The organism is Corynebacterium sp. sy017 (assembly GCF_017918135.1).
GTDB lineage: Bacteria > Actinomycetota > Actinomycetes > Mycobacteriales > Mycobacteriaceae > Corynebacterium.
This window is the reverse complement of sequence record NZ_RZUE01000002.1, coordinates 346,030-403,700: the sequence shown is the minus strand read 5'-3', so window position 1 is coordinate 403,700 and position 57,671 is coordinate 346,030. Positions and strand designations below refer to the sequence as shown.

The 57,671-nt window shown below is 49.7% G+C and carries 40 protein-coding genes (2 of these 40 only partly in view); 17 read left to right on the top strand and 23 right to left on the bottom strand.

The window, feature by feature from the left end:
• A protein-coding gene (locus EML15_RS05240) for a hypothetical protein (protein ID WP_144273797.1) crosses the window boundary here: on the top strand, positions 1-126 show its 3' end. It extends 699 nt beyond the left edge of the window; only the last 126 of its 825 coding nucleotides appear in the window; its start codon lies off the left edge, out of view; the stop codon is at positions 124-126.
• Between the two features lie 173 nt (positions 127-299).
• Here the strand turns inward: EML15_RS05240 and EML15_RS05235 are convergent, their stop codons facing one another.
• The 3 genes from EML15_RS05235 to EML15_RS05225 all read right to left on the bottom strand — a co-directional run bounded on the left by EML15_RS05235 (position 300) and on the right by EML15_RS05225 (position 7,051).
• Positions 300-4,190, bottom strand: a complete 3,891-nt coding sequence (locus tag EML15_RS05235; protein ID WP_144273796.1) for a hypothetical protein — start codon at positions 4,188-4,190, stop codon at positions 300-302.
• Between the two features lie 228 nt (positions 4,191-4,418).
• A complete protein-coding gene (locus EML15_RS05230; protein WP_144273795.1) occupies positions 4,419-5,081 on the bottom strand; it encodes a hypothetical protein in 663 nt (220 codons plus the stop codon).
• Between the two features lie 65 nt (positions 5,082-5,146).
• On the bottom strand, positions 5,147-7,051 hold the full coding sequence (locus tag EML15_RS05225; protein ID WP_144273794.1) for an FAD/NAD(P)-binding protein: 1,905 nt from the start codon (positions 7,049-7,051) through the stop codon (positions 5,147-5,149).
• A 70-nt stretch (positions 7,052-7,121) separates the two neighbouring features.
• Here EML15_RS05225 and EML15_RS05220 point away from each other — a divergent pair, with 70 nt between their 5' ends.
• The 6 genes from EML15_RS05220 (at position 7,122) to EML15_RS05195 (ending at position 14,421) form a co-directional block, all read left to right on the top strand.
• A complete protein-coding gene (locus tag EML15_RS05220; protein ID WP_144273793.1) occupies positions 7,122-8,777 on the top strand; it encodes a TIGR04028 family ABC transporter substrate-binding protein in 1,656 nt (551 codons plus the stop codon).
• A gap of 5 nt (positions 8,778-8,782) precedes the next feature.
• Positions 8,783-9,718, top strand: coding sequence for an ABC transporter permease (locus EML15_RS05215; protein ID WP_144274144.1), 936 nt, complete (start codon positions 8,783-8,785; stop codon positions 9,716-9,718).
• Positions 9,715-10,512 (top strand): ABC transporter permease, encoded by a 798-nt coding sequence (locus EML15_RS05210; RefSeq protein ID WP_144273792.1) that lies wholly within the window; start codon positions 9,715-9,717, stop codon positions 10,510-10,512. The genes EML15_RS05215 and EML15_RS05210 overlap by 4 nt, the downstream gene beginning before the upstream one ends.
• Complete coding sequence (locus tag EML15_RS05205; protein WP_144273791.1) at positions 10,512-12,143, top strand: ABC transporter ATP-binding protein; 1,632 nt, start codon at positions 10,512-10,514, stop codon at positions 12,141-12,143. Before EML15_RS05210 ends, EML15_RS05205 begins: the two co-directional genes overlap by 1 nt.
• A 23-nt stretch (positions 12,144-12,166) precedes the next feature.
• Complete coding sequence (locus tag EML15_RS05200) at positions 12,167-13,219, top strand: alkylhydroperoxidase domain protein (protein ID WP_144273790.1); 1,053 nt, start codon at positions 12,167-12,169, stop codon at positions 13,217-13,219.
• An 80-nt stretch (positions 13,220-13,299) separates the two neighbouring features.
• Positions 13,300-14,421 (top strand): DUF3068 domain-containing protein, encoded by a 1,122-nt coding sequence (locus EML15_RS05195; protein WP_144273789.1) that lies wholly within the window; start codon positions 13,300-13,302, stop codon positions 14,419-14,421.
• A gap of 85 nt (positions 14,422-14,506) precedes the next feature.
• On the opposite strand, the gene EML15_RS05190 is transcribed toward EML15_RS05195, so the two are convergent.
• The 3 genes from EML15_RS05190 to EML15_RS05180 all read right to left on the bottom strand — a co-directional run bounded on the left by EML15_RS05190 (position 14,507) and on the right by EML15_RS05180 (position 17,869).
• Positions 14,507-16,327 carry a phosphoenolpyruvate carboxykinase (GTP) gene (locus tag EML15_RS05190; RefSeq protein ID WP_144273788.1) on the bottom strand — a complete coding sequence of 607 codons (1,821 nt, stop codon included), beginning with the start codon at positions 16,325-16,327 and terminating at the stop codon, positions 14,507-14,509.
• Between the two features lie 137 nt (positions 16,328-16,464).
• Complete coding sequence (locus tag EML15_RS05185) at positions 16,465-16,719, bottom strand: hypothetical protein (protein WP_144273787.1); 255 nt, start codon at positions 16,717-16,719, stop codon at positions 16,465-16,467.
• The gene (locus EML15_RS05180; RefSeq protein ID WP_144273786.1) at positions 16,709-17,869 is read right to left on the bottom strand and encodes a hypothetical protein; all 1,161 of its coding nucleotides are present in this window, start codon (positions 17,867-17,869) and stop codon (positions 16,709-16,711) included. The genes EML15_RS05185 and EML15_RS05180 overlap by 11 nt, the downstream gene beginning before the upstream one ends.
• An 81-nt stretch (positions 17,870-17,950) precedes the next feature.
• On the opposite strand from EML15_RS05180, the gene trmB reads away from it, so the two are divergent.
• The 6 genes from trmB to pepN all read left to right on the top strand — a co-directional run bounded on the left by trmB (position 17,951) and on the right by pepN (position 25,895).
• Positions 17,951-18,742, top strand: coding sequence for a tRNA (guanosine(46)-N7)-methyltransferase TrmB (gene trmB / locus EML15_RS05175; protein WP_144273785.1), 792 nt, complete (start codon positions 17,951-17,953; stop codon positions 18,740-18,742).
• A complete protein-coding gene (locus tag EML15_RS05170) occupies positions 18,739-19,419 on the top strand; it encodes an NYN domain-containing protein (protein WP_144273784.1) in 681 nt (226 codons plus the stop codon). Before trmB ends, EML15_RS05170 begins: the two co-directional genes overlap by 4 nt.
• A 6-nt stretch (positions 19,420-19,425) precedes the next feature.
• The gene (locus EML15_RS05165) at positions 19,426-21,813 is read left to right on the top strand and encodes an MMPL family transporter (protein ID WP_144273783.1); all 2,388 of its coding nucleotides are present in this window, start codon (positions 19,426-19,428) and stop codon (positions 21,811-21,813) included.
• Positions 21,797-22,882 (top strand): YbhN family protein, encoded by a 1,086-nt coding sequence (locus EML15_RS05160; protein WP_255455987.1) that lies wholly within the window; start codon positions 21,797-21,799, stop codon positions 22,880-22,882. The genes EML15_RS05165 and EML15_RS05160 overlap by 17 nt, the downstream gene beginning before the upstream one ends.
• A gap of 78 nt (positions 22,883-22,960) precedes the next feature.
• Complete coding sequence (locus tag EML15_RS05155) at positions 22,961-23,365, top strand: DUF3054 domain-containing protein (RefSeq protein WP_246858134.1); 405 nt, start codon at positions 22,961-22,963, stop codon at positions 23,363-23,365.
• On the top strand, positions 23,346-25,895 hold the full coding sequence (gene pepN, locus EML15_RS05150; RefSeq protein WP_144273782.1) for an aminopeptidase N: 2,550 nt from the start codon (positions 23,346-23,348) through the stop codon (positions 25,893-25,895). The genes EML15_RS05155 and pepN overlap by 20 nt, the downstream gene beginning before the upstream one ends.
• Here pepN and EML15_RS05145 read toward each other — a convergent pair.
• The 12 genes from EML15_RS05145 to gluQRS form a co-directional block, all read right to left on the bottom strand.
• Complete coding sequence (locus tag EML15_RS05145) at positions 25,888-27,441, bottom strand: acyl-CoA carboxylase subunit beta (RefSeq protein ID WP_144273781.1); 1,554 nt, start codon at positions 27,439-27,441, stop codon at positions 25,888-25,890. The two genes, pepN and EML15_RS05145, sit on opposite strands and share 8 nt — an antisense overlap.
• Positions 27,442-32,298: a polyketide synthase Pks13 gene (pks13, locus tag EML15_RS05140; RefSeq protein WP_144274138.1), complete on the bottom strand. Its 4,857-nt coding sequence runs from the start codon at positions 32,296-32,298 to the stop codon at positions 27,442-27,444.
• A gap of 292 nt (positions 32,299-32,590) precedes the next feature.
• On the bottom strand, positions 32,591-34,426 hold the full coding sequence (locus EML15_RS05135; RefSeq protein ID WP_144273780.1) for a FadD32-like long-chain-fatty-acid--AMP ligase: 1,836 nt from the start codon (positions 34,424-34,426) through the stop codon (positions 32,591-32,593).
• Positions 34,427-34,501: 75 nt separating this feature from the next.
• Positions 34,502-35,434, bottom strand: a complete 933-nt coding sequence (locus EML15_RS05130; protein WP_144273779.1) for a cutinase family protein — start codon at positions 35,432-35,434, stop codon at positions 34,502-34,504.
• A 3-nt stretch (positions 35,435-35,437) separates the two neighbouring features.
• A complete protein-coding gene (locus tag EML15_RS05125; RefSeq protein WP_144273778.1) occupies positions 35,438-35,938 on the bottom strand; it encodes a DUF732 domain-containing protein in 501 nt (166 codons plus the stop codon).
• 8 nt (positions 35,939-35,946) lie between these two features.
• On the bottom strand, positions 35,947-37,863 hold the full coding sequence (locus EML15_RS05120) for an alpha/beta hydrolase-fold protein (protein ID WP_144273777.1): 1,917 nt from the start codon (positions 37,861-37,863) through the stop codon (positions 35,947-35,949).
• A gap of 178 nt (positions 37,864-38,041) precedes the next feature.
• Positions 38,042-39,061 (bottom strand): alpha/beta hydrolase family protein, encoded by a 1,020-nt coding sequence (locus EML15_RS05115; RefSeq protein ID WP_144273776.1) that lies wholly within the window; start codon positions 39,059-39,061, stop codon positions 38,042-38,044.
• Positions 39,062-39,417: 356 nt separating this feature from the next.
• On the bottom strand, positions 39,418-40,401 hold the full coding sequence (locus EML15_RS05110; protein WP_144273775.1) for a decaprenyl-phosphate phosphoribosyltransferase: 984 nt from the start codon (positions 40,399-40,401) through the stop codon (positions 39,418-39,420).
• On the bottom strand, positions 40,402-40,911 hold the full coding sequence (locus tag EML15_RS05105) for a phosphatase PAP2 family protein (protein WP_144273774.1): 510 nt from the start codon (positions 40,909-40,911) through the stop codon (positions 40,402-40,404). It lies immediately after the preceding gene.
• 12 nt (positions 40,912-40,923) lie between these two features.
• The gene (locus EML15_RS05100) at positions 40,924-42,894 is read right to left on the bottom strand and encodes a glycosyltransferase (RefSeq protein ID WP_144273773.1); all 1,971 of its coding nucleotides are present in this window, start codon (positions 42,892-42,894) and stop codon (positions 40,924-40,926) included.
• 250 nt (positions 42,895-43,144) lie between these two features.
• A complete protein-coding gene (locus EML15_RS05095; protein WP_144273772.1) occupies positions 43,145-47,335 on the bottom strand; it encodes a hypothetical protein in 4,191 nt (1,396 codons plus the stop codon).
• 144 nt (positions 47,336-47,479) lie between these two features.
• Positions 47,480-48,394, bottom strand: a complete 915-nt coding sequence (gluQRS, locus tag EML15_RS05090) for a tRNA glutamyl-Q(34) synthetase GluQRS (RefSeq protein WP_144273771.1) — start codon at positions 48,392-48,394, stop codon at positions 47,480-47,482.
• 68 nt (positions 48,395-48,462) lie between these two features.
• Here gluQRS and EML15_RS05085 point away from each other — a divergent pair, with 68 nt between their 5' ends.
• Entirely contained in the window at positions 48,463-49,149 is a 687-nt protein-coding gene (locus tag EML15_RS05085; protein ID WP_144273770.1) for a queuosine precursor transporter, read from the top strand.
• 18 nt (positions 49,150-49,167) lie between these two features.
• Here EML15_RS05085 and tgt read toward each other — a convergent pair whose 3' ends face one another.
• Entirely contained in the window at positions 49,168-50,541 is a 1,374-nt protein-coding gene (gene tgt / locus EML15_RS05080; RefSeq protein WP_144273769.1) for a tRNA guanosine(34) transglycosylase Tgt, read from the bottom strand.
• Between the two features lie 303 nt (positions 50,542-50,844).
• On the opposite strand from tgt, the gene dcm reads away from it, so the two are divergent.
• A complete protein-coding gene (gene dcm, locus EML15_RS05075) occupies positions 50,845-52,164 on the top strand; it encodes a DNA (cytosine-5-)-methyltransferase (RefSeq protein ID WP_144273768.1) in 1,320 nt (439 codons plus the stop codon).
• Here the strand turns inward: dcm and EML15_RS05070 are convergent.
• From EML15_RS05070 to EML15_RS10140, 4 genes are all read right to left on the bottom strand, one after another.
• Positions 52,112-52,876 carry an Eco47II family restriction endonuclease gene (locus tag EML15_RS05070; RefSeq protein WP_144273767.1) on the bottom strand — a complete coding sequence of 255 codons (765 nt, stop codon included), beginning with the start codon at positions 52,874-52,876 and terminating at the stop codon, positions 52,112-52,114. The genes dcm and EML15_RS05070 overlap by 53 nt on opposite strands.
• A gap of 101 nt (positions 52,877-52,977) precedes the next feature.
• On the bottom strand, positions 52,978-53,883 hold the full coding sequence (locus EML15_RS05065) for an ABC transporter ATP-binding protein (RefSeq protein WP_185967180.1): 906 nt from the start codon (positions 53,881-53,883) through the stop codon (positions 52,978-52,980).
• Complete coding sequence (locus EML15_RS05060; RefSeq protein WP_144273765.1) at positions 53,880-54,929, bottom strand: iron ABC transporter permease; 1,050 nt, start codon at positions 54,927-54,929, stop codon at positions 53,880-53,882. The genes EML15_RS05065 and EML15_RS05060 overlap by 4 nt, the downstream gene beginning before the upstream one ends.
• A 126-nt stretch (positions 54,930-55,055) precedes the next feature.
• Positions 55,056-56,240 carry an ABC transporter substrate-binding protein gene (locus EML15_RS10140; RefSeq protein ID WP_185967179.1) on the bottom strand — a complete coding sequence of 395 codons (1,185 nt, stop codon included), beginning with the start codon at positions 56,238-56,240 and terminating at the stop codon, positions 55,056-55,058.
• 100 nt (positions 56,241-56,340) lie between these two features.
• On the opposite strand from EML15_RS10140, the gene EML15_RS05050 reads away from it, so the two are divergent.
• Together EML15_RS05050 and EML15_RS05045 are read left to right on the top strand one after the other, a co-directional pair.
• On the top strand, positions 56,341-57,075 hold the full coding sequence (locus tag EML15_RS05050; protein WP_144273763.1) for an ATP-binding cassette domain-containing protein: 735 nt from the start codon (positions 56,341-56,343) through the stop codon (positions 57,073-57,075).
• Positions 57,068-57,671 carry the 5' portion of a hypothetical protein gene (locus EML15_RS05045; RefSeq protein ID WP_144273762.1) on the top strand. 923 nt of this gene lie beyond the right edge of the window, so 604 of the gene's 1,527 nt are visible here — the first part of the coding sequence; the start codon lies at positions 57,068-57,070; its stop codon lies off the right edge, out of view. Before EML15_RS05050 ends, EML15_RS05045 begins: the two co-directional genes overlap by 8 nt.

Sequence of the window (57,671 nt, the reverse complement as noted above, 5' to 3'; positions counted from 1 at the left end):
TGCTTACCGAGCAGTTTGTCTTTTTTATTGGGGATATTTTCGCTAAACATCTTTTTGGGCATTGGATTAATGTTTATCGGTAGTGCACTTGTTCAGCTTTTCGACGTTGGGGCTAAGAAATTATAAATGGCATTGAATATGAAAAGTGGGGTGGTGTTTTATTACACCACCCCACATCTGCACTCTGGGCTAAGCAGCAAGAACAGCTACTCTAAGTAATCCCTTGTAGCACTCCTGCTTCTAGCAGCCACAGTCACACACATAATCTCGTATCCAACTACGTATGTGACTCGAACTATCTACGCAGCACGCAAATGACCACCCGTCGTCACCCGCACACCAGACTTCTTGACAGTCGTGCTTGCAGCTTTCTTATCCACAAAACCACCATGCTGAACAACCTGCTGAACAATCACACTAGCCCCATGCTCTTGTGACCCCTCCGGTTCAGACGACACACCACCATCATGCTGTATAGACTCATCCACCTCAGGCTCATCTACATCCACTAACTCCTCAGACCGCGACTCCGACTCACTAGAAACTACCTTCGCGTGTGCCACATCACAATCCCGCACAAGAGCATCCGAACCAAACTCACCATCCGCATACACAGGCATTGCCTCCACAGTAGCGATATTGACATGACCACCAGACTCCGGAGCTACCAACGAAGCCCTACACACAAAATGCTCACCAGGAGCAAGAATCTCTGGCTTATCAGCACACACAATATCCTCAGAAGCAATCACATCATCACCAAGCTCAATACCAGTCAACGCAACATCACCAGTATTAGCAACATCAAACACAAACTCCATCCCAGAACCAGAAGCAACCATCACACCAGGAGCAACATCAGCATCCTCACCATTGACCAACTTCGTCACAGAAATACCAGGAGTCTTCACCACACCCTCAGAATCATCATGAACCTCAGGCGGAGTATGCGCTTTAGCAACATCCTTAGCCATCACCTCACCAGACTCAAGCTCATGACCATCCTCATCAACAGGAACACCAGTCACCGTCACAGTGTTAATATGCTTACCACCAGCCTCAGGAGCAGGATACGATGCAGAACACGTCATAACCTCACCAGCAGCCAACACACGATCAGCATCATCACACACAATTGCATCACTGTCAGTAATCACATCATCGCCAACAACCACATCCTTAAGCGTAGTGTTACCGGTATTTGTCACCTCAAAGGTAATAGCCATATCCGTACCCGCCTGGGTCTCCACGCCTTCACCCTCACGAGCAATGCGACCATTAATCTTCTTCACCACCGCAATACCAGGCTCAAGACGCTGTGGACGCTGTGGCTCCACAGACTCCTCAGGAACATCAGGAACCACCGGGGTGGGCTCCACAGGTGTTGATTCCTCAGGCTTGTCAGCAGTAGTAGATTCCACAGGCGTAGACAATGTCGACGATGGCTCAGACTCTGCAGGCTTCTCAGAAGTCGTGGTTTCCTCCGGTGTTGTTGATTCCGCAGGCTCATCAGTTGGTGTCACAGGAGTAGACGTTGTTGACTCAACAGACGCAGGCTCAGAAGGCACAGGTTCCAATGTTGGAGACTCTGGTGTGGTTGATGACGAGACTTTCGACGTTGCTGACGCAGAACTAGGTGTAGGCTCCACCGACGACGAAGAAGTGGTCGACGGTGCCGCAGAACTAGAAGTAGTTGACGGTGCAGACGACGACGTTGTTGATGGCATCGAGGAAGATGATGTAGGAGCAACAGATGACGTTGGTGTTGCCTCAGGAACACGAGCATTCGCTGGGTCAGAATCCGTTAACGGCGTATCACCCACAGGATTACCATCCTTATCCACAGGTGTAGCAGTCACCGTACCCGTATTCGTATGCATCTCACCAGCCTGAGGCGCAGGCAGGGTTGCATAACAAATCAGTTTCGCACCAGGATTCAGTTTCTCTGGACGACCAGGACACGTAATCTTACTTGGATCAGTAATCACATCATCACTGACCACAATATCCTTCAACGGCATATCACCAGTATTAGTCACCTCAAACATAACACTCATGTCTGAGTCCGCATCAACCACAACAGCATCCTGTGCAGTATTAGCATCCACAGCGTTAATCTTCTTCACAAGTTCAACACCAGGGGCTGCACCATGCGCATTCGCAGGATCCTGTGTCGTTACGTCCCCACCATCAACAGGATTACCATCCTTATCCACTGGTGTTGCTGTTACTGTCGCAATGTTTGTATGCTGCTCACCAGGTTTCAGACCATCAAGAGAAGCACGACATGTCACCTCTTCAGCAGGTTGCAACACAACAGTATCAAGACTACTGCTACCACAGGTGATTTTGTCTGCCGGGATCTTATCATCAGCAAGTCTGAGGTTCTTCAGCACCGTATTGCCCGAGTTACGGATTATAAACCTAAACGTCAATGATGTACCTTCAGCAACAGCAATACCAGGAGCCTCATTCGCATCGGCCGCAGTACCACGAATAAACTGGTCAAGAAGTCGTCTACCAGGATTGGCAGGATCAACAGCTCTTACTGTTTTCAGTACACTCACACCAGGCACAGGTTTTGCTGGTAACGGATCACCCGCAGCAACACCTTCAACAGCTGCAAACGGTGTAGCTCCACCTTCACCGCAAGAACCATAATGTGCACTCTCGCCAGTATGACCTTTACCAGACTTGTAGCTTTCTGGGTCAGTGGAATACGTCAGGATAGTGTTGTACTTCGCAGCACCAGAATACGGCGCAAACACATCACCACCAAAGACAGAGAGTCGATACAATGCACTCGTCTTGAGCACTGAGGCTACAGCATTAGCATCCGCATTACCCTTATCGTCGACTACTGTAGTTCCACCAATAGTCTTTAATGAATCGACGTCTTCACCCCAGGCGTTTTTCATGATTACAGGTTTATACAACCCAGGGATCTTATAGTCCACGTACACTGTGCCGTTTGCAGGATCGTCGTTGAATCCAATCACCTCAGGTTTATGAGCTTCTTGCCACGCCTTATAAGCATCCTCAAGCAATTTACCTAAAGCAGTAGCGTCTTCTTTGGTAATTGTTTTACTGTTCCAATCAAAGGACTTACTTAGTCCGTTGGTTCCTGGTTGTGCTTTCGCTTTCACCCCCTCGAGATCAAAGTCAGGTGGATACACATCGGTTTGAGGTGGAGTAGCTCCACCTTTAGGAATCTTAAGCCTCAGTTCTCTAGGCGTCCAACCGCCAATATACCGGTGTGAGAAACCTGAATCTGAAGTATTCAGCTCAACCTTTAGATTCTCTTTAATTTTCGTCATTTTCATGGGTGTGTACGCGTCATCGACACGTACACGCACATAGATGTCTTGGAAGGTTTCGTTCTCACCACCAGCATCACCAATCGGTGGAGTCACAAACACAGTACCTTTTACCTCACCATACACACCCGCCCCTTGCCTAGCAAAAGAATTAATATCAGTAAGATATTCCAATTCCATCTCATATGTTTCGCATGCCATGCGAGGAATAGGAGCACCAACAACACTATGAGGTATAGGGTTTATATTTTGGTTACATTTTCCACCTTTGCGTTCGACCGTAGTGAACAAATCCCACTCATGCTCATTACCCTGCGAATCAGTCGTTGTCGCAATGTATTTCACCGACAAAGGGTCACGCTCACATAAACCTACAGGAAGCTCTGTTGTTCGTGTAAATTGTGCAGTGCGATTCACCAACCCCTCAGATTCAGAAGTCAACTTTACGAGAAAACCACCCCAGCTGCCGCCAGAAACAGCAGCAATAGTTTTCCCTGTCCGAGAATCTCTCAACGCAATATCTCCGTTAATACTGTCAAAACCCGGAAAAGAAGCACGTACCTCTGGCTTAACAGTAGTCTCAAACCGTATATAATCCCCTGGTTTTGCGTCATCAGGGAAAGCGAAATCAACAGTCAACACAACCTTATCCTTGTCATTAGGATCAGCCGTTACTGTCATGTTTTTAATCACCGAATCAGGCAACCGCTTCGGGCTAGCAGTATCCGCCGCTGGTGCTGTTGTCTCTTCTTGAGCCCACACCACAGGCACACCAACACCAGAACTAGCACCTCCCCACATGCCACTGGACAATAATCCAGTAGTCATAATCACTGCACCAACACGGCGCAGCAACCAGTGTTTCTTCCCCATGAACACTCCTTAGAAAAACCTTAAGAAAACATAAAACACCTAAAGAGTAGCCCCCCCCCCATAAAAATGTCCAACCGAAGAACAAGAATCTAGGTTATCCATCCCATAAAAGCGACATCACAAGTAGGTTAAGAAAGAGAGCAATAGACAGAATATGTGGGTCAATAAGCAAAACCCCCAAACCACAAATATGGCTTGGGGGTTTTAGAACCGAACAGTTATGCCGAATTACTCCACTACTTCTTTCGCAGTGATGACAAGGTTTTCATTGCGGTGTGGCACGCAGGTGATAAAGTGCATAACACCTGGCTCTTCTGCCCACACGAGGTCAGAGTTAGGGATTTCATCTTTTAGGATGGATCGCTGGTCGGTAATCTCGTAGGTTTTTGAGCCCACCACGATACGGTCACCGATATTGGCTAGTGGCGCACCGGTGTTAGGGTCAACCACGTAGTTTCCTGGTGCTTTGCCTGCGCCGTCGAGAGCGTGAGCTACAACGATCACAGAACCGTCTTCGCTATTGACGTAGCCTGGTGAGTAATCTGCAACCACGAATGCGCTGGTGTAATTCACTGGCTCGATCACACCATTGTATGAGGTCAGGGTGCCTAGTGGTACGTTTAGCCCTACGGAGTCGATGATGAAGGATTCACCAGCGTCAGAGATTTGGTTCATGTCTTCTGGGCTCACATTTGCGTTGGCTGCGTCGCTGCGGTCTACTTCTTGACCGTTCATGTCACGCACAAGGCTCTTGTCGTCGGCGGAATCGTATTTTACGGTTGTGGTTTCCTGCGCTTTGGTGTCACCGTCGTTGTCGTTAGAGCAGGCACCTAGCATTAATGCGCTTGTGCACAGCAGTGCCGCAAGAGTGGCACGAGTTTTCTTCATCATCTTTAACCTACTTCTAAGAATTGCTCATACTTTTTACCAAAACCACAGCGTAGCACATGGGCTTTTTATAATACAGCTTGAGCACAAGCCACAGCGCTACGAGCAGCCTTATCAGTTTCCTGCAATAACAATGGATCTGTGCCAGGCATAGGCGAGATTGTCGTGTCCGGATATTGCGCATAGGTGGGAATACCAATCAAGTGCACGCGCGGATCACGCTCGCCTGATTCTCCAATGAGCAACCGTGTTTGTTCGTCTACCTCAGGCGAACCAGTGGCAATGGTGTGCCCCTCATTCTTCTCCTGCCAGGGTCGCACCCGCTGCCCTAGGGATAGCATCATTGGCTCTGCTTGTCGACGCACATCTGGACTATACATCCATGCATCGACCAAAACTGCTGCTCGCACTGGGGTGTGCGTGCTAGGGCTTGTCATCTCAAAGCCGTCTGCTACCACGCTTACCTGTGGTTTTTCGCCAAGGAAAGTGACCAGACCTGCGTCGATAAGCGCTAGGAGTTGCTGGGAGCGAAATAGTGGCGGTCCGGAACCGAGCATTTGCCCGAGTGCCATGAATGACCGATATGCTCCGCTACGCGACGCCCAGGTATAGCGTCCTTGGGCGCCGAGAATGGAGGCAGGTTTGCGTGAGGCACTTATAGACCACAACCCAGCTTTAAGGGCACTTGCTGCTCCAAGTTGGGCGTGGGCGATGTCATTGGTCATGGCGTGGGCGATATGCTCAGTGAGTTCTTGAGGGGATTGCACTGGGATCTGTGCCAAGGGGTGATGCCATCGGTCGAGGTCGAAGCGATGAGCCGGGTTGGGAATAAGCCCATGTAATGCGGCGTCATCCCCTGCGTCAATAGCTTCTATTACTTGCGCTAAGGTTCCAGAGAAAGCCGCGGGGTTTTCCTTGGCGAGCACTTGGTAATAAGCCTCATGAGCGTCAGCAATAATTGCTGGTAGCACTTCATGCTCAAAATCAATCTGCCTGGTGGTGTCTTTATGGCGAGCAATCACTGCTTTCAATCTGGTTAGCGCTGCTTTAGGTGGTAGTCCACCATAATCGCTTTTAGGCAGGTAGGGGTAGCCGCGACCTGAAGCTACTACTAATTGTGGTTCTCGCCCGGAGGCTTGATAGCGCAATCCACTGCGCGCATTATCATCAGGTATAAAGCGTCCACCACGACCAATGCTCAACAATGCCATGAGGTCAAAAAATCCCATGCCTAATCCGCGCACCAATACGTGTGCGTTATCTGGAATACGCTCAATGTGCTGTTCGATTGGGCTACCGGGCGCGATCCATAACCCAGCTGACTGCGCCAGCTGTTGTTCCGTTTCGTTGAGAGCCGGGGTATGCCAACCGGGGGCAAGCACAGTAGAATTCGCGTGAATACGCGTGCCATCTGCGAGAGTTAGTTCATCATATCCTTGCCCGGCGCCTTGCCCAGCACTAATTTTTATACAGCGGGAGTGGTGTTCGCTGACACTGATATGCTCCGGCAACCAGGCGCATACCACCTGATATACCCAGCGTAAATAGTGCCCATAGAGTGCTCGTGAGGGATTGGATTCCGGACGGGTATGGGCAATCTCATGTTCATAGGCACTGATGTCCCAGGTGACGGGATGTTGGGCAATAAGGCGGGCTTTGTGCCCATCAGGATCTACCTCAGGGGTCAAGGTTTCTCCGCGCAGCACTTGGAGCCACTCATACATGGTGGGGCCGACTCGCACTGGTGCTTGGACACTAGCGCCGGGTTCGGTAAAGAGGGTCACTGCCGCGGCCAGGGTGTTCATGCACAGAATGGAGCTTTGGTCGGTGTCCCATATTCTGCCGCCGTGACCGGGTGGGGAGTCGTCGATAAGCGCGAGGTGAAGTGGTGTGGTGGTGTGTTGGGCGCCAATTCTTTCTATGACGGAAATTCCTCGAGGTCCCAGTCCAACAATGGCTATTGTTGCGCTCATTTCACTCCTAAACTTCATGGTCTATTTATAGAATACAGGTCTGTCTATTTTTGTGGTAAATTCACACACCATGAACAGACTAACAACCCTTAGCAAACTCATCGGCATCATCAGTGCCACCATCATCAGCATGAGCACCCTCAGCGCCTGCACCCAAAGTGCAAACCTGAGCCAAGCACACAATAATATCCTGACCTACTTAGAACCCAATACCTTCAAGACGCTCTACCCACCTTCAGCTGGTTACTACCCCAACGGCGGAATCATCAATCAGATCACCGACCGACTGCTCTATCAAGACCCAGACACCCTGGAACTATCACCCTGGATTGCCACAGAACTCCCCGAAGTCAATGCCGACGCCACACAGTACACTTTCCACATCCGCACAGACGTCACCTATTCCGACGGCACAAAACTCACCCCAGAAAATGTGGTGAAAAACTTCGACCTCTACGCGCGTGGCGACAAAACCAGAAAACTCACCGCCTCAGAACAAATCAATAACTACGAACGCGGTGAAGTCATCGACGACCACACAGTACGCTTTCATTTCAGTGCACCCGCACCTGGTTTCGCCCAAGCCACCAGCTCCTTTAATGCCGGTTTGCTCTCCGACGCCACTCTCGACAAAACCACCGAAGGATTTGCCCCAGGACAAGCCACCAGCATCATCGGCTCAGGACCGTTTAGCATTACCGAAGAAAAACTAGGCACCTCACTCATGCTGAGCACCCGCAAAGACTACAACTGGGCACCACCTGTACTAAAACACCAAGGCAGAGCGCAAATCGACGGCATTCGCTACGTGCTAGCAGCAGAAGACTCAGTACGCATAGGCGGGCTCCTTGCCGGACAAGCAGATATCGCTAGACAAATTGAAGCCCCCGTCGAAAAGCACCTCACCCAAGCAGGACTAACCGTGCAGGCTCACTCCACAGGTGGCATGAGCAACCAACTAGCACTACGGTTTAGGCACCCATTCCTGCAAGATATTCGCGTACGTCAAGCAATTTTTGCCGGCATTGACCGCAAAGAAATTCTGCGCACACTCTTTTCCCCACGATACGCACTAGCCACCAGCGCAATGGACTCACACGGACTGGGATATGCACGCCAAGCAGACTACATCTACGACCCTAACAAAGCACGCGCCTTACTCGACGAAGCTGGCTGGGCACCAGGACCAGATGGAATCAGAGTAAAAGACGGACAACACCTATCTTTCACCGTCAACGAAGCCCTCCCCCAACCACGTTCCAGGGAAGTAATCACCAAAGTGCAAGAACAACTGGCCAAAATTGGCATTGAGATTCACCTACTCCCCGGCGATATTGCCGTCCAAGATGCAGACTCTAAAGACATCAACAAAGTGCAAATCAGGCACACAATGGTCGGTCGGGCAGATTACGACGTCATCAAATCACAGTATTACTCCACCAACCGCAATCAATTACTCAACTACGACGAAAAAACAGATAGCCTTGGCGACCCTGAACTCGAAGAATTACTCAATCAAGTCGCCTCTAGCCCCAAAGAACAAGACCGTGCCGCGGCATCAGCCAAAGTCCAACAACTGCTCTACGACAAAGCCTATGTGCTCCCTCTCTTTGAGGAACCACAAGTATATGGGCTGCACAACTATGTTAAAGGTTTTCATCAAGATGCCATTGGGCGCCCCGTTTTCTATGAAACATGGATCGACCACAAGGAGCTAGCACAATGATTGGAATAACTGGCAAGAAAATTCTGGCACGCATAGCCCAAGCTATCGTCGTGTTGCTCATCACCTATACTGTGGCTTTTGTCCTCCTCCAAGCACTGCCTTCCGACGCCATTCTGGCGCGCTACGCCAGCCCAGACTTAGGACTAAGCGAAAAAGAAATAGCAGAAATCAGAAGCGAATATGGCGCAGATAAGCCCCTCATTCAGCAATATATCCTGGCACTGGGTGGTTATCTCACCGGCAACTTCGGCTATTCAATCCAAACGGGAACCTCCGTCTCAAGTTTGCTAGCAACCGCATTACCTTCTACCCTTGCCCTCGCGGTCTGCGCTTTCCTGCTCGCTCTTATCCTTGCCCTCGGCATTGCGACCCTAGCAAACATTTCCAGCACCCTGCGTGGATTTTTCCGCGGCTTGCCACCACTGATGATTTCCGTCCCCAGCTTCTGGATCGGCATCATTTTGATTCAGCTGCTTTCTTTCCGACTCGCCCTTATCCCAGTAATCAACGCTAACCCCATTCAGGCATTGATTTTGCCGGTCATCACCCTCTCAATTCCCATTGCAGCACCACTGGCACAAGTGCTCATTCGCACCATCGACGACATTAACGAACAACCTTTTATCACTGTGTCCAAAGCACGAGGAGCAAGTACCACATGGATCTTCTTCCGCGACGTACTGCGTAATGCTCTACTGCCAGTATCCACTATGGCAGGCGTACTATTTGGGGAACTCGTCGGCGGTGCAGTCGTTACCGAAGCTGTCTTTGGCAGAACTGGTATCGGGCAGCTTACTCTTTCTGCAGTTTCCCACCGCGATATGCCCGTACTACTAGCAATTGTGCTTATCAGCGCCAGCACCTATATCCTCATCAACCTCATTGTTGATCTGAGCTATCCACTCATTGATCCACGTTTGCGTAGAAAGGCTCGCCCATGAAAAAGCTCACACACCCCTGGGCATTAGTGAGTCAAATTATCGTACTCATTGCGATTATCGCGGCTCTATTTCCTGGTATTTTCGCCCACGGCAATCCCTTATCTGGAGAGTTTGAGCCACTGCTTTCCCCCAGCCTGGAACATTGGTTTGGCACCGACTCCATTGGACGCGACCTCTACACCCGCGTTGTATATGGCACCCGACAATCTCTACTAGGTGGTCTTATCGCTGTATTAGTAGGCGCAACTTTTGGTACTTTTATCGGTCTGATTGCCGGTGTTGGTGGAAAGTTCGTCGACACGCTACTCATGCGAGCAATCGATGTGTTGCTCGCCATTCCATCACTGCTGTTATCACTATCAATTATTGTGTTGTTGGGTTATGGCACTATCAATGCCGCTATTGCAGTGGGATTGACCAGCGTTGCCGCCTTTGCGCGTCTAGCACGTTCTCAGGTGCTCAGCGTAGCGCAGCGGGAGTTCGTCGAGGCTGCTTATGGTTCAGGCGCAACCAAAGCACAGGTGATTATCCGCCATATTCTGCCTAATTCACTTTCCCCAGTCCTCGCCCTAGCTGCTGTGCAATTTGGCTCAGCTATCCTACAGCTTTCAGTGCTGGGATTCCTCGGCTATGGCGCACCACCACCAACACCAGAATGGGGATTGATTATCTCCGACGCGCGAGATTATCTGGCAACCTCATGGTGGCTTACCGTACTACCTGGTGTGGTCATTATTTCTGTTGTGGTAGCAGCTAACTACCTCAGTAATTTAGTTGCAAAGGAGCGTAACTAATGAGCACGACACATACAGCACTAGAAGTCAAAGACCTCGCAGTCACCTACACCACCAAAAATGGTGTTATCCAGGCAGTACAAGACGTTTCCTTTACAGTGCTCCCCGGAAGAATCACAGCCATTGTGGGCGAATCCGGCTCTGGAAAATCCACAACCGCCAGCGCCATCATGGGCTTACTCGCCGATAATGCCGATATCACCTCCGGCAGCATCCGCCTAGGCGATACCGAACTGAGCACCTTGAGCGAAAAACAATGGCGCAGTATTCGTGGCAAACGCATTGCTCTTGTCCCACAAGACCCACATAACTCGCTTAATCCACTCAAAAAAATTGGCGACAGCGTGGCAGAAGGATTACGTATTCATCGCTCCTACTCCACGACGCAGCGCAAAAACATTGTGCTTGAGCTATTAGCGAAAGTCGGCATTGATGATCCCCCACGCCGCTATCACCAATACCCCCATGAACTATCAGGCGGCATGAAACAACGCTGCTTGATCGCCGCTGCCCTGGCCTTAGAACCAGAGTTCATTATCGCCGACGAGCCCACCTCAGCACTTGATGTCACAGTGCAAAAAGTCATTTTGGATCTGATCGACTCCATGCGCACCGAACTTGGACTGGGTGTACTACTGATTACCCACGATCTTGCAGTTGCAGGCGATCGCGCTGATGATCTGGTCGTCATGCACCACGGTTTAGTAAAAGAATCAGGTCACTCAGCACAGATTCTGTCCTCACCCACAGACCACTACACCAAACAATTGCTTGCCGACGCCCCCTCCCTCAACATCGACACCGCCTACCACAAGCAGTTCTCGCTAGAAAAAGCAGCGCAAGAAACGCCTGTGGTGCGCGTCGAAAAGCTCAGCCGTGAATTTTCAGGACACCATGCAGTTTCCGAGGTGAGCTTTCCAGTTTATGCCGGCACCACTCATGCCATCGTGGGCGAATCCGGCTCAGGAAAAACCACCACGGGCAGAATCATCGCCGCTCTCGACGCACCTAGCTCCGGGCGTGTTCTCCTAGGCGACACCGAAATCACTAAGCGAGCTCGGTCGATACACAAACGCATTCAGTTGGTGTATCAAAATCCTTATTCCTCGCTCGATCCCCGCTTGAGCATTGGTGCTACGCTACGCCAACCACTGCGCAATTTTAGACTTGGCAATACCATCACCGACAAGTCAGGAACCACAGTAGATAAGGTCAAAAAATATCTTGAATTAGTTTCCCTCGACCCAGCCCTTGCTACCCGACGACCAGCAGAACTATCCGGTGGACAACGCCAACGCGTGGCAATTGCCAGGGCACTCATTGCCGAACCAGAAGTGATCGTCTTTGATGAAGCAGTATCTGCATTGGATGTAAGTGTTCAGGCACAAATTTTGCAATTGCTAAGCAGGCTGCAAAAAGAATTGCAACTGACCTATATTTTCATTTCGCATGATTTATCCGTCGTCCAGCAAATTTCCGATACAGTGTCCGTAATGAGCCACGGCAAACAAGTAGAATATGGCAGCACCTACGAGGTATTCCACAATCCCCAGCATGAACTAACGCATAAGCTCATTCATGCTATTCCTGGCGCGAAACTCCGCGAAGGTTTCTACAATTTAGGACTCTAACCACACCACAGAAAGAACACACCATGACCGATAATCAACCAGATATTATTGATCTGCTCGCCCAAAGTTCAGCCGAACTAGCAGCAATCAGGCGGCAACGCCCTGATGCTGTGCACAATACCCAGCTCAGTTTTCACGCCCTCCTAGAAACTGAGTCCTCCTTAACTCTGGCTGAGCGCTACCACATAGCAGCCTATGTGGCTCAGCTTAATCCAGTGGCAACTGCTCGTGAGTTCTATGCCGACCTCAGTGCCGAAGAAGAACCCAGCCCCCGCATTGCCCATGCCCGCAATTTTGCCCAGCAGCTCATCACTGCCCCGGCATTGGCTACACAGCAACAGTTACAAGAATTAGAGCAGCATTTTAGCAAAGATGAACTTGTCAGCTTAGCGCAGCTCATTGCCTTCCTTGCCTATCAACTACGGCTCATTCATGGGCTACGCATACTCGGCGGGCATGAGAGCAATAAAAAATTTGCGCCACTAGAACCCGAATTACCCAGCTTAGCTGCAACCTTTGTTCGGCATACTCTGGGTTGGAAACCGTGGATCACCCCACTTGCCGCCCACGAGATGACTAACGAGCAACGGGAAAGTTTGATTAAGCCAGAGCGTATCCATCAACCTTATTTCCGACTTCTTGCCAGAGATCCCGCTGCCCTCCAGGCACGTACTCTGACCGACTTAGATATTTTCTACAACGTCGACGGCGGGCTTACTCGCGCCGAACGAGAATTAGCAGCAACAGTGACCTCAAGACTCAATGGGTGCGTCTACTGCACTTCTGTTCATGCTGCGCGCACTCTCGACGAAGCACCTGAGCATACCGCTCGAATCGATGCACTCCTGGCTGATGCTCATGCTGATCTTGGCGATCCACGATGGAATGCTTTATCTGAGGCAGCTCGCGCAATAACTGTGCTGAACTTTGATGATTCTCATGTAGAGCTCTTGCGCACTGTCGGGTGTGATACCGCTGCAATAGTGGATCTTATCAACTCAGCTGCTTTCTTTAACTGGGCTAATAGGCTTATGTTGAGTTTGGGTGAAGAACAGGTACCGCAAAAATTGCGCTAGTATCTTGTAGAGCTTGAATTATTGGTTCGTTAGGTTACTGGTTACTACAGGGTTGCTACCGCAGCAGGAAGGGCTTTACTATGGGTGCCTCGCGCAGCTTGGCTTGGCATATTCCTCGACTCGCACTGGGGTTATCAGCTATTCTCTTTCTTCTTGCTGCTGTAGTACCGCAATTAATCATTAGCAAGTCTAGGCTCATTCCTCTCGATACTCGTTTTACTGTCAGCACTACTCCTGCTTATACGCAGGTGTATGACCCCAAGGCGCCTTGTGCTCAGGCTGCACAACGCGATTGTTATGTCGTCGAAACGCAGTCGCAGCTCACGCGTGTCCTGGAGACTCATAAAACTGACGACAAAAAAGAAACCGCAGTATCTGTGCAAGAAAAACTCACTCGGACAGATAACCGGCATACCATCTTCACACTCGACGATTCCCTCCGCCTTACTCGGCGCTCTACTTACCCCGTCGCAGATAAAGTTTCGCAGCTGCAATTAACTGCCCCTGATTTTAATATCCACATTGATACCGATACTTTTGCCAGAGATGGTGTGCAATACTTCTATCCCTTTGAGCCAGAGCGCCGCTCCTATGACTTTTTCGATATCTTTGCCCAGGATACAATCCCACTCGACTACGTCGACAGTAGCGATGGGCTTTACGTGTTTACGCAAAAAATACCCGCCACTAACATTCGACAATCCTTAGCGCGGTCTATGCGCCAACCAGAAGATATTTCCGACGACCGCCCAAATAATGCCGCCCACACAGATCTTAATAAAGAAGAACTCGCTGATATTTACCAATCACAGGTAAGCGCGGACGCTTCTTTCTTCTACCCCAACTCTGATGAGGCTGCACCAACTGGCACTGTGGTACTCGACCCCTTCTACAGTGCCACCAGAACCCTCTGGGTAGAACCACAAAGCGGCACCATAGTCGATCAAAAAGAAGATATTTTTCTCTTCCTTGCCCGCAATCAAGAAGAAGCCAACATGACAGCCCATGTCGGACATGATAATTACCGTACTTTGCTGCGTACGACGTTATCCTGGGATCAACAAACCAAAGATCGTGCATGGCAACAAGCTAACCCCACACTCCATAAGCTAGAAGTGCTCAAAGTATTAACATTTAGCGCACGTATTCTTGGCTTTATCCTCTTAGGCTATGGACTATGGCGGTTATACAGAAAGAGTTAAGCGCAACACTGACTGAATAATTACTACGTAATTATTCAGTGAGTATTGCGTAATTATTCAGTGCGTATGTGAGAATGAGAGTGGACTATGCCTGAGCGATACGCTCCTTGAGCGCAGCAAACTCTGCATGAATCTCCTGCGGTACCTTTGGACCAAGGAACTCGAGATATTTTTCATTATCTTCTAGCTCTTGTTCCCATGCGGATACCGGAGCACTAAGCGCTTCTTCGACATCTGCGAGTGGTGTGTCTAAACCTTCTAGATCTAGATCTTCTACCCGAGCAGTGTATCCAGCAATAGTCTCTTGTGCTGCCACTCGCCCTTCAAGGCGATCGACGATCCACTTCAAGACACGAGAGTTCTCCCCAAACCCTGGCCAGAGGAAACGTTTATCATCTCCACGACGGAACCAATTTACGAGGAAAATCGCAGGCATTTTCGCTCCGCCTTTTTCGCCCATAGTGACCCAATGCTGGAGGTAGTCACCAGCGTTATAGCCAATAAAAGGCAACATCGCCATTGGGTCGTGACGCAAAGCGCCCACTTTGCCCTCTGCAGCTGCAGTTTGCCCGGAAGAAAGCAATGCGCCCACCAGTGTTCCATGATTCCAGCTAAAGGTTTGAGTCACCAACGGTACAGTGTCTGGGCGACGCCCGCCAAAGAGAATAGCATCGAGTTTTACACCCTGCGGATCGTTAAACTCTGGGGCGGTAATAGGGCATTGCTCAATAGGTACTGCATAACGTGAGTTAGGGTGTGCAGCTGGACGACCTGAATCTGGAGTCCAATCATTGCCCTGCCAGTCGATAAGGTGCTGCGGATCTCCCTCAAGGTCTTCCCACCACACGTCGCCGTCGTCGGTAAGCGCGACGTTAGTGAACAAGGTATTACCTGGTTCCATTGACTGCATAGCCATAGGGTTAGACTTGTAGTTTGTTCCAGGAGCCACACCGAAGAAACCATTTTCTGGGTTAAATGCGTAGAGGTGTCCATCTTTACCAAAGCGGATCCAAGAAATATCATCACCAATTACTTCAGCCTTCCAACCAGGAATTGTTGGCTGAATCATAGCGAGATTTGTTTTACCACAAGCAGAAGGGAATGCTGCAGCAATGTGGTACACCTTGTTTTCTGGTGAGGTGAGCTTCAAGATGAGCATATGCTCTGCCATCCAGCCCTCTTCTTTAGCCATCACCGATGCAATGCGCAAGGCAAAACACTTCTTTGCCAAAATGGCATTACCGCCATAACCAGAACCAAAAGACCAGATTTCTTTGGTATCAGGAAAATGGGTGATGTATTTGGTGTCATTACATGGCCACGCGACATCCTGTTCCCCCGGAGCCAGTGGCGCGCCTACTGAATGAAGACAACGGACAAAATCACCATTACCTAGGCGATCAAGGGCTTTTTGTCCCATGCGAGTCATAATGCGCATAGAAAGCACAACATACGCAGAATCAGTTAATTGCACACCAATTTTGGGATCCTCAGCATCCAATGGTCCCATACAAAATGGCACCACATACATGGTACGACCACGCATAGCACCGCGATAATGCTCAGTCATTTCTTGCTTCATAGCCTCTGGATGCACCCAGTTATTAGTAGGACCTGCATCTTCTTCAGACTCAGAGCAAATGAAAGTGCGTGATTCGACGCGAGCAACATCATGTGGCTCAGAACGCGCCAAAAAACTATTGGGGCGTTTTTGCTCATTGAGGCGAATTAAAGTTCCAGCCTCAACTAATTCAGTGGTTAGTTGATCCCACTCTTGCTGTGTTCCGTCGGCAAAAACAACTTTTTCTGGTTGGAAAAGTTCAACATTTTCCGCAATCCAGCGCAAAAGCGCTTCATTTTCAGTGGGGGGGTGCCCTTCTAACCCTTTAATGGCTACAGATGACATCAATTCTCCTGACATTGTTATCTGTATCTAAATATAAGCAGTTCGTAACTTCCACACTAGCGCTTTATCGCATTGAAAATAGAAATGCGACACAGCAGGCACGATGAATCACGATAAATAAAGTGTTTACCTGCAGTTCACCCCCGCTCAATACAGATCCAATCACTAAAATGTCCTTTATTTCCTTTCCCAAAATCACTACTTTTGGGGGTAACTTCCGTTAAAGAGTCCCCCTGATGATAGAGATGTCCGGGTGACACATAAACTTCATAGTTGCCTGTATATTCCATTGCCGTCATCCGATCAGCAACACCATCCAAATCATCATCATGCAAAATGACCATCCCCGTCTCACCGGGATATGTTCCAGGTAATAACTCATCAAACAACATACCGCTCCCCTATTTTCTCTACAACAGAACGCATCCATGTTTTCTTTGCTAACCGCCAAGCCCCATAAACACGCATACTCGTAACCACCACACAACACACCCCACTGATATGCCACGGCAGTCCCAACCTCGCCAAACCACAGCACATCATAATGCTCAGCAATACAATCTCACACCAAGCAAAAATTTCAATACGCGCAAGCGCCAAACCATGCTGACGAGCACGCGCTTTTAGCTGCTTATAATCCAGCTCTCTTAAGTGCCGCCTTATTTTATTTATCCGTTTTTGTTGCACCAGATGCGCTCCAGAACCACGTTCCCACTGATGATTCGCTAAGAAGATTTCATGCGCCAACTGCTTATGAATAAGTTGATCCCACTGGTACATATCACATTGGGACACAATCACTGCCGGAATATGACAGCCATAAGGAAGAGGAGCAGTGCTTATTAGCCTGCCGGTGCGTCGAAAAGCATGATCCAGTAATGAAACGTGATCCGGTAGCCACCCACCCTGCGGCGCGACGACAATGGCAAGATCTGCACCACGGGCGATATTCACCAGCGTCCATTGGTGGCCAAGCTGATCGGCAACACTCCGGCTTTGGCGCTCATCTGGACCTAATACCGCCACGCGCGCAGCAGGCATCGCCAAAGATTCCGCCGCCAACTCAGATAACACTGCCGATAAGGCAACTGGAAAACGATCGGGATATTTCCGCGCCAATGCAGCTAACTCACCATGCAACATTCTACGACGCACCCGCGTGATCTCTTCCTGCGGTATCTGAGCCACAATATGTGCCAACTCCTCGTGCTCAAACTCCTGCCGAGACACCACATGAAAATAACTGGGACCAGCGCGCATCCGTGCCCGATGCTGCGCATAAATAATGTGTTCCTCATCATAAATAGCAATGACTATTTCTACGCGCTGTGACAACACCGGCCAAGCACTACGCACATAACAATAACCGGTAGCTTCTGCATCACGAGAGCCAACACATAAAGAATCAGCACCCACAAAACACACTGTAAAACGGATTTTTCCAGTGAGTTCTTCGATAATACGCCCCAACTCCCCAGCCAGCGGACAACCAATAGGCTGCTCATCTAACCAGCGCAAAACTTGCCTAAAAACATCAGCCATATACCCCGCCCCCTAGAAGATTTTAGCTAGAAAGAATCTAGCATATTGCTCTAATTCTCGTAAACAGGCACAATAGTTGAGATGTCTGATATTGCTCCAAACTCCCACAATGGTCACGATCACAGCTCTACTACGCAGCGTGGTTCAGGTAGACCACCACAAACTGATTTCAATACAGTTTTTAATAATGACCTTGATTATCCTAGGCTTGGCACCGTCAGCTTTCGACGCGGCACCTTGACGGAAAATCAAGAGGCACTATGGGAACAACATTGGCCTCGCCTAGGCACAGTGCTCAGTGATGAAAAAATTGATATCGCTGAGTGGTTTGGGCGAGAAAACGCAAAGACCATCGTCGAAATCGGCTCTGGCACCGGCACGTCTACCGCAGCAATGGCGCCCCTTGAATCAGATACCAATATCATTGCGGTAGAACTATACAAACCGGGTCTGGCCAAGTTACTGGGCGCAGTTGTACGAAATGAGATTGATAATATCCGTATGATACGCGGTGATGGTGTCGAAGTGCTCACACGTATGATAGAGCCAAATTCTCTCGACGGAGTGCGTATCTTCTTCCCTGATCCTTGGCCTAAAGCGCGCCATCATAAACGCCGTATCATTCAGTCTGGCGTACTGAATCTCATTGCGACTAGGCTAAGACCTGGTGGGGTATTGCACGTAGCGACTGACCATGCCGATTATGCCGAGTGGATTAGCGAATTAGTCGATGTGGAGCCATCATTAGAGTATATGGGCTTTCCTTGGCCGCAGTGCCCCCAACTGGTTGATCGCCAAGTCATTACCAAGTTTGAGGGCAAAGGTCTAGACAAAGATCACGTTATTACCGAGTTTTTATGGAGGCGAGTATGAGCGAACACTCACAGCAGCACCAAGATACACGCGATACGCTGCTCTTTGTATGGGATGCTCCAAACCTAGATATGGGACTTGGTGAAATCGTTGGTGGGCGTCCTGCCGCAGCACATCGCCCGCGCTTTGACGCTATTGGTCGTTGGCTACTGGCACAAGCAGGCACGTTGAGTCATCACTGTGGTACTCGTGTAGAGGCGCAAGGCAGTATCTTTGTTAATGTCACCCCTGGAGGAGCTGAAGTAGTGCGCCCTTGGGTAGAGGCACTACGTAATGTTGGTTTCGCAGTCTTTGCCAAACCCAAGCTCACAGAAGAAACTGATGTGGATCCAGACATGGTTGCCCATATTAGGGATCACCTTGCCCGCTCTAGCGACAACTCCAATAATCAAAGCGCATTGCGTGGGGTGGTCATTGCCAGTGCTGATGGGCAGAACTTTGGCGAGGTTATCGAGCAGCTACTAGAGCAATCAGTATCCGTAACTATCCTCGGATTCCACGAACTCTGTCCGTGGGCTGTCAATGATGAACGGCTCACGTTCGTCGATTTAGAAGACATCCCTGGTGCTTTTCGTGAACCTTTGCCACGAGTCAATCTTGATAGCCTTCCTGATGAAGGTGCTTGGTTACAACCATTCCGTCCTCTTTCTGCACTTATTTCTAACAAACAGGATTAGTGGTATATGTTTTCTCTCTGGGGTGGCTTTTCCTATCGCCATCGTCGTATCATCCCCATCGTGGTCACCTTGCTTATCTTGGTGCTCTTTGCGCTATGCGGCACAAAACTCAATGATCGCATGAGCCAAGAAGGCTGGGAAGATCCGCATTCGGCTTCCACACAAGCTGCTGCTATCGAGGAAGAAACATTCGGTAGAGATAGCTCTGGTGATGTCATCATGCTCTTCGACGATCCCTCAGGCATTAGTTCTTCTGCACAATTTGAGGCTATATCTACTTACTTAAGCGAGCTACAACGCAATAATCCTGATCGCATTGCCAGTATCAATAGCTATTTCGATCAAAAGCGCCCACGCAATAAGTCGCTTGTCTCTGCCGATGGCACCACTGCTTTTGCTGCCATTGCGCTCAAAGGCGATGACGAACAAACCCTCAAGGATTTCCGTGCGATTGAGTCACAGCTGGCACCTCACTTTCCAGGAGTATCTGTCAGTGTTGCAGGGGCAACTGCAGTTGCAGACGCACTCGATGAGGGCATGACTCGAGATATTCGTCGTGCTGAACTCTATGCGCTGCCATTGGTCGGTGTGCTCCTGCTCATTGTTTTTGGCTCTGTCATTGCCGCATTCATGCCCCTTATTGTTGGTGGTTTGTCCATCTTAGGTTCTATGGGGGTACTAGCACTTTTAGCACAATCCACACAGGTCAACGTGTTTGCACAATCTGTTATCACGCTCCTAGGTCTTGGTCTGGCCATCGACTACGGCCTGTTCATGGTGTCTCGTTTCCGCGAAGAACTAGATAAAGGCAACGACGTAGAAACCGCAGTACGCACTACGACGGCTACCGCTGGACAAACAGTGGCTTTTTCTGCAGCCATGGTTGCAGTCGCCCTATCGGCACTCTTGATTTTTCCACAAGCATTCCTCAAATCAGTTGCTTATGGCGCAATTAGCGCAGTTGCCTTGGCAGCACTACTATCCATTACGGTTCTGCCAGCTCTTTTCGGTGTTCTTGGCACCAAAATTGATGCTTTCACCATTCGGAAAACCTCACGAGTAGGTAAGCGTATTGAAGATACGTGGTGGTATAAAATTCCACAGTGGGCAATTAAACACGCCAAAGTAGTTACTGTTGTTATCGTTACTGGTCTTATTGCCTTGGCAGTTCCACTGACCGGAATTAAGTTTGGTGGACTGAATGAAACCTACTTGCCGCCAGATCATCAGGTGCGCGTCGCCCAGCAAAAATTTGATGAACAGTTCCCTAATTTCCGAACTGATCCAGTAAAACTTATCGTCAAAAATGCCTCGAATGATCAGCTCATTCCGATATACGCTCAAGCGAATAAAATCGAGGGCTTAACGAGCCGTTTTAGTTATTCTGCAACTGTTAACGGAGTGACAGTACTATCTGCCGGCATTACAGATAGAGACGACAATGAGCACGTTATTGAGCAGCTGCGTGCGATTGAAGCACCTGCAGGAGTGGAGCTACTCATTGGCGGCACACCCGCTCTTGGTGTGGAATCTATCGAAGCGCTTGTTGATCGCGCTCCTTTTATGGCGCTCTATATTATTCTGGCTACTTTCCTCCTGATGTCTTTGGTATTTGGTTCTATGGTGCTGCCGCTTAAAGCCATCATTATGACCGTACTCGGGCTTGGTTCCACACTTGGTCTGCTCACCCTGATGTTTGTGCATGGTATTGGCTCCGGTATCTTTAACTTCACCGCTGGACCATTGATGAGTCCAGTGCTCATGCTCATCATTGCCATTGTGTATGGGCTCTCCACCGACTATGAGGTTTTTCTCGTTTCTCGCATGGTAGAGGCACGCACCAAGGGCAATACCACAGACCGCTCCATCATAGCGGGAACCGCCCATACCGGCGGCATTATTACCGCTGCGGCACTGATTATGATTGTGGTGTGTGGCGCTTTCGGCTTCTCAGAAATCGTCATGATGAAATACATTGCTTTTGGCATGATCTTTGCCTTGCTTTTCGACGCCACTGTGATTCGTATGCTCCTTGTTCCAGCAGTGATGCATCTACTGCGCACTGATAACTGGTGGGCACCACAGTTTGTCAAAAAACTCAGCGCGAAGATTGGGCATGGTAATCGCGGTGGCATTGCGGTGCCCAAAACAGCAACAGTGCCTGTTGCTCCTCCGCCAACGCCGCCTACGCCAAGCCCTACGCCACCAGCTCCGCCTACGCCAAGCCCTACGCCACCAGCTCCGCCTACGCCAAGTGAGGATACTGAGCTTAGTATTGACGCTGTGCAGCCAGTCCATAACACTGCAAGTCGTAGTGGGCGGGCAGCAACTGATAATAATGAACTTGTTCCCTTCTCTGAGTTGATCCAAAGAATCCGTGAAGAAAAACAATAAGACTCCCGGCGCCATTGGTCGTTTTATGCACAACAAGTGGGTGAGGTTTCTCAGCCCACTTGTCATCTTGTGTTTTGTTGCTTTTTTGCTTCGCGATAAAATGCCTTTCCTTGCCCAGGGCTATGACAATGTGGTGCACGCCAATCCACTCCTGCTCATTGTCGCATTCCTTTCCATCTTTATCTCCATTGTGGCTATGGCAGAGGTTATGCGATTACTCCTTAAAGCAGGCGGCAGTCATATCCCTTTGCGCCATACTTTACATCTGACTCTCGTATCAAACTCCTGGTCGTCGACTTTCCCCGGGGGCGCTGCTATCTCTACGGTGTATCAATTCCATACCATGCGTAAATGGCAGGTCAGTGTGCTCATTAGTTCCTGGTTCATTATTGTGTCAGGAGCACTGTCGACGATGTGGCTCATTGCCCTTGGCCTGATTGCGATTTTCTTCCTCAATGCCAGCTTTTCGCTCACACCGCTGGTATGTTCCGCCCTATTCATGAGTGCCCTTGCTCTGGTAGTCTATGCTGCTACCAATCATCCTCAGCACACTAAGAAGATAGCGGTCAAGGTATTGCGCTTTTGGAATCGCCTTCGACGCCGCCCAATATTGGATGGCGTCGAAAAGCTAGAAGAACACGTCGATCAGCTTGGGAATGTGCGCTTGTCTTTCTGGAAGTTTAGTTGGATTTCCCTGCTGTCTTTGACCAATTGGGTGCTTGATATTCTTGCGTTATGGTTGTGCGTGGGAGCAGTGACTGATGTGCTGCCAGGTGTCATCCATATCGAAAATAACACCACGATTCTTGGAGTCACCCTCGCCTTTGTGACCTCTAAAATCGCCGGTACTGCCCAAGTTACCCCTGCTGGGTTGGGTCCAGTTGAAGCCTCAATGACCAGTGCTCTGGTGGCTACCGGCATGACCGTTGCTGATGCTTTTGGCGCAGTCTTTGCGTATCGGATTTTGTCATTTGTGATTATCACTGCCATTGGCTGGCTTCTCTACGCTTATTCCGCTATTCGAGGCAGTGGAGTGCAAGTAGGCGCACTTGCGAGCGAAAAAAATTAAATTCTGCCACTTAAAAGCGCTAAACTAAGAGCTAGTTTTTATAGCAAAGTAGAAAATTGTATAAGAAAGGCTTGTCTCATGAATTCTGATAAACAAGGGCTAGAAGCATATGTCATGCCCTACTTCCATTTCGACTATGCAGCAATCGCAGTTTTTGCAATTCTGGCAAGAATCGCACACGGTGGCTTGAATGTATTAGAAATCCTCTTTACCTTTTTCACCTTCGCTATGGGTACCTCACTTGCGTGGGCTAACCAGATACGCCGTCTCGCCTCGCCAGAATCACGAGCAAAAGCACCACACTCATCTAGTGTGCGCTTTGGTGTTCAAGTATGGCTAGCTACTGTTATCGGCGGACTATTCATCTGGTCATTGATCAATGACAACGCCATTCCACACTGGTCTTTTGTACTTGTAGCCTCGTTCTTTTCTGGTTTGTTCATTATTGGTTGGAGAGTAATCTATGGCTTCATCAAGCGTTAGCTTAGATACAGCACGCAAGCGCAGTGCTGAGATTATCCTCCACAGCCAAGCGATTCACCTCGACCTGAGCCAAGCACCACAAGCAGATACTTTCCCCGTACACACCACGCTCACCCTCACCAGCACTACTGGCGACATTGAGCTGGATTATCTTGGCCAGCAGGTCGATCGCGTAACATTATCCGGCACCGAGTGTGCCTTTGAGTTCGCAGACGCAAAGATACGGCTTAGAGTACCAGCTCGCCACATGATCCAACTCGATATTTGGGCACATTCCCAGTATTCGCGCACTGGTCAGGGATTACATCGGTTCCACGACCCACATGACAACACCACCTATGTGTATTCTCATTCTGAGCCTTCCGACGCACGACGTATCTTCCCCTGCTTTGACCAACCTGATCTGAAAACCATATTCCATACTTCTCTTACCGTTCCAGCAGGTTGGGTGGGATTATCTAATCAAAAATCCGTAGCGCAATCCGTCGATAAGCACGAGCAGGACACAACAACCACATATACTTTTGCCCCTACCCCAGCACTATCAAGCTATCTTGTTGCTTTTGCTGCCGGCCCTTATGTTTGTGCCTTTGCTGATACGTGGACGAGTCCACAGGGGCAGGAAGTAGAGATTGGTGTGTGGACTCGTGCGTCAATGGCACGCTACGCCGACGCAGAAATCAGTGAAATCACCGCACAGGGGTTAAGTTTTTTCCACGAAAACTTTGGTTTTGCCTACCCGTGGGGCAAGTATGACAGTATCTTCGTGCCTGAATATAACCTTGGCGCGATGGAAAACCCAGGCTTGGTCACTTTTACCGAGTCCTATATTTTCCGTTCTCGTCCGACCCAGAGTCAGCACGCGGCACGCGCAAACACTATTTTGCACGAGATGAGCCATATGTGGTTTGGTGATTTGGTCACTCCTCGCTGGTGGGATGACCTTTGGCTCAAAGAGTCCTTTGCTGAATATATGGGTGCTGACGCTAGTGTCGCTGCCACTACATTCACACAGGCATGGGCAATTTTTGCAGGTAATCGCAAGAATTGGGCATATGTGCAAGATCAATTGCCTACGACGCACCCCATTAAAGCAGATATTCCTGATGTTGATGCTGCGCGGCAAAACTTCGACGGTATTACATATGCCAAAGGCGCTGCCGTACTCAAACAATTAGTGCACTTTGTGGGCAAAGAGAATTTCTATGCCGCAGCCAGGGATTATTTCCGATCGTATGCTTTTTCCAGCGCCACATTCGACGATTTCCTCACGGTACTTTCGCAATACACCGAACATGACCTCCAGGATTGGGCAACACGATGGTTGCGTACCAGCGGACCGGATGAATTGCGTCCCGAACTCCAACTCTCTGGCGAGCACATTGCTGACCTCACCATCCACCAGCGCTCCTTTTTGCCGAATACTCCCATTCGCCCGCACCGCGTCAATGTTGGGTTTTATCATTTTTCTGGCACGCAGCTCATTCGCACGAGCACCCATGATGTGCTTCTCGACGCCTCTGCCACACCCGTTCCTGTACATGGCATGGCAGCTCCCGACCTCATTGTGGTCAATGATGATGACCACACCTATGCCAAAATCAGTTTTGATCAGCGTTCCTTAGCGAGCATTAAATCTGCCCTGAGCAGTATTGATTCTGAATTAAGCCGTGCTGTTATTTGGACAGCTCTGTGGAATCTCACTCGCGACGGCGAGCTGAGTGCACGCGAATTTGTGGATATTGCTGCAGCACATAGCTATGGCGAAAGTAATACCAGCGTGCTCACCCATATTGTGCAGCATGCTTTTCATGCAGCTCGCTACTATACCTCCCCCACACAACAACTGTCTGTTCTAGAGAGCTGGAGTGACACACTATGGGTTTTAGTGCGCAGCGCACCTCCAGCAAGCGATCAGCAGCTGGTGTATGCCCGTGGGCTTATTCTTGCGCTCAGTGCGCTCACGGCTGATCGTGCCGCACCACGATTGCGTGCCCTACTTGGTGGTGAGGTCCCTGGGCTAGAGATTACCCATGATGTGGAGTGGTCTTTACTCAAGGCTTTAGCGGCAATCGACGCGCTACGTGACCAGGAGCTTGAAGCACATCGTGCGCAAGACACAACGCTTGATACTGAGCTTGCGTTTTTAGAGGCGCAGCACTGTGCACCTGAGTGGGCGATGAAGGAAAAAATTGCGCATATGGTTGGTCAACCTGGCGCATGGTCGAATGATCAGATCAAAGCCTTGCTGCGTGCGTTTAATGCTCCGCACCAGGTGCCTATGCCAGAGTCTTATGCAGATGAGTTTTTTGCTCAGCTCAATACTGTCTGGCAAGAGCACCCCATTGAGATTGCTAATCTCATCATCCGAGGACTATATCCTCATATTCCTCGGGCTCGGGAACTCTACCGCAACTATCTTGCCACTGCAAAGGTGCCTAGTGCGCTCGGTAGAATACTCGCGGAGTGTGATGATCAGGTGCGTCGGCAGTTGCATTGTCAGCAACGTACTCAACCAGAGACTACATAGGCGCAATGGTGTGTTTTTTCTCAGTGGTCAGTTCGCTCTTATCAGCTAGCTGTCGCAATGCTTGGCGCAAAACCAGCCGTGTTGCACTCGGCTCAATAATTGCGTCAAGGTACCCGCGCTCAGCAGCAACATAAGGGCTAGTCATGTTCTCGTCATAGAAGTCCATGAACACTTTTTTCATGTAGGCGCGCTGCGCAGGATCTTCAATAGCTGCTAGTTGTTTGCCTTGGATCATGACCACTGCGGCAGCGGCGCCCATAACTGCAATTTGTGCCGTTGGCCAAGCAAGGTTGATATCACCGGTGAGGTTTTTGGAACCCATGACAGCATAGGCACCACCATAGGCTTTGCGCACAATCAGAGATACCTTTGGCACAGTGGCCTCCACCAACGCGAATGCCAACTTTGCCCCACGGTGAATAAGACCAACTTCTTCTTGCTGTACGCCTGGAAGATAACCTGGAGTATCTACGATAAAGATCAATGGGATATTGTAGGCGTCGCAAATGCGGATAAAGCGTGCCCCTTTATCCGCGGCATCCGCATCAATACACCCGGCAAACTCTAGTGGTTGATTCGCTAATACTCCTACGCTACGCCCATCGACGCGAGCAAAGGCGGTAATCAGATTAGGGGCAAAATTAGGTTGTATTTCTTGGATGTCGTCATCGTCGAAAAGCTGGGTAAGTAAATCATGCATATCATAGCCAGCGTTTGTGTCATCTGGCATGAACACATCGAGCGCTGATGTATGTGCTACTTCACTGTCTGTTGGGGCGACAAATACTGGTGCGGGGTCATTGCAGGTCAGTGGGAGTCGTTCGAGTAGGTCATGCACATAGTTAAAGGCGTCTTTTTCATCACTGGCTACGTAGGAAACATTGCCGTTGAGTTCTTGCTGACACGCCCCACCAAGTTGTGCTGAGGTGATTTCTTCACCTGTTACTTCTTTAATGACCGCAGGACCGGTCACATACATTTCTGCTTCGCCGTCGACGGCGATAACAAAATCCGTAGTCACTGGCGCATATACTGCACCACCAGCAGATTTACCCATCATGATAGATATTTGTGGGCTGCGACCAGATAATGGAAGTTGGCGTCGAGCAATTTCGGAATACATGGCTAATGAGGTCACTGCGTCTTGGATACGTGCCCCACCAGAATCTTGAATGCCAATAACCGGGCACCCAATTTTGATGGCCATATCCATAACTTCGCAGACTTTTTTACCGAAGGTAACACCCACTGAGCCACCATATACGGTCTTGTCGTGTGCATATACTGCCACTGGTCGACCGTCGATACGCCCATAACCGGTGACCACACCATCAGAGTATGGAGCGTCAGGTTCATCAGGGGTGCGTCCTAGAGCACCGATTTCCACAAAGGAACCTGGATCCAACAATCTGTTAATACGTTGGCGTGGACTGGTACGCCCAGCTGCATCGCGTTTAGCACGTGCTCTTTCACTGCCAGGATCTTGTGCTTGTGCTAGGCGCGCACGTAAATCTGCCAGTTTTTCCGCCGTGGTAGTAAGACTCACCTATAACTCACCTTTTGTCTCTGTATGCGCACTTTCTGCTTGCTGCCCCTGTAGTGTGGCAATGCGTTCACTCAATGCTCGTCCAACTTTTGCAATTTCTGGTTCATCCACCACAGCCAAGTGATCGCCTTTGAGATGAATAATCTCCAAATCCTTTACGATACTCCGCCAACCGCCGTCTTCGGCAATTTCTGCATATGCTGGCTCAAGTTCAATAGCCCCATCGTGCATTCTCTCTGCCCTAAACAGCATAACTGGAATGTGCACGTCAGCCCACTTGTTCATATCCATGCGATCTAAAATCCGATTGTCTACGAAGGATGCTCGCTGATGCTCTAGCACCCCTGCAGATAATCCGTGCTCAGAGGCGTCGGTAGTAGCAAGAAACTCAGCCATCATAGCCAGAAGGGCATCTTCGCCTTGAGTTTCGAGCAGCTCATAAGGAACTGGTATCTCAAGACCATAGGTTTTCTTGGCAAAGGCACTATAGCGTTCCCAGCGTCGCTTGGTTTCTTCTGGTGTGTCGGGGATTGGATTCTTTGGCGACACAGTATCCAAAAGAGCAATGGTGATAATCTCCACATCACTATCGCGGAGCTGATGCGCTACCTCATAAGCTAGGGCACCACCAAAACTCCAACCGCCAAGAACCACAGGATAACCTTGGCTGTATTCTTTGATCTCATCGAGATATGCCGCAGCACGTTCCTCTAAAGACCCTTCGAGCCTCTCGACGCCATACACAGGTATTTCCACTGGTAACCGTCGCATAAGCGGCTGATATACTACCGACGAGCCACCAGCCGGGTGGAACATAAACAATGCAGGTGCTGTAGAGCCTTCTTGGCGAGGGCGCAACACGCGAATGTTGCCTTCTACCTCAGTTTCTAAAGCCTCACGCACTCGGTTAGCCAAAGGCTCTAACGTACGCGCCTCCAACACATGAGCTGGACTAATATCAGCACCACTGCGTTGGGTTAGACGCTGTGCAATGTCTTCAGCTATTTCTTGGGTAATGTCAGGCAATGGACTGGTCACGCCAGCAGCAGCGGCTCCTGTTATTCCTGCCCAGGTAGCAAAAACTAATCGCTCAGAAGCATCTCGTGGGGCAACACCTACTCCGGTAGCTACTCCGGTAGCGTGTGGGGCAGGTGCTGGCGCAGCAGAGTCTACTTGCTGAGTTTGCTCCTGCGCAGGGCTGTGTTGTTGCACAGACTCCGGCTGCGCTGATTCTTTTGCTGCCACCATTGTTTCCACTAATGCCACTGCGTCTGCTACTGAGGCATCTCTTAATGCCTGCACATTCAATTCCGGAATGGCAAAGTCATGTTCAATGCGGTTCTTAATGCGCATTCCCATGAGAGAATCAAGACCAAGATCAATAAGTGGCAATTCTCCTGGCAGGTCTTCTACGTCATATCCCATAGCCTCGGATACGATAATGCGCATTCTTTCCTCAATGCTTTGTCCACTTGCCCGGTCCCACACAAAATTCTGCTCTGACTCAGCATGGTGTTCTGCTGGCTTTTCTATAGGTTCCTGATTATTGAGCACAGGACGTGGGGCGTGCTCAGCCACAATATCGGCAGTGGCGTTTAGACAAAAACCTTCGCTCAGTAGTGTGGTCGTGTCGTCGGCAAGCACATGATAGATTTTGATACTCCACCCTGCGATATTCTGACTAGCAACAGTGGTCAATTCCCCTGAGCTTGGCAGTGCCGCATAGTCTTTTTCTGCAATCAGCCGAGCCCCTGGGGCAATTTCTTGACTCACTGCTTGGAGCAATTGAGCACTCGTTGGCACCTGATCTGCATGGGTAGCAAAAATTTTCGTCCCATCAGGCAACACGATTTTCTTACCCGGGAAGGCACTGCCCCCACCCGAACGTGGACGAGCCGCAGTCCAATAGTGGTTTTTCTTCCATGACATATATGGCGCAGAAACCATGTCTCCTCTACCATACAATGCCGCATAATCTACTGGCTGACCTGCAACATAAAGTTTGGCCAGTACATCATGCAAGGATTGCGCTACTGATTCTTTACGCTTGAGCACATACAATAACTGCGCATCTGGCTTTCCGACGCTAAATGCAGTGCTCATCATTCCCATCAAAGCAACAGGGTGCGGTGAAATTTCTATCAGAGTGGTATGCCCTGCCCCAAAGGCTTGTTCGGTAGCATCCTGGAACCACACAGCTTCTCGAGTACACTTGAGCCAATAATCACTGGTGTGCACAATCGCACCTGGTGCATAGACTACTCCGCGATCGACGGAGCTAAAGAGAGTAGTGTGCACAGGCTGAGGGGTAATATCAGCGATCTCTGCAGCAAGTTCCCCAAGCAGCGGTTCTACAGCACTGGTATGACCAGCGCCTTTTACATTAAGCAGGCGCGCAAATTTTCCTTCTGCTTCTAGTGCTTCTACCAGCGCCACCACCGCGGCGCGTGGTCCGCCCACTGTAGTCATTCCTGGTGCGGCATAGACCGCTGGCTCAATATCGGCATAGGAATCTAGATCTTCGGCAGATAGCTCTACCACTGCCATTGCGCCAAGCTGATCTTCAGGAAGTGATTGTTCTCCCTCACCCATGAGACGAGCTCGGTGGCAAGCAATGCGCATTGCGTCGTGAGCATTAAGACCACCGGCTGCGTAGGCAGCGGCAATCTCGCCCATTGACATTCCCATGACAGCTGCTGGTTTCACCCCTAGTTGCCCAAGATAGTCAGTCAGGGCAATTTGGATTGCGGTAATTGCTACCTGGGCAGTTTCTGTGTTGTAGGTTTGTTCGTCGTCGGCGACGATGTTGAGAATAGACCAACCGGACTCAAACTCAACAATTTCATCGAGCTGCGCTAAACGCGCCCGGAATTGCGGTGCGTATTCAACGAGTTCTTTGACCATTTTACGGTGCTGTGACCCAAAACCTGAGTACACGAATACTGGCCCAATAGTGCTTGGTGCATCTGCGCTATATATACCGGTACTGATTTTTCCATCAGCAATGGTGCGCAAACGCTGTTGGGCTTGTGCTACAGAATCAGCAAGCACCACTGCGCGCGAACGCCCATGATTCCTCCGCGCCAAGGAACGCGCTAAGCCCACAAGATCACTATCAGTGCAGGTATCGAGGAAAGTCGCTAGTTCTTGTGCAGCACGAGCGCGGCGCGAAGGCAACAACCCAGATATCGGCAAAGATACAACCTGATGATCGTGATAGAGTGCGGTATCCGTGCTGCTATCTTGGGCTGATTCTGCTGCGTAGTCGGCATGATCAAACTCGCTGACCACCACGTGTGCATTTGTGCCACCAAAGCCAAATGCAGAAACACCCGCAAGTTTTTTGCCAGAGTATTCTGGCCATTCACGAGGATCCGCTACTACTTCGAGGTGATGAGCGTCGAAATCAACATAACGATTAGGCTCGGTATAGTTCAGTGAGGATGGCAGGACATTATGCTGCATAGCCAGGACAGTCTTGAGCAGACCAGCAACACCTGCTGCCGATTCTGTGTGTCCGATATTTGTTTTTACTGATCCAAGCAATGTTGGCTTATCGACGCTGCGCCCCGTGCCTAATACGCTGCCAATGGCATTCGCCTCTATTGGATCACCAAGAATCGTGCCAGTGCCATGTGCTTCCACGTAGTCAATTGCCTGCGGATCTACACCAGCATCAGCATAGGCGCGACGCAGCACATCTACTTGTGCGTCTGGATTTGGTGCCGTAAGCCCATTGGAATGTCCGTCAGAATTGACTGCGGAGCCTTTGAGCACTGCCAGAATGTGGTCGCCGTCGGCAAGCGCATCTCGCACTCGCTTAAGGATCACCACCCCTGCTCCGTCGGAGCGCACAAAACCATCAGCATCGTCGGAAAAGGCATGAATTTTGCTGGTTGGACTAAATACACCCAGCTCGCCAAAAGCCGTAGAGACAAAAGGCGATGCCAGGATATTTACCCCACCAGCAACGGCAAGGTCTACTTCCCCGCCACGTAGTGCTTTGATGGCATGGTGTGTAGAAACCAACGATGATGAGCACGCAGTATCGACGTTGATCGATGGTCCCCGGAAGTCAAAGGCATAGGAGATGCGATTGGCGATGATAGATGAGGCGGTACCCGTGAGGGCATAAGGGTGTGCTTCGGCTGTATCTGCGGCGATGAGCATTCCGTAGTCATTATTGGTTGAGCCAATAAAAACACCGACGGATTCGCCGCGGAGGGCACTTGGTGGAATATGCGCGTGTTCTAGAGCACGCCATGTTAGCTCTAGCATAATGCGCTGTTGCGGGTCGATATTGACTGCTTCTAATGGGGAAAGCCCAAAAAATTCTGCGTCGAAAGAAGAAATATCTGCTAAATAACCTCCGCTGAGGTTTTGTGCAGCCATGCGATGTTGCATTTCAGTGTCATCAGCATAGGCTGCCCAGCGCTGAGCTGGCGGTTGGGTAATTGCATCTTGACCATTAATAAGCATTTCCCAGAATGCCTCGACGTCCTCTGCACCTGGATAACGCGCTGCCATACCAACGATCGCAATATCGCGGTCAGCAGGGTCACTACTGTTTCCGGCAAAATGCTGGTAGTTATGCTGCGCGCTCGCCACCTGCGGTTCTTCTTGCTGTCCCACTGTTAAAAAGCGTGCTAGTGCAGTAATTGTGGGGTATTCATAAGCAATGGTTGGGTCAAGCGAAATACCTAAGAGGTTTTCTAATTCCCCTGAGAGCACAACAACATCACGCGAGGATAAGCCAAATGCTTGCATGGGGCTGTCGTTATTTACTTCTTCCGACGCTAATCCCGTGGTTGCAATAACCCAATCACGTAACCACGCCTGTAGTTCTTGTGTTGTCATTGCTACCGCAGTATCTGTTCCAGCAACGTGTGCCGCTGCTGTCTCGGAAGTGCGCTGCTCTTGCCCCATGCAGGATAAACCTCAATCTATTATCTACAAAACTCTGTGCCATCCGTATTATTCGGACAGCATACCTATCTGTCTATTATCGACTGCTTACTCATTTTTGTTTCACGCACACGCGCAAAAAAATGTGTAGTCAGCAGCACATATTTTATCTATTTAGCTCAACAAAACCTAGCTGCTCTGGTGATGAGAAAAACCTATAAGGATTTAACTTCATACCGTGTGATTATTGTTGCAGATAGTTCTTTTTATTCACTCTCCGCGCAATTTTTCCTGAGGAGGAACGAGCAATAGCATCGGGTGCCATGATACGAATATCGGCAGGCACAATGCCATGTGCGTCGCTTACTGCTGCGCGGATAGCCTCTATTGCTGCTGCATCATCATGTGCTTGGGCGTTGACATCACGCTCTGCCAAGATAATAAGCTGTTCTACGTCCTCGCTCTCTATCGCAAAGGCGGCCGTCGCAGCGGGTCGGATATGCGCACTAGAGTGTTCAACGGTGTATTCAATATCCTGCGGATAGTGATTACGACCAGCAATAATAATCAAATCTTTTAATCTGCCTGTGATGTACACTTCGTTATCCACAATCACAGCTAAATCACCTGATGCCATCCACCCATCATGAGGTGCCCCGTGAACACGAGAGTTCTCTGCTAACCGTGCAGAAAGAGTATTGGCAAAGGTTGCCGCAGTATCTTCTGGGCGATCGAGGTAGCCTGCGGCCATATTCTCACCATGAGCCCATAGCTCACCTATCATGCCATCCTCAAGCTCCTGCTTGGTTTCAGGATCTACAATGGTCAGATACTGTGGGCGCACCACTTGCCCGCAGGAAGCAATGGCAACACTTGACTCACTTTCCGCGGTCAAAACTGCTCGACCTTGCGCCAAGGCATCCCGATCAAAATGACTAATCAGCGGACGACGATCAGTCTGCGGTGTCGTAACCAGCAAAGACGCTTCCGCCAATCCATAGGATGGACGTAGGACATTCGTTTCCAAACCATAAGGACTAAAGGCCGCCACAAAACTTTCTACTGCTTTTTGAGTCACTGGTTCAGAACCAATGATAAGACCGTCGATAGCGCTAAGGTCTAATTCCTCGCCTTCTTGTGGCAATCCGTAACGAGCAGACATCTCCAAAGCAAAATTAGGTACCACGGAATAGATATGACCATCGTCTTTACGACGATGCAGCTGACGTATCCACCGCTGTGGTTGCTGCACAAAATCACGCGGTGCCATGAGATCAAATTTTATTCCCAAAAGCACCACAAAAGTTGCCAGAATAATGCCCATATCATGGTGTAATGGCAGCCAAGAAACTATACGCAACGGGGTCTTGAGCTTTGCGGCAGTAAAAATTTGCAGCACATTTGTCACAATAGAGCGGTTAGTGAGAATAACTCCGGCAGGTACCCTGGTAGATCCAGAGGTGTATTGCAAAAAGGCTGGCATATCAATAGGCGCAAGAGCCTGCTGACCAGCAATCGTTGAGCTCTCGACGGGGGTGTATTGGACAGCGAGAGTGTCTGGCAAAGCGTCGATAGCTATAATGCGTGGTCGCTGTCGGGCAGGAATATGAGCAAAGAGTGATCGCACAGCCGCGGCAGACGCGGTATTGGTCAGCACTACTGCTGGCTTAGAATCTCCCAGTACAGCGGAAAGATGATCAGCATGCCCAGGTTCACGTGGATCGTAGAGTGGAATGGGAACCATTCCGGCATAAAGCGCCCCAATGAAACCAAATAAATACTCTGGCGAATTATTAGCAAGAATGACAATTTTATCCCCCACCGATGCGATATGTTGCAAGCGTGAGGCAGTGGCTTTAATCCGGGTATTGACTTCTTTGCGAGTGTATGAACTGGGCTGGTGCGCTCCCTCATGAGCAGTACCGAACTCCCAAAAATCAAGCACTGTTCGTTCTTGCCCCCCAGCAGCACTATCGGCTTGGTAAAGCATTTCCCCCAACCCTGCTAGGGTGATATGAGGTGCGAGCTTGATGGCACCCTTTTCATCAAAAAATTGCCCTAATGCAGAATGTAGATCCATTATTTCTCCTTGCTTTCGTAATGTTTATTATTATATTACTTTTTAGCACGAAACTTTAATGTATCTTGATAAGGGTTATTGAACAAGGTCACTAATCCAGGACACAATCCACTCACTAGCGGTAGAACCAGGGACAACATTAGGGTTGGTCGCATACTGCGCATGAACAGCATTGCCTTGCACAAGTGACTGTGCCCCCGAAGCAGCGTCGCTAATAGCAGCTGGAGCATCACATACGGCATCCCCTGCAGCACATATTTGGAATACTCGATCACTAATGGTGCCAAAACCACCCGGACGCGGTCCACGCATACTTGCACCAGGAACAATAGGTTGCACCAGTAGTTCCACAGGATGCAACGCAAGTTCAGCTCCAACGCCACCAACAGGATTACCTACGGTTTGTCCCACACCATTCTCGCGACGACCATCAGCCACTAAAGCAATGCCACGCACCCGCTCTGCCGGGATCACCCCGGTACCAGTACCAATTTTGTTGGCAATGTCACCAGCTATGACTGCGCCTTGGGAAAAACCAGTGATGATGTAATCCGTCGTTGGGCATTGCGCTGACATATTGGCGAGTTCTTCTTCTAATAAGCGAGTTCCCTCTGTGCGTGAATCGTCATAGGACATTTCATTCATCGCGTTGATATTTCTAAACTGTGCAGGATATGGCAGAGTCCATACTTTGACTTGTTCCGCGGGGAAACGCTCCTGCAAGGGTTGGGTAATGCTGAGCATATAGGAACGAGGATTAGCAGTGGGATGTGTGGGATCATCACCGACTCGTGATTCCCAGGTACCAGGGGCAGCAATGACCTCTACTGCCGGGCAGGAATCTGATTGTTGAGATTGTTCTTGGTGTGGTTGCTCTGCTGCAGGTGGCTGCGGTTCGGCCACCTGACTACCCTGTTGCGCTCCTCGGTCAATGAACCATTTTCCCACCCCCAGGAGAATAATTCCTAGTACGACAATGGTTGCGACAACAGTAAAGAGCTTTCTCATAAGCTAGCAGTATGCCTCTCTAGCGGTTTTATCAATCTGTGCTACTAATTCAGCATACTCGAGTTTAGAGCGGTTTTGTTCAATAAGTTGCCCAGCGACAACCTTCGCTGTGGCAGCAGCAATCTGATCATCTTGCGCTTTACACACCAGTGTTCCTGCAGTAATAATTTGGTTTTCCATACCGTTCACATCAACGCCAGCCTCTTTGAGTGCATTGATATAGCGCTGATCCTCTGGCGAAAGTGCCAATACCCCAGCAGGGATCTCACTAATCTCTTGACCAGCACGATCGGATACCGCAGCACTATCCTGTGCCACTGGTGCGCTACCACTACTGCTGGTAGTAGTCGGAGTGCTGCTTGCACTTGCGCTTCTTGTCAAAGGTGGCACAGAAGTAGCGTCACTATCGGTTTCCACTGTAGCGCTACCACAAGCACTAAGCACACAAGCAGCACTGACGACGACAAGGCCACCCAAGCTAGTCCGTAGGCTTTTCGGAATCATTAGAGGCATTAGTTCTTCTCTTCCACAATACGACCATTAACTTGACGGATAATACCGCGCTCAAACTTCATTTCTTCGCCACCAGCTGGAATTGCTGCTTGATCTTCTCGTGGGAAACCATATTCGCCTTGCTCAAAGCCCTGCTTAGCCCAAGCGTCGAAGATATCACCACGTTTAATGAAATGAGCGCCTGTAGGCTCTGACCAGTACATTATGGCTTTCTCAAACTCTTGATAGCTGCCACCCTTCACAGGTATTTCGTTGGTGGTGGGCAATCCGAGAGTCTCCGCAAGCTCGCCATAGCGCTTAGCAAACTCTCCCTTGAATAGGAAGGTCTTATTTTCTTTATTGCGTAAGATGAAGCCGCCCTGGAATTGCTGAGTCAAAATGTCGTCTTTCATCACAGGCTCGGCAACTGGCAAACCAAGCTCGCCCTTTTCCCAGCCCACTGTGCCCCACGTATCCACAAAATCACGAGGTACCGCATGGGCACCAGTTTCTTCAGACCAATACACTGCGCCGCGCTCGAACACAGCAAAGCCGCCATTATCAAGGCGATTTTCTTCAGAAACCGGGAATCCTAGCCATGAGGTTGGACCACCGATCTTAGAGTAGTACGCATTGATTTTTCCTGTGAGCGCCTTTGCTCCGGTATTTTCCGACCAATACACTCGCCCGCCGACGAAATCCTCAGCTTTTCCTGCGCCAAGAGGATATTCATTATTGGTACACGCCCCTAATCGACCATCTTTTACCGCCTCAGCAATAATGCCCACAGCAGCGCAAGAAGAACCACGGTCAGCGTCGCCAAGCCCAAGGGAATCGGCGATATACGGCCATGCTTGAGCAATCTCAAATTGCCAATATGGCCAGCTATGCACTCCAGCTGGGCGGAATTTCTGCACAACCTCCACGCCTTGACGCTTAGCGGTATCGACAAAAGTTTGGGTTGTCATGCGCGACACAACCTCTAAACCACGACCAGCATAGTTTGCACGATCTGTTGCTACAGATCCTGGCTGACCAAAGTCATCACGCCCGGTACCAGCAGAAACATAGGTGGTAATGCCTCTGAGTTTTTCTACCCCCAATTTTGGATCATGGTCTTTCCAGCCCTGTGAGCCAGGCTCACCCCACATTGCAGTGGAATCATAGCCACCTACCTCTGCTTGAGCACCACGTATTGCTTCAGGCATTCCTTTGGAGGTGACGTCGAGATAGCCAGAGAAAGAACCAACAAACTTAAAGAGTTCGGGATGGTGCTCAGCAATGTTGACTGCTGCTGTAGCCCCCATAGAGATACCTGTGATTGCACGGTCGTCGTTAGTTCTAAAGCCCTCGCGCAACACTGGAATAAGCTCATTGATGAGGAAGGATTCCCACTTGTAGTTTTTGCCGTTATTTGGGGTTTGCCAATCTGCATAGAACGAGGACTCGCCGCCCACAGGCAAGATGACATTGACATTTTTATCAGCGAAATACTGTGCGATATTGGTATGGGCAGTCCAACCGTTTTCAGTGTCAGAAGCTCGCAATCCGTCTAGTGCCCACACAGCTGGGAAGGAACGATCCGGAGCGGCAAACCAATCGCGTGCCAACAACATCTGTACCTGGATTGGTTGCTCAGGCATGACAGCAGAGCGAATGAAAATAGCTATACGACGATCACTCAACCACTCTACTCGGTCAATGCTGACCCCATCAGGTAAGCCGGTAAGCACTGGATGCTCAGTTCGATTTGGTGCTTGTCCAGCATCTTGTGGTTGTGCAATTTGTGAAACTTGTGTTGCTATTTTATCAACTACTTCTTGCGCATGAACATGAGCAGGCACAATCATTGCACCAGTAGCAATGATTGTTGGTACTGCCAGTGCTTTCATCAGCACGGGCGTATGCCGTTTCATCTTCAACACAGTCTCACGCATGGTGGAATCCTTTTTCTAAAATTATGTAGACCGAACTTTATGAACTTTATTAACCTTAAGTTTAAGTTCAACTTGAAGGTTTCGGCTAAGACACACCGCAAGGATTCCGCAAACCTTGAGATACAAAAACCCGCGCCCAATAGGGCACGGGTTTCATGCGAAAATAAAGACTTAAAAATTACCAAGCATTCATAACATTCAAGATGCGGTCATGCGTCTTAGAAAGCTGAGAATCAAACTGTGCCCAGCTGTGGATACCAAGGATTGGGTAATCAGAAGTAACATTGATGCCGGTAAGGCGTGCTTTTGCTTCCCATACAAGAGTGCTTTCGCGGCTGAGAAGTTCTAATGCAGCACCATCAGCAAAGTATTGTGGTGCAGAAAGATCTGGCAAATCAGGAATACCACTTGCTGCAGAGACATAAACATCTTTACCGCGTAGTCCGTCCATGTTCCAGAATGGGTCATTCTCAAAACGTGCAGGAGAAATATAGCCACCATACATTGAGTTGATGTTAAAACCACCTACTTGAAGCAACGCAATAGCAAGAAGTGGATACATACCTGGTGAATTCATAGTTAGCACACCAGAGTAGGACAGTGCCTGACGGAATTGATCCGTATGCTTTGCAGCAAGGTTAAGAGCAGCAGTACCACCCATAGACAGACCAGCAACGGAGTTGTTATTACGCGCTACACCAAAGTTCTGCTCAAGATAGGTAGGCAATTCATTAGCTAGGAATGTTTCCCAGCGATAAACAACCCCACCTGGTAAAAATGTTGCTGGTGAGTTCCAGTCAATATAGAAAGAACCTGCACCACCAACAGGCATAACAAGAGTGATGTTATTATCTACGAATTTTGCTGGCGCATTAGAGAAGTGAGTCCATGCGTTTTCGGTATCTGTAGCACGCATACCATCAAGAAGGTAAAGAGCTGCATTACCGCCACGAGCAGCTGGCTGAATCTGTACCGGGATATTGCGCCCCATAGATGGAGAAAATACATCGCAACGCTGCACCCAATACTGAACAGCATCCCATTCACAAGTACCAGTAGCATCTGCACGCAATGCCTCACGTGGATTAGCTGAAGCAACTCCAGTACCAGCAACCATAACACTGGCAACTGTTGCCACTACAGCTAGGGCAGCAGTAGCCTTTTTCCCTGCATTACGCAGCCGAGATACAAAACTCATAATTCTCCTAGAAAATAAAACCTTGAAGCAGCTCACACCCATAATTAGGTATAGAAACTATCCCCTCGTCTTTTCTCATATCTGCATTATGATTCAATTCGTTACACAATTTTCTATTTTTTAGAAAAAGAAAACTTGAACAGAAAAATCAGTAACAGCGATGCTATACGACTTTCCCACTATAACTCACCTTTTAGGGCTAATCAACCGTCATGCACTACGCCACATAAAAACTCTATTGAAGCTGCACACAACAAAAAATCTCGTGGGGATCTACCAGACTAGCTAGCAGCTCACCACGAGAGGAATATGCGCACAGTCAGCGCAGGCAATCACGCAATCACACGATCAACCAATCAAGCAAAAGTAGGGATGATATATACAGCAGTAGCAATACACGCCACCCACGCTAGTGCAAGGATCTGGAGCGGGCGGTCAGACAGCGCCAACTCATCTGGAGCACCACCATTGCCACGGTCAACATCGGCAGCATAGCGCAAAATCGCCACGGTAAACGGCACCATAGACACTTGATACCAAACAGAAGCAGCCGAATTGTCACTGTGAGCAGCCATCTCAAAGCCCCAAAGCGAGTAGGACATCACCACAGCTGTAGCAGAAAGCGTCCAGACAAAACGCAAATATGTTGGTGTGTAGCCTTCGAGAGCTTTTCTGATTTTTGCGCCAGATTTCTCCGCGAGCAAAATCTCTGCATAGCGCTTGCCTGATGCCATGAACAAGGAACCAAAGGCAGCAACCAACAGGAACCACTGGCTAAGGTCAATACCAGCCGCAACACCGCCACCCATAGCGCGAAGCATAAACCCAGAGCTCACCAGGGCAATGTCAATCACTGGTTGATGTTTCCAGCCGAAGCAATAGCCCAACTGCAAAGCAATATACACAGAGATAACTATTGCTAAGCCATAGCTAGAGCTAGCGAGAAAACTCACCCCAATAGCAGCCACAATCAGCCCCACTGCCATGATATAAGCCAGGCTAATAGGCAAAACACCAGCAGCAATAGGTCTAAAACGCTTAGTTGGGTGCGCGCGATCAGCTTCCACGTCCCGAGCATCGTTAATCAAATAGATTGATGATGCTGCCATACAAAATACGATGAAAGCAATAAGCACATCAAGCAGTGTTCTCTTATCCAAGAGCACATCGGTACCCGCCGCCATTGGTGCAGCAAGCACCAACACGTTTTTTACCCACTGCTTTGGGCGCAATGCCTTATAGATACCGTCGATAAGATTTTTTGGTGGCTTGCGTTTTTTATTATTGTCGAGTCCTTCGGTATGTGGCTCAGAACCAATAATGGCGGTTTCTTCTGCCATTTATTTACCTCTCCCCAATCGTTCGACGGATGTAGCGGTCACAGCACCCAATGCTGCACCGGCGAGCACATCAGTTGGATAGTGCACGCCAAGAACCATACGCGACAACATCATTGCTGGCACGCCGATAAGCGGCAAAGAACTCTTGGCCAATAAGGAAATACTCACCAATGCCGCAGTGGTCGACGTGGCGTGCGAGCTTGGAAAACTCAACTTGCTTGGTGTTGCTACTCCGATTTTTATTCGAGAATCATGTGGACGCTTTCGACGCACAATGCGCTTGATAACCACACTAGCTGCATGAGAAATAAAAGCAGAGGCAATTACCTTAAGCCAAGAAGCCCGTCGCTTGCGGTCGATAAGCGCCCCAAGAGCACCTATGCCCATCCAGCCAAGAGCGTGTTCGCCAAAGTGCGACATACCACGCGCTATCTGCAGCGCCCCGGGCTTATCGACGCACCGTTTTTGTATTTCGACAAGAATGTCTGCTTCGAGTTGTTGCTTAGCCATCTACCTCTAGCCTTACTTGTGAGTATCTGCAGCTGCGTCTGCATCAAAAATCTGTGACCACGCTTGTTTAGTCGTCAGATTCGGAATTGCGTTACGGTACTGGTGCTGCAAATCAGCAAATTTCTCGGCGACTTCCTTTTGTAAATGCCAAGACTCAGCAAGCAATTCCTTCGCTTTCGCCAGGTCACGCTTGCGATACACTACGCCACGACCGTCGGCAGTAGTAACTGTGGCACCATCTAGACGCGAAAGGCTAAACCAGCGCGCCTCGATAGGAGCCAAATTCGCCTGAGGTACTTCATGGTGCTGCTTATCTTCTTTGCGCAATGAGTGCAGCAATCCCTTGGCCATCCAGGCAGCCTTGCGCGCCTGCATAAACCTACCGCCCACGAACTTAATAGGCACTCCCTGTGGCAAACCGCTTGGTTTTGGCAGCTCAGCAGCAGTAGGAAGCACAACCGCATCCGAGTAATTCTTCCGAATGGCTGCGATACGAGGCAAAGAGCTTTCTAGAATATCAAAGAGCTGGTCAGGACCTGCGAGGAAGTCTTTCATCGCCTCATTTTGGATAGCAACAGTGGAATACTCTTGACAAATAAGATGCTTGATCGTTGCTTTTCGCATACTGAGGATAATGCCCTCGACGCCCCCCTCATGATGCATTGCTGCCACGATAAGTCGATTACGCAAGTGGAAATAAGCCTGCCAGTCGATAGCGTCGTCTTTATCACTCCACGCCATGTGCCAGATTGCCACGCCCGGCCAGGTCGCAGTGCGATAACCATGCTTACCAGCACGCAAACCATATTCCGCGTCGTCCCATTTAATGAACAGTGGCAAAGGTTGCCCAATTTCTTCTGCTACAACTCGTGGAATCATACACATCCACCAACCATTAAACTCAGCGTCGATACGGCGATGCAGATCAACTGAGCTCTTTTCATGCCAAGGATTACGCTCCGATAGCGGGAACTCGGCAAAGTCGTGGTCATAGTGAACGTGTGGCGCTGAAGTCCACATGAAATCAGCGCGGTTAATGACCTCGCCCATAGTGTGCAAGTGGCTACGCTCTTGCAAATTAAGCATTTGACCACCCACAAGAATTGGCGTCTTTGCATAACGCGCAATTTGCAACGCACGCAAAATCGAGTCCGGCTCAATGGCAATGTCATCATCCATGTAGAGAATATAAGGACTCTTCTTCGCCCCCGCTGCACCAGTACCATCACTGCCCCCCAGTGCCTCATACATAATGCGTGAGTAACCACCAGACCCGCCGAGGTTGCCCTGACGGAACTCAAAGAATCGCTTGCCAAAATGAGCCGTTGCCGCAGCATAACCTGGCTCATCAGCAGGGTGCTTATTGCCCTGGTCAGGCATAATGACTGTGTCGATCACTGCATCTACCTCAGGATCGCTGGCCAATGCTTCCAAAGCAGCAACCGCATCTGTCGGGCGGTTGAACGTCGGGATACCCACGGTTACTCGCGGCTCAAATGGGCCAACCTGGGTACCATCAGGCAAAATCTGTGCTTTAGGTGCATGAGGCGCATACCAGCCAGCTTCTACAATGGTGGCATCAGTTTCAGCGGTCAGATCAAACCACAACCAACCGCCATCCTCGAAAGGTGCCAGAGAAAGCTCAAATTTGGCGGTGCCGTCGCTAACGACCTGCCCCTCCACAGCAATACGCGCGCCGTCAATTTTAGAGCGGTACACATCAACGCGCGCAGTGCCAGAGATTTCCACTTTGAGAATTACAGTGTCAAGTTGGGACCAACGTCGCCAGTAGCTTGCGGGAAAAGCATTAAAATATGTTAAGAAACTAAGTTCGTTACCAGCAGAAATGGTGACTGAATTGCGATCAGACCACGTTGCACGCTCAGTGTTATGCGAACTCTCAATCAAATACAACATCCGCACATCACGTGGCTCGCCCGCCCGTGGAAGTACAAATCGTTGCAGTTTCTCTTCAACACCCATTTATGCTGTAACCTTTCAGTTCTTGTGAGTAGCGGTAACATACAGTTCCGCTCTACCAGCGTAGTCGGTTTATACGTTCTGTTCAGTTTTGGCACGCTCTTTTAGCTTGTGAACCCACATTTTAGCTTTTCGACGTTGTGTTGAATGTGAAATGTGGGGTGGTGCTTTGTTACACCACCCCACATCTGCGCCCACACTATGCGTGCTATGCGCGTGCAGGACACACGCCTGTTTAAGAAGCAGGCTTTCACTACGCTGCTAGATGACCACCCGTAGTCACCCGCGCACCAGACTTCTGAGTCTTGCCACCAGTATTAGTCTGAGCACCAGCCTTCACCGTCTTAGCGGTCTTACCCGCAGCAGGCTCAGCCTTCACAGGCTCGCCGGACTCGGCAGGATTGGTACCAGACTGGGCAGGCTCAGCAGGGTTGGTTGGTTTCTGGCAATGCTTCACAACCTCACCAGCAATCACACCACCAGACTCACCAGGCTCAGCAGGCTTACTGAACTCAGGTTCGCTTGGTGTATCACACGCAGGCTTAACACCCACAGACTCACCACACGACCCAGCAGGCTTGTCTGCCTCAGACTTGGAAGGCTTGTCTGCCTCAGACTCAGCAGGCTTGGCAGGCTTAGAAGGCTTCTCTTCTTCTGGTTGTTCTGGTTGGTCAGGCTCCACCACCACAGCACGAGCCACATCCACATCCAACACCGGACCCTCAGAACCCGTCTCACCATCACCATACACAGGTGTCGCCTGGGCGGTTGCAATATTCACATGATCACCAGACAATGGTGCCTTCAACGATGCGTGACAGGTGAACGACTCACCAGGGGCGAGTGACTCAGGTTTATCCTCACACGTGATCTGATCCGATGGAATCACATTATCCGAAAGGTCAATGCTTTCCAGTACTGCCGAACCAGTATTCGACACCTCAAACACGATGCTCATATCCTCACCTGGTTGTACTTTCACACCAGGCTTGCTATTAGCATCATCACCATTAATCTTCTTCACCACAGTAATAGAAGGAACCTTCACCACCTTCTCAGGCTCATCCACCCACGCACGAGCAACATCAGAATCCAACACAGGATCAGTCGGACCAGACTCACCCTCCGCGTACACAGGGGTACCTTCCACCGTTGCGATATTCACATGATCACCAGACAATGGTGCCTTCAGTGTCGCGGTGCAAGTGAAACTCTCACCAGGCTTAAGTGACTCTGGTTTATCCTCACACATGATATCTTTCGCTGGGATCACATTATCCGACAATGCAACGTCACCGAGTGCCACATCACCATCATTCGATACCTCAAACACGATGTTCATATCCTCACCAGGTGACACCTTCACACCAGGCTTAGCATTCGCATCATCGTCGTTAATCTTCTTCACCACTGTAATGGAAGGCTTCTTGACTTCTTTCTGTGGTTCATCCACCCACGCATTCGCCTCATCAACATCCCGCACAGGAGAATCAGAACCAGTCTCACCATCACCATACACTGGGGTGCCTTCAACCGTTGCGATATTCACATGATCACCCGAAGCAGGAGCCTTGAGTGTCGCATGGCAGGTGAACGACTGGCCAGGAGCAAGAGTCTCTGGCTTGTTCTCACAGGTAATGTGGTCTGCTGGAATCACATTATCCGACACAGTAATGTCACCGAGTGTTGCGGAACCAGTATTGGTCACCTCAAACACGATATCCATATCCTCACCAGGTGACACCTTCACACCAGGCTTACTGTTCGCATCATCACCGTTAATCTTCTTCACCACTGTAATGGAAGGCTTCTTGACTTCTTTTTGTGGTTCATCCACCCACGCATTCGCCTCATCAGAATCACGCACAGGAGAATCAGGGCCAGTCTCACCATCGGCGTACACTGGTGTGCCTTCAACCGTTGCGATGTTCACATGATCACCCGAAGCAGGAGCCTTGAGTGTCGCAGAACACGTAAACGACTCACCAGGCTTGAGGGTTTCAGGTTTGTTCTCACAGGTGATCTGGTCTGCTGGAATCACATTATCAGTGAGGTCAATCTTTTCCAGTGTTGCGGAACCAGTATTGGTCACCTCAAACACAATGTCCATATCCTCACCTGGTTGAACCTTCACACCAGGCTTCGTGTTCGCATCATCGTCATTAATCTTCTTAATGACTGTAATAGAAGGCTTCTTCACCTCTTTTTGTGGTTCATCCACCCACGCAAACGCCGAATCATCATCAGTGACAGGAGTATCACCCACAGGATGACCCTCCTCATCAACCGGAGTACCAGTTACTGTCGCAGTATCCTTATGTGTGACACCAGAGCTTGGTGCCGGCAACGTGGCAGTACACGTAAACGACTCACCCGGTGCAAGAACCTCTGGTTTATTCTCACACACAATATCCTGAGCATTCTTAATCTGATCGTCTGTTACAGTCACGTCTTTAAGTGGTGTTTCACCCGTGTTCGACACCTCAAACGAAATGTTCAACGACTCACCAGGTTTCACAGCAACACCAGGCTCACGATTCGCATCCTCACCATTAATCAACTTCACAACCCGAACACCAGGGATCTTCACCGGCTCAACAGGAACCACCGGAACAGACGACGAAGACGTAGGAACAACAGACGACGAGGTTGATGGTGTAGGCTCAACCGACGATGATGTTGTTGGCGCAGAAGACGACGACGTAGGCTCAACCGAAGAAGAAGTAGAAGAAGTCGTGGATGATGGCGTCACCGATGAAGAAGAAGTAGTCGACGGTGCAGACGATGAGGTAGACGGTGTCACAGACGATGTTGGTGTGGTATCAGGCTTTGATGGCAACGGATCACCCGCAGCAATACCCTCCTGAGCAGTAAACGATGTAACATCGTCTTCACCGCAGGAACCATAATGAGCGCCAGTACCCGTATGCCCCTGACCAGACTTAAAACTCTCAGGATCAGTCGAATACGTCAGGATAGTGTTGTACTTCGCAGCACCAGAATACGGAGCAAACACATCAGAACCCAAAAGACCGATGTGATACAACTTACTGCTATCTAGCATTTCCTGCACTTCGGATTCAGGAACGTTACCATCCGCACCAATGGTGGTAGTAGTTTCCGCTAGCGTCAAGGAAGCAACATCTTCGCCCCAGGCGTTTTGCATGATCACAGGTTTATATAATCCAGGGATCTTATAGTCCACGTACACAGTACCATTTGCAGGATCATCATTAGATCCAATCACCTCAGGCTTATGAGCCTCCTTCCACGCCTTATAAGCATCCGCAAACAATTTACCTAAAGCAGTAGCGTCTTCTTGAGTAATTGTTTTACTGTTCCAATCGAAAGATTCACTTAGTCCATTGGTTCCTGGTTGTGCTTTTGCTTTCACACCAGCAACATCAAAGTCAGGTGGATACACATAGGCCTGTGGTGGCACAGGAGTACCAGAAGGGTACTTAGTCCCAAGGTCACCAGGCTCCCAACCACCATTCTTATTAGTAAAACCACCCTCAGCGTATGCGCCACTTGAGAAGCTATTCAACTCAACTTTCGCATCCTCAGCAAATTTCGTTATTTTCATGGGTGTTTGTGCTTCATCGACACGTACACGCACATACAAATCTTGGAAGGTTTCGTTCGCGGCACCCGCATCACCAATCGGCGGAGTCACAAACACACGACCCTTCGCACCACCGTACACACCCGCGCCCTGAGTAGCTCCCTCTCTGTCTATGTCCCAATAGCGCAAAGCCATAGTAGAGGGGTGACACTGCATCGACGGAATGGGCATACCCACAACCGTGCCCCTAGGTAGAGGATTAGCAGCTGTTTCACATTTACGCTCTACCGTGTTATGCACACTCCACACATGCTCATTACCCTGTGAATCAATCGTTGTTGCGGTAATCTTCACCGACGTAGGATCACGATCACATGAAGCTTTAGGAACCACCGTTGTTTGCGTGAATTGTGCCGTACGATTAACTAACCCCTCAGAACCAGGCAGCAACGTCACACGATAACCAGAAGGTATATTTTTAACACTAGCGATGTATTTTCCTGTCGCAGTATCCTTCAACCGCAAACTACTTCCAAGTCCAGTAGTAGCAGACTGAGGAGTCTGCTCTAAAACTTGGCTTTTCACCTCGAATTCAACATAATCTCCTGGTTTTGCGTCATCAGGGAACGCGAAATCAGCAGTCAACACAAACTCTTCTTTGTTATCAGGATCAGCGGTTACTGTCATGTTTTTAATAACAGAATCAGGCAGCTGCTTCCCCCTAGCAGTATCCGCTGCTGGTGCTGTTGTTTCATCAGCAGCCCACACCACGGGCGTGCTCAAGCCAGAGCTAGCACCACCCCAGGTACCACTGGACAATAATCCAGTAGTCATAATCACTGCACCTACCCAGCGCAGCAACCAGTGTTTCTTCCCCATGAACACTCCTTAGAAAAACCTTAAGAAAACATAAAACACCTAAAGAGTAGCCCCCCCCCCCCATAAAAATGTCCAACCGAAAAACACACCAAAAACGCACAATCACCCCCGCAAACTCACCCTAGGATGAGCGTCGAAAAGCGCTTAATGGCGCCAAATATAAGGAGTTCTTGGCATCGATCGAGGATTAAAATCTGCCAATAATTCCTGCAAAGAAGTCGCAGAACTGCCTAAGGAAAACGCTATTTCGCGCACCACGGCAGCAGGATCACCTAACTGCCTCAAAGTCACCGCCCCATCACGCTTAGCCAACCGCACACCACCATCATTGAGCACCAACGGCACATGCACATACTCCGGCACCTGTACCCCCAACAAATGCGCCACATACGCTTGGCGCGGCGCCGAACTAAGCAAATCATCACCACGCACCACCTGATCCACACCGCTGGCAGCGTCATCAACCACAACCGCCAAATTATATGCCCAATCAGGTTGCTGCCCACCACGTCGCAAAATCATGTCATCCACATCACCCGTGACAGCACCTGCATAAAAATCCTGCACAGTCCACTGGGTAACCTCAGCACGCAAACGCAACGCAGGCACCCGCCCCACCGCCGCCAACTCAGCGCGCTTATCCGCACGCTGCTGCTCACTCAACTGCCGGCACGTACCAGGATAATGCCCCGGAATCACATGAGGAGCACTCGCCGCCTGACTAATCTCCTTGCGCGAACAATAGCACTCATATACCGGCAAAGCACTCAATGCCTGCGCATAAGCGTCGTGACGCTGGGACTGATACACCACATCCCCATCCCAATCCAACCCAATGGCAGCTAAATCTTCCAACTGCCGACGCGCCGACTCCATCGAAGAACGCTGCGTATCAATATCCTCCACACGCAGCAAAAACTCCCGCGACGACCAACGGGCAAAAAGCCACGCCACAACCGCAGTGCGCAGATTACCAAAGTGCAAATCACCACTAGGACTAGGCGCATACCGACCAGCACCTGCACTTCCACCCGTAGCTGCACCATACAAAGAACTCATAGCGCCCATGCTACGCATTTATGCGACAAATATAGCTTCCGCAAGGTATTTACCCTAAACTTTGACGCGTGACAGATAACAACATCAATAACGCTACGCGCAACGACTCCGCACCGCGCTATATCCCAGTACAACGCTCATTCTACCCAGTATTCCTAGCACTCTTTGTGGCAATTTTCCTCATCTCCAATATCACCGCCACCAAAGGCGTTGCCATTGGACCACTGGTTACCGACGGCGCTTTCTTCCTGTTCCCCGCCGCCTATATTCTCGGCGACGTCCTCGCTGAATGCTATGGATTCCGTGCAGCCAGACGAGCAATCTGGACTGGTTTCTTCACCACAATCCTGGCAGTGCTCTCCTTCTACATCGCCATCTGGCTCCCAGGGGCAGACTTCTACGAAGGACAAGAATCATTCGAGGCAGTGCTCGCACTCGTGCCTCAAATCGTGCTCGCCTCCCTATGCGGCTATGCCGTCGGTCAGCTACTCAACGCATGGACGCTCACAGCAATCAAGAAACGCACCGGAGAAAAATCGCTGTGGCAGCGTCTCATCGGCTCCACTATTGTGGGCGAGTTCGGCGACACCCTCATTTTCTGCCTTATCGCAGCACCAGTAATTGGCATCACCACCATTGGCGATACCGTCAATTACATTCTGGTGGGCTTTTTATGGAAAACCCTCATCGAAGTGGTGATTATGCCAATTACATACTTGGTAATCCGTTGGGTGAAAAACCGCGAGAACTACTAAGCGACCACTACCATTGGTTTAGTGGTGATGCTTCTTTGAGCCACGTGGGGTAATCATGGGGCCAGTCTTTGGCTTGGCATGAGCATAATAACGCCCCATGAACTCCTCCTTATACTCTGCATACGTGCCATTGTTGATTGCATTGCGGATATTATTAACCAACGCAATCATAAAGCTCACATTGTGCAATGTGCATAGAGTCTGCCCCAAGTTTTCTTTCGCCTTGAACAGGTGGTGCAAATACGCACGAGTGTAATTCTCCGACACATAGCCACCAAACTCCGCATCCACCGGACTAAAGTCTCGCTTAAACCTAGAGGCAGTGATGTTAAGGCGACCGTCGAGAGTATATACACCACCGCGCCTGCCTAGGCGAGTGGGAGCCACACAGTCAAAAGTATCCGCACCTGCCTCAATGGCAGTGAATAAGTCATCAGGCTCAGAAATACCCAACAAATGACGTGGCTTTTCCTTAGGAAGCTCATCACAAACCCAACCCACGATAGTGCCCAAATTCTCTTTCTCCAAGGCACCACCGATACCAAAACCACCGAAACCGCGTCGTCCCGCCTGCTCAGCACGATCAGACAGCTCCAATAACCCACGCACTGCTTGTCGACGCAAATCCTCATACTGTGCCCCCTGCACCACGCCCCATAAAGACTGCAACGGCTTATCCACGCGCTGCCGAGTCAAACGATCATGCTCATCAAGACAACGCTGAGCCCACCGACGAGTACGCTCCACCGACTGCTCCTGATACAAACGCGTATCCAAAAGCGTGGTCAGCTCATCAAACGCAAACATAATATCCGCACCCAACTGATGCTGAATCTGCATACTCTTCTCAGGAGTAAACCGATGCCGAGAACCATCAATCACAGAACGGAAATTCACACCATCCTCATCAACATGAGCATAACGATCCTTATGCCTAGCCCGAATCTCACTCTCATGCAGCCCGACGGTATCCATAGCTAAAACTTTCTTGAACCCCACACCCAAGCTCATCACTTGGAACCCGCCAGAGTCGGTATAAGTTGGGCCATGCCAATTCTCAAACGCAGCCACCCCACCTGCCTCATCGACCACATCAGGGCCAGGCTGCAAATAGAGGTGATAGGCATTGGACAATACTGCCTGAGCACCAGTCTGACGAATCTGCTCAGGAGTAAGCGTCTTTACCGTAGCTTTAGTGCCGACAGGGATAAACGCAGGCGTGGCAATGTCACCATGCGGAGTGTGAATAACTCCAGTGCGCCCATGCTTGCCGGGGGCGTCGAAAAGCTCTGTTTCTAGCGTGAAAGTAGTGTCAGGCTTTGTAATCTCAGGGGTTTCTGTGTTTTTTATGTTCTCTGAGTTCTCTGAGTTTTCTGTATTTTCTGGGGTCATGCAAGTGTCGCTTTTCTCTATTCTGTATTTCTTAATTTTCTTATTTTGTGATGTTCGGTTCTTAGATTCATAGTAACGATACCAGCCTAGCGACATTGATGGGACGCGGTCTGAGGGGTGAGGAGGTTGGGTGATTATCAAAACACATATAACTAATTTCGTCGAAACAATCTCGACACTATCCCCCCTTTTCCTAGCACCTACAGCATTTTATACCCCTTGCCTAGGTAAGGGGTATAATTTTCTCTCACATATATAGCATAATGAACCAATAGCCACCCAAAACACCTAGAAAGCTAACCCATGACCAACACAACACTTCTTCCCGACACTGAGCACTACCTCTCCATCTCCGAAGTATCCTCGCAGCTGAGCGTATCCATAGACACTCTGCGACGTTGGGAAAAGAAAGGACTCATTAAAGGGCAACGCAACGCCAATAATCACAGAGTTTTTAAGGTACAGGAGGTACAGCGCCTCATGTCCAAAATTAATGGATCAAGCACAGAAAATAATTACAAAATCCTGCGTGCATCCTCATCGGAGTTTAGTTCTATTGACCTTTTTGCCGGAGCTGGTGGCACTGCGTTAGGTCTATCTCACGCAGGTTTCCAGCACCTGTTAGTCAATGAAATGGACAAACACGCCGTCGCGACGCTCAAAGAAAACAAACCTGAATGGAATATTCTTCACGACGACGTACACAATGTTTCCTTCCATAATTACAAAGGAAAAGTAGACCTCCTTGAAGGTGGATTCCCCTGCCAGGCTTTTAGCTACGCCGGACAGAAAAAAGGGTTTGCAGATACTCGCGGAACTCTATTTCACGAGTTCGCCAGAGCTGTATCAGAATGTAAACCCCGGATTGCTGTCGGAGAGAATGTGCGTGGACTAGTGACCCATGATAAAGGGCGCACCCTAAAAGTAATGCTCAAAACCCTCCAGGACATTGGTTATACAGTTGCCTGGAAAGTCCTACGTGCACAATACCTTGATGTTCCACAAAAACGTGAACGGCTTATCATCATTGCAGTACGCAATGACTGCGACTACCCAATCCTATTTCCACAAGAAAAGGACTACACAATTAGCCTTGCTGAGGCAATTGGGGATGCTCCTCAAAGCGAAGGCGCTCATTATGCCGACTGGAAATACGATGTAATGAAGCAAGTGCCACCCGGAGGATACTGGCGCGATTTACCCGATGCAGTACAGCGCGAATATATGAAAGCGAGCTACTTCCATTCAGGTGGAAAAACAGGAATGGCAAGGCGCCTGTCTTGGGACGAGCCCTCCCTCACGCTGACATGCAATCCTGCACAAAAGCAGACAGAACGGTGCCATCCAGAACACACCCGCCCTCTAAATGTAAGAGAGTATGCAAGAATACAAACTTTCCCTGACGAATGGGTTTTTAAGGGGGGAATGACCCAAGCATATAAGCAGATTGGTAATGCAGTGCCTGTGAATATGGCTTTTCATATCGGCATGGGCATACGAGCCATGCTAGAGGGGACGGTTCCCGAGGGATACGAAATAGCTACCCCTGAGAAGCCTATTGAACAAGAAATTACCGAACAACAGGCCGATCAGTTAGGTAAGCAGACTCTGCTGGAAGTGTAGCGTCTATAAGACTATCCACATCATCATCTGTAATTTTCAGGTCTCGGTTTTCCTTGAGAATCTGGTGAATTGTTTCAGCCATAACTTCTGGAAAATCGAGATAAACATTTCTCAGACCCTCTGGGTCACCCGTCACCAAATGATAAGCAGACACACCATCAATGTGCCGCACTTGTTCATCTATGGTTCTATTAGACACTTTCCATGGTTCGTCATAAGCATTCTTTTTCGCGGGAATTATCTCAATCAGATAAGAAACGTACTCTTTCCTACCGTTCAGAACGTACGCATTTTTAAGACGATCAAACACCCCAGGTTTTTCGCTACCTTTAATAGTGTTATGACGCATCTTCACCTCAGCTAATACTTTCCTATCACCAGCAAGAGAAATTTTATGCTCAGATCGAATGTCAAAGCCACCGCCAGATGAACCAGTGCTCGACCAACCCGGTGCGCTACCTAGAACATCTTGATGAAATAAACCAATGGCGTTTTGCAGAGTTTTAGTCAGAGCGACCGCAGCATTAGCTTTCCGCAATTCCTCAATTTCCATGTCCATGAGCAAGCCCTGGCCAAGGATAAGCGTCGGTTCAGCATTATTGCCTTGAAATTTTCCTGCTTGATACTCACGAATAGCTTTTCCGAAACGGTTGTGTGCAATAGAAATCAGTGTTTCGTGTTCAATCCACTGGCAGTGATACGCAGGACTCATAAAACCTATTCTATGCGTTTTTGTCTTCGATCTCCCTACAACAACACGATAACATTCACAATGTTCAGCTCCTTTTACCTCAGTAACCAACTCAGCAAAGCTCAGTAATCTCTGGGCAAACCCAGGATGGCGAAGGGCTTTCCAGTATGCGGATCTGTGGTGAAACAGACGGATACCCCAAATACTTCACGGATCAGCTCCGGTGTGAGCACCGCGTGCGGTTCCCCACTAGCGTAGATTTTCCCTTGGTTTAGCACCATAACATCATCGGCATAAGCAAGTGCATGGTTAATGTCATGCACCACAAGAATTGTTGTGCATTGATGCCGGCGAATAAGCGCCATGATGGATAATTCCGCATGAATATCCAGATGGTTTGTAGGCTCATCCAGAATGATGACCGGTGCCCGTTGGGCCAGAGCACGAGCAATAAGTACCCGTTGTTGTTCCCCACCGGACATATCAGCAAAAGATTTCTGTGCTAATTCCTGGGCTTTTTCTTCTGTTCCCGCCACGTCCAGCAGTGCCTGGCGGATAATTGCGGCATCTCGCCGCGAGCGCGCATGTTTATCTACTTTCCCACGCTCGCCATGTGTGACCTCGTTTTCTTCGCATGAATACTGTACTCTCCGAGCGGTTTTCAGATTGGTTTTCACGTTTGTTGTTCGCGCGAAATACCGCCCCATTTCCACAATCTCATAACCATTAAAACCAACCCCTTCACCGTGATATTGAGTCACAACAGCGCGCTGTGCCGCGGATTCCGCAGCAGTGATATCCCAAATATTCACATCACCGCTATACACCGCCCCTGTAGTGGGTTTCAGGCTGCGATACAACGCCCGTAGAAAAGTGGTTTTACCGCACCCATTCGGGCCAATAATGGCGGTAATTTTCCCAGGTTTCAGGCAGGCACTGATGTTGTCGATAATGCGGTGGTCATTGACTGTAATTGTAAGTTTATCGACGCGCATCTGTGCGGCGTGGTTAGCCTGTTCCCCACTCATACATTTCCTCCTGCGTTGCTTCTTTTCAGTAGCCATAGGAAAAATGGTCCGCCCAGCGCTGCGCTGAAAATGGTCAGTGGGTATTCATTTGGAATATCAATCAGACGAGCCACAACATCAATAAGAACTAAAACTATCGCTCCTATCAGCAGGGATAGTGGAAGAACTTTGCGGTAATCAGAACCAACAATAAAACGCACGCAATGTGGCACGATCAGCCCAATGAACCCCACACAGCCAGCTAGTGTTACTGCCATGCCCGTGAGAATTGCCACCACAATAATCAGCTGTACTCGCAGAACATGGATGTTAATACCTAAAGCATGAGCGTCTTCATCACCCATGGACAACACATTGATTTTCTTTGCCTGGGTAAAGAGATATGCAATGCACAATCCCATGCACAGCGTAGGCAATGTTAATGCGCTTAATTTTTGTACTCCCGCCACGCTACCGAGTAGCCAAAATAAAATGCCATGAATTTCACCCGGCTGCGCGGTTAATTGAACAAGCGTGGTTCCAGCCAGAGCAATCTGCCCCACCCCTACACCGGCTAAAACAATGCGGGCACTGGTGAATTTCCCATGCTGCTGCGCCAGATATAAAACTAGGCATAAACTAACTCCCGCACCTAACAGAGCAGCCAGCGGCATACCAAGATTACGTAACCACACTGCACTGCTGGAGGTCATCGTAAGTACCGCTGCAAGAGCAGCACTGTGAGACACACCCAATGTGTAGGGGTCTGCCAAGGGGTTGCGCACCATCGCCTGCAAAACCGCGCCAGATACTGCTAAACCGGCCCCAACCAGTGCTGCAGCCAGCACACGTGGCAAGCGCAGCTGCCACACGATGGTATAGGCCAAAGGATCCTCAGGTATTCCGCTGCGCCCCAACAGACGATGGCTTAGAGCTTGAACTACCTGATCTACACTCAGTCCAACAGAACCCCACAGCACACCAACCAGCATAAAAACCAGCAGGATGCACAGGATTATCGCGCATAACAAAGCAAAAGGCACTCTTTGGAAAACACGTTTATGCACAAGTGCCCCTAGTTTTTCTTTCCACCATAACCTCGGTCATAAGCTGTGTGCTCAAAGCCCTGTAATTAAGCCATGCGCCTCCTCATCAAGCCGTACAGCTCAATGATTCAGCACTTATTCCAGTGCTTATCCAGAGAAAGCCTCTGGGTAAGCAACCTTGGCAATTTTTTCTATTGCATCAGCATGAGCAGGCCCCAAATACAAGCCGTCGGAAGCACCCACAAAAGTATGTGTGCGGGAGGCTTTCCACTGTGGATATGCCTCAAATAGTTTCTGGGCTTCTTCCTCCGCCGTTGTTCCCTGAGCCCCCGTGGTGCCAATAATCAACACATCTACATCTGCTGCGGCTAATTGCTCTGGGCTAAGTGTCATGGTGATGTCAGGATTTCCCGCGAATGTTGGGCTACCACCAGCTTTTTCAATCACATTATCGTAGATTCCACCACTCATCACCGCAGGTAATCCCTGGGCATTCATGGCCGCCATTTCTGGGAAAACAATCAACATTTTCTTTGGGCTAGTGCTGCTGGACGTAGCCGCTAATTTTTCCTCCACCGCAGCAATACGTTGATTCATCTGGGTCACCAGCTCTTCTGCCCTATCTTCCACCCGGAAAATCTTTCCCAACAGTTTTAGATATTGGGCAGAATCTTCCACGCCAGCCTTAAGATATTGCTCCTGTTCCTGGTCTGTCACATTTTCCGTTTTCCCTAGAGCACAGTTAGCTGGAGTAACGAGGCTTTTTATACCCACTTGCTGCAAAGTCTCACGGGAAGCAAAACCTTGACGTTCATTAAAGCCACCAGAATACGTAGATAGCACCAAATCTGGTTTACGGCTAAGCACCTGCTCCGCAGGAATATCAAATGCCGCATTCATCTCCAGATTATCCTTCGGCAACGCAGCTACTTTTTCCGCCATCCCCGAAATATCTGAAACGCTCCATCCCTGGGCATTAGCAATAATTTTGTCCCCCAACCCCAAACTAATCATGCTTTCCGCTTCCCCCACGGAAGCACCATTCATAATGAGTACTTTCTCTGGAGCCTGTGGAAACTCCATGCCATAACCACAGTTATTAACCTTTACTACACCAGCTTCGGATGCAGAATTCTTATCATTTTTATCCTCAGCTCCACAGCCTGCCAACAGCAAGGATGCAGATATAACAGCAGCGTATGCAGAACGCTTCAGTGCTTTATTCATAGCGTTTATCATAATCTGCCATCCACTCCACTTGTCACCATCATCCCCCCGATAGCTATCGACGCTACCCATAGCAAAAACTCCCCCTAGCTTTCCGTTTGCCACTATCCACTCCATACGCTCATACCCTGGTATGAGAATCTTCTCACTAAAATCCTACTTTCGTCCGAGTACTTTTCCCAGCTCACCGACAAAAATACCCCATATGAGTTCTCCTATTCCTACCCCCGCAATCACATTCACCCATATTTCTAAGCAATTCAGTAAAAACCCTGTTCTGAAAGACATAAACTTCCACATCACCCCCGGTCGCGTCCACGCCTTGCTTGGCCGCAATGGTGCCGGAAAATCTACATTGCTATCCATTCTGTTAGGCCTACTACCTGCAGATTCCGGCAGTGTCACTATTCATGGTGAGGAGTTAAGCAGAGAAAAGCTGCGCACCATTGGCGCCTCTATCAACGGTCCTGCGTTTTATGGTCATTTGTCTGCGCGGAATAATCTACGCGTGCACACAAGCCTTCTGGGCTTAGACCCCAGCGAAGCAGACCGAGCTTTAGAAACAGTTGGCTTGGGGTCAGTTGGGAAGAAGAAAGCAGCGGCCTTTTCCACTGGCATGAAAGCACGTTTGGCTTTAGCCCAGGCGATTCTTGGCGACCCGGAAATTTTGATTTTGGATGAGCCACAAAATGGTCTTGATCCGCAGGCAATTGCGCAGCTTCGGGAATTGTTGCGCGCATGGGCGGCTAGCGGTGGCACTGTGCTGGTTAGTTCGCATCAGTTAGGTGAAGTGGCACACCTAGCCGATGATGTCACAGTGCTTGCCGACGGCAAGGTCATGTATTCCGGAACACTGCATGGTTTGGTTCCTGAGGGCAATCTTCGTGATCTTGAGGCAGAGTTTTTCCGTTTGACCAGCTCCGGAGGTCAGAATGTCTAAATCATTTCCGGCACCACACAAACCTCGCTATCTCCAGGCTGAGTTTTTACGCGCCCGTGGCAGCGCTGTGATGTGGCTACCATGTGCCGCTTTCCCGTTGATTACGCTGACCTATTTTCTTTCTGGTTATACTGCCCCCACTACCGATGCCACTGGCGTGCTGATGTGGCAAACAATGTACCTCACCGGCATAGCAGCCCCACTCATGGCGATTTTTGCCTTGAGTGCAGAGCAACGGGAGGCACACGCACGCCAGGGCGGCACTGCGTGGTTGCCTATCAGCCAGCCTGCACAGCGTTGCGCCCGGTTCTGCGTGGTGGCAAGTAGCGTATTCGCATTTCATGTTTTTAATTTTGGTGGCAGCTACCTTATTTGTGTTTTTGCCCAGCGTGCTCATGCAGAGCGGATTGCGTTCCTTGGGTGTGTGGCTTTTCTGGCATCGCTTGGGGTGCTTGGTGTGGCGTCGGCGGTGACGCGGCGTACCCATCTGGTTATGACTGTGGTGGTGTTTATTGCGTGGCAGATTATTGGCACTGTCACTGCTGAGCAACTTGGCAATGGTTGGGTGTTTTCGCCTATGGCGTGGTCTGTGCGCG

Bases quoted from the DNA above. Each gene is read 5' to 3' on its own strand.
- EML15_RS05235 (WP_144273796.1), bottom strand. From the start codon at position 4,190: ATGGGGAAGAAACACTGGTTGCTGCGCCGTGTTGGTGCAGTGATTATG.
- EML15_RS05230 (WP_144273795.1), bottom strand. From the start codon at position 5,081: ATGATGAAGAAAACTCGTGCCACTCTTGCGGCACTGCTGTGCACAAGC.
- EML15_RS05225 (WP_144273794.1), bottom strand. From the start codon at position 7,051: ATGAGCGCAACAATAGCCATTGTTGGACTGGGACCTCGAGGAATTTCC.
- EML15_RS05220 (WP_144273793.1), top strand. From the start codon at position 7,122: ATGAACAGACTAACAACCCTTAGCAAACTCATCGGCATCATCAGTGCC.
- EML15_RS05210 (WP_144273792.1), top strand. From the start codon at position 9,715: ATGAAAAAGCTCACACACCCCTGGGCATTAGTGAGTCAAATTATCGTA.
- EML15_RS05205 (WP_144273791.1), top strand. From the start codon at position 10,512: ATGAGCACGACACATACAGCACTAGAAGTCAAAGACCTCGCAGTCACC.
- EML15_RS05200 (WP_144273790.1), top strand. From the start codon at position 12,167: ATGACCGATAATCAACCAGATATTATTGATCTGCTCGCCCAAAGTTCA.
- EML15_RS05195 (WP_144273789.1), top strand. From the start codon at position 13,300: ATGGGTGCCTCGCGCAGCTTGGCTTGGCATATTCCTCGACTCGCACTG.
- EML15_RS05190 (WP_144273788.1), bottom strand. From the start codon at position 16,327: ATGTCATCTGTAGCCATTAAAGGGTTAGAAGGGCACCCCCCCACTGAA.
- EML15_RS05185 (WP_144273787.1), bottom strand. From the start codon at position 16,719: ATGTTGTTTGATGAGTTATTACCTGGAACATATCCCGGTGAGACGGGG.
- EML15_RS05180 (WP_144273786.1), bottom strand. From the start codon at position 17,869: ATGGCTGATGTTTTTAGGCAAGTTTTGCGCTGGTTAGATGAGCAGCCT.
- trmB (WP_144273785.1), top strand. From the start codon at position 17,951: ATGTCTGATATTGCTCCAAACTCCCACAATGGTCACGATCACAGCTCT.
- EML15_RS05170 (WP_144273784.1), top strand. From the start codon at position 18,739: ATGAGCGAACACTCACAGCAGCACCAAGATACACGCGATACGCTGCTC.
- EML15_RS05165 (WP_144273783.1), top strand. From the start codon at position 19,426: ATGTTTTCTCTCTGGGGTGGCTTTTCCTATCGCCATCGTCGTATCATC.
- EML15_RS05155 (WP_246858134.1), top strand. From the start codon at position 22,961: ATGAATTCTGATAAACAAGGGCTAGAAGCATATGTCATGCCCTACTTC.
- pepN (WP_144273782.1), top strand. From the start codon at position 23,346: ATGGCTTCATCAAGCGTTAGCTTAGATACAGCACGCAAGCGCAGTGCT.
- pks13 (WP_144274138.1), bottom strand. From the start codon at position 32,298: ATGACAACACAAGAACTACAGGCGTGGTTACGTGATTGGGTTATTGCA.
- EML15_RS05135 (WP_144273780.1), bottom strand. From the start codon at position 34,426: ATGGATCTACATTCTGCATTAGGGCAATTTTTTGATGAAAAGGGTGCC.
- EML15_RS05130 (WP_144273779.1), bottom strand. From the start codon at position 35,434: ATGAGAAAGCTCTTTACTGTTGTCGCAACCATTGTCGTACTAGGAATT.
- EML15_RS05125 (WP_144273778.1), bottom strand. From the start codon at position 35,938: ATGATTCCGAAAAGCCTACGGACTAGCTTGGGTGGCCTTGTCGTCGTC.
- EML15_RS05120 (WP_144273777.1), bottom strand. From the start codon at position 37,863: ATGCGTGAGACTGTGTTGAAGATGAAACGGCATACGCCCGTGCTGATG.
- EML15_RS05115 (WP_144273776.1), bottom strand. From the start codon at position 39,061: ATGAGTTTTGTATCTCGGCTGCGTAATGCAGGGAAAAAGGCTACTGCT.
- EML15_RS05110 (WP_144273775.1), bottom strand. From the start codon at position 40,401: ATGGCAGAAGAAACCGCCATTATTGGTTCTGAGCCACATACCGAAGGA.
- EML15_RS05105 (WP_144273774.1), bottom strand. From the start codon at position 40,911: ATGGCTAAGCAACAACTCGAAGCAGACATTCTTGTCGAAATACAAAAA.
- EML15_RS05100 (WP_144273773.1), bottom strand. From the start codon at position 42,894: ATGGGTGTTGAAGAGAAACTGCAACGATTTGTACTTCCACGGGCGGGC.
- EML15_RS05095 (WP_144273772.1), bottom strand. From the start codon at position 47,335: ATGGGGAAGAAACACTGGTTGCTGCGCTGGGTAGGTGCAGTGATTATG.
- gluQRS (WP_144273771.1), bottom strand. From the start codon at position 48,394: ATGAGTTCTTTGTATGGTGCAGCTACGGGTGGAAGTGCAGGTGCTGGT.
- tgt (WP_144273769.1), bottom strand. From the start codon at position 50,541: ATGACCCCAGAAAATACAGAAAACTCAGAGAACTCAGAGAACATAAAA.
- dcm (WP_144273768.1), top strand. From the start codon at position 50,845: ATGACCAACACAACACTTCTTCCCGACACTGAGCACTACCTCTCCATC.
- EML15_RS05070 (WP_144273767.1), bottom strand. From the start codon at position 52,876: ATGAGTCCTGCGTATCACTGCCAGTGGATTGAACACGAAACACTGATT.
- EML15_RS05065 (WP_185967180.1), bottom strand. From the start codon at position 53,883: ATGAGTGGGGAACAGGCTAACCACGCCGCACAGATGCGCGTCGATAAA.
- EML15_RS05050 (WP_144273763.1), top strand. From the start codon at position 56,341: ATGAGTTCTCCTATTCCTACCCCCGCAATCACATTCACCCATATTTCT.